The 56,317-nt window shown below is 69.7% G+C and carries 53 protein-coding genes and 2 pseudogenes; 32 read left to right on the plus strand and 23 right to left on the minus strand.

From position 1 onward, the window contains the following. Nucleotides 1–52: 52 nt before the first annotated feature. The 6 genes and pseudogenes from ACFWU3_RS24110 to ACFWU3_RS24135 form a co-directional block, all read right to left on the minus strand. Complete coding sequence (locus tag ACFWU3_RS24110; RefSeq protein ID WP_384441217.1) at nt 53–688, minus strand: TetR family transcriptional regulator; 636 nt, start codon at nt 686–688, stop codon at nt 53–55. Further along, complete coding sequence (locus tag ACFWU3_RS24115) at nt 685–1,620, minus strand: hypothetical protein (RefSeq protein WP_384441220.1); 936 nt, start codon at nt 1,618–1,620, stop codon at nt 685–687. The genes ACFWU3_RS24110 and ACFWU3_RS24115 overlap by 4 nt, the downstream gene beginning before the upstream one ends. Continuing rightward, on the minus strand, nt 1,617–2,099 hold the full coding sequence (locus ACFWU3_RS24120) for a hypothetical protein (RefSeq protein WP_384441223.1): 483 nt from the start codon (nt 2,097–2,099) through the stop codon (nt 1,617–1,619). Before ACFWU3_RS24120 ends, ACFWU3_RS24115 begins: the two co-directional genes overlap by 4 nt. Nucleotides 2,100–2,102: 3 nt before the next feature. Continuing rightward, nucleotides 2,103–3,320: a macrolide family glycosyltransferase gene (locus ACFWU3_RS24125; protein ID WP_384441226.1), complete on the minus strand. Its 1,218-nt coding sequence runs from the start codon at nt 3,318–3,320 to the stop codon at nt 2,103–2,105. Further along, the gene (locus tag ACFWU3_RS24130; protein WP_384441229.1) at nt 3,317–4,282 is read right to left on the minus strand and encodes a patatin-like phospholipase family protein; all 966 of its coding nucleotides are present in this window, start codon (nt 4,280–4,282) and stop codon (nt 3,317–3,319) included. Before ACFWU3_RS24130 ends, ACFWU3_RS24125 begins: the two co-directional genes overlap by 4 nt. Nucleotides 4,283–4,640: 358 nt before the next feature. Further along, nucleotides 4,641–5,300, minus strand: a pseudogene (locus tag ACFWU3_RS24135) (nitroreductase); the annotation flags it as partial. A 134-nt stretch (nt 5,301–5,434) separates the two neighbouring features. Here ACFWU3_RS24135 and ACFWU3_RS24140 point away from each other — a divergent pair. Continuing rightward, a complete protein-coding gene (locus tag ACFWU3_RS24140; RefSeq protein ID WP_384441232.1) occupies nt 5,435–6,085 on the plus strand; it encodes an FMN-dependent NADH-azoreductase in 651 nt (216 codons plus the stop codon). Between the two features lie 261 nt (nt 6,086–6,346). Here ACFWU3_RS24140 and ACFWU3_RS24145 read toward each other — a convergent pair whose 3' ends face one another. Together ACFWU3_RS24145 and ACFWU3_RS24150 are read right to left on the minus strand one after the other, a co-directional pair. Beyond that, nucleotides 6,347–6,844: a MarR family winged helix-turn-helix transcriptional regulator gene (locus tag ACFWU3_RS24145; protein WP_384441234.1), complete on the minus strand. Its 498-nt coding sequence runs from the start codon at nt 6,842–6,844 to the stop codon at nt 6,347–6,349. A 142-nt stretch (nt 6,845–6,986) separates the two neighbouring features. Next, nucleotides 6,987–9,434 (minus strand): SpoIIE family protein phosphatase, encoded by a 2,448-nt coding sequence (locus ACFWU3_RS24150; RefSeq protein ID WP_384441237.1) that lies wholly within the window; start codon nt 9,432–9,434, stop codon nt 6,987–6,989. 529 nt (nt 9,435–9,963) lie between these two features. Between ACFWU3_RS24150 and ACFWU3_RS24155 the strand changes: the two genes are divergently transcribed. From ACFWU3_RS24155 to ACFWU3_RS24165, 3 genes are all read left to right on the plus strand, one after another. Further along, entirely contained in the window at nt 9,964–10,683 is a 720-nt protein-coding gene (locus ACFWU3_RS24155; RefSeq protein ID WP_384441240.1) for an alpha/beta fold hydrolase, read from the plus strand. A 218-nt stretch (nt 10,684–10,901) separates the two neighbouring features. Next, a complete protein-coding gene (locus ACFWU3_RS24160) occupies nt 10,902–11,570 on the plus strand; it encodes a HEAT repeat domain-containing protein (protein WP_384441243.1) in 669 nt (222 codons plus the stop codon). A gap of 6 nt (nt 11,571–11,576) precedes the next feature. Continuing rightward, on the plus strand, nt 11,577–12,581 hold the full coding sequence (locus tag ACFWU3_RS24165) for a MerR family transcriptional regulator (RefSeq protein WP_384441246.1): 1,005 nt from the start codon (nt 11,577–11,579) through the stop codon (nt 12,579–12,581). 16 nt (nt 12,582–12,597) lie between these two features. Here the strand turns inward: ACFWU3_RS24165 and ACFWU3_RS24170 are convergent, their stop codons facing one another. Next, nucleotides 12,598–13,509: a glutaminase gene (locus ACFWU3_RS24170; protein ID WP_384441248.1), complete on the minus strand. Its 912-nt coding sequence runs from the start codon at nt 13,507–13,509 to the stop codon at nt 12,598–12,600. A 663-nt stretch (nt 13,510–14,172) separates the two neighbouring features. On the opposite strand from ACFWU3_RS24170, the gene ACFWU3_RS24175 reads away from it, so the two are divergent. After that, complete coding sequence (locus tag ACFWU3_RS24175; RefSeq protein WP_384441251.1) at nt 14,173–14,715, plus strand: EF-hand domain-containing protein; 543 nt, start codon at nt 14,173–14,175, stop codon at nt 14,713–14,715. 65 nt (nt 14,716–14,780) lie between these two features. Here the strand turns inward: ACFWU3_RS24175 and ACFWU3_RS24180 are convergent, their stop codons facing one another. Beyond that, the gene (locus ACFWU3_RS24180) at nt 14,781–15,146 is read right to left on the minus strand and encodes an SgcJ/EcaC family oxidoreductase (RefSeq protein WP_384441254.1); all 366 of its coding nucleotides are present in this window, start codon (nt 15,144–15,146) and stop codon (nt 14,781–14,783) included. 136 nt (nt 15,147–15,282) lie between these two features. On the opposite strand from ACFWU3_RS24180, the gene ACFWU3_RS24185 reads away from it, so the two are divergent. Both ACFWU3_RS24185 and ACFWU3_RS24190 read left to right on the plus strand, forming a co-directional pair. After that, complete coding sequence (locus ACFWU3_RS24185) at nt 15,283–15,900, plus strand: TetR/AcrR family transcriptional regulator (protein ID WP_384441257.1); 618 nt, start codon at nt 15,283–15,285, stop codon at nt 15,898–15,900. Between the two features lie 39 nt (nt 15,901–15,939). After that, nucleotides 15,940–16,764, plus strand: a complete 825-nt coding sequence (locus tag ACFWU3_RS24190) for an enoyl-CoA hydratase/isomerase family protein (RefSeq protein WP_384441260.1) — start codon at nt 15,940–15,942, stop codon at nt 16,762–16,764. A gap of 60 nt (nt 16,765–16,824) precedes the next feature. On the opposite strand, the gene ACFWU3_RS24195 is transcribed toward ACFWU3_RS24190, so the two are convergent. Then, entirely contained in the window at nt 16,825–17,538 is a 714-nt protein-coding gene (locus ACFWU3_RS24195; RefSeq protein ID WP_384441263.1) for an SDR family NAD(P)-dependent oxidoreductase, read from the minus strand. Between the two features lie 286 nt (nt 17,539–17,824). Here ACFWU3_RS24195 and ACFWU3_RS24200 point away from each other — a divergent pair, with 286 nt between their 5' ends. After that, nucleotides 17,825–18,127, plus strand: a complete 303-nt coding sequence (locus ACFWU3_RS24200; RefSeq protein WP_384441265.1) for a muconolactone Delta-isomerase family protein — start codon at nt 17,825–17,827, stop codon at nt 18,125–18,127. A gap of 274 nt (nt 18,128–18,401) precedes the next feature. Here ACFWU3_RS24200 and ACFWU3_RS24205 read toward each other — a convergent pair whose 3' ends face one another. Genes ACFWU3_RS24205 through ACFWU3_RS24215 form a run of 3 tightly spaced genes read right to left on the minus strand, consistent with a single transcriptional unit; the run spans nt 18,402 to nt 20,849 of the window. Next, nucleotides 18,402–19,172: a class I SAM-dependent methyltransferase gene (locus ACFWU3_RS24205; RefSeq protein WP_384441268.1), complete on the minus strand. Its 771-nt coding sequence runs from the start codon at nt 19,170–19,172 to the stop codon at nt 18,402–18,404. Nucleotides 19,173–19,185: 13 nt separating this feature from the next. Then, nucleotides 19,186–19,998, minus strand: a complete 813-nt coding sequence (locus ACFWU3_RS24210) for an LLM class flavin-dependent oxidoreductase (RefSeq protein WP_384441271.1) — start codon at nt 19,996–19,998, stop codon at nt 19,186–19,188. Then, on the minus strand, nt 19,995–20,849 hold the full coding sequence (locus ACFWU3_RS24215) for an alpha/beta fold hydrolase (RefSeq protein ID WP_384441274.1): 855 nt from the start codon (nt 20,847–20,849) through the stop codon (nt 19,995–19,997). Before ACFWU3_RS24215 ends, ACFWU3_RS24210 begins: the two co-directional genes overlap by 4 nt. A gap of 154 nt (nt 20,850–21,003) precedes the next feature. Between ACFWU3_RS24215 and ACFWU3_RS24220 the strand changes: the two genes are divergently transcribed. Further along, on the plus strand, nt 21,004–21,933 hold the full coding sequence (locus tag ACFWU3_RS24220) for a LysR family transcriptional regulator (protein ID WP_384441277.1): 930 nt from the start codon (nt 21,004–21,006) through the stop codon (nt 21,931–21,933). 169 nt (nt 21,934–22,102) lie between these two features. Continuing rightward, nucleotides 22,103–22,264, plus strand: a pseudogene (locus tag ACFWU3_RS24225) (FAD-dependent oxidoreductase); the annotation flags it as partial. A 116-nt stretch (nt 22,265–22,380) separates the two neighbouring features. Here ACFWU3_RS24225 and ACFWU3_RS24230 read toward each other — a convergent pair. Next, nucleotides 22,381–23,052, minus strand: a complete 672-nt coding sequence (locus ACFWU3_RS24230; RefSeq protein WP_384441427.1) for a class F sortase — start codon at nt 23,050–23,052, stop codon at nt 22,381–22,383. A 111-nt stretch (nt 23,053–23,163) separates the two neighbouring features. Next, nucleotides 23,164–23,655, minus strand: coding sequence for a sortase (locus ACFWU3_RS24235; RefSeq protein ID WP_384441280.1), 492 nt, complete (start codon nt 23,653–23,655; stop codon nt 23,164–23,166). Between the two features lie 393 nt (nt 23,656–24,048). Between ACFWU3_RS24235 and ACFWU3_RS24240 the strand changes: the two genes are divergently transcribed. Then, nucleotides 24,049–24,819, plus strand: a complete 771-nt coding sequence (locus tag ACFWU3_RS24240) for a polysaccharide deacetylase family protein (protein WP_384441283.1) — start codon at nt 24,049–24,051, stop codon at nt 24,817–24,819. Nucleotides 24,820–25,008: 189 nt separating this feature from the next. Here ACFWU3_RS24240 and ACFWU3_RS24245 read toward each other — a convergent pair whose 3' ends face one another. Continuing rightward, nucleotides 25,009–25,512, minus strand: coding sequence for a GNAT family N-acetyltransferase (locus ACFWU3_RS24245; protein WP_384441286.1), 504 nt, complete (start codon nt 25,510–25,512; stop codon nt 25,009–25,011). Between the two features lie 537 nt (nt 25,513–26,049). Here ACFWU3_RS24245 and ACFWU3_RS24250 point away from each other — a divergent pair. The 19 genes from ACFWU3_RS24250 to ACFWU3_RS24340 all read left to right on the plus strand — a co-directional run bounded on the left by ACFWU3_RS24250 (nt 26,050) and on the right by ACFWU3_RS24340 (nt 46,256). Next, on the plus strand, nt 26,050–26,970 hold the full coding sequence (locus ACFWU3_RS24250) for a fatty acid desaturase family protein (protein WP_384441288.1): 921 nt from the start codon (nt 26,050–26,052) through the stop codon (nt 26,968–26,970). Beyond that, nucleotides 26,963–27,898 carry a class I SAM-dependent methyltransferase gene (locus ACFWU3_RS24255; protein WP_384441291.1) on the plus strand — a complete coding sequence of 312 codons (936 nt, stop codon included), beginning with the start codon at nt 26,963–26,965 and terminating at the stop codon, nt 27,896–27,898. Before ACFWU3_RS24250 ends, ACFWU3_RS24255 begins: the two co-directional genes overlap by 8 nt. A gap of 41 nt (nt 27,899–27,939) precedes the next feature. Next, a complete protein-coding gene (locus ACFWU3_RS24260) occupies nt 27,940–28,878 on the plus strand; it encodes a glycosyltransferase (protein WP_384441294.1) in 939 nt (312 codons plus the stop codon). 97 nt (nt 28,879–28,975) lie between these two features. After that, nucleotides 28,976–30,226: a nucleotide sugar dehydrogenase gene (locus ACFWU3_RS24265; protein ID WP_384441296.1), complete on the plus strand. Its 1,251-nt coding sequence runs from the start codon at nt 28,976–28,978 to the stop codon at nt 30,224–30,226. Continuing rightward, nucleotides 30,223–31,176, plus strand: coding sequence for a sugar phosphate isomerase/epimerase family protein (locus ACFWU3_RS24270; RefSeq protein WP_384441299.1), 954 nt, complete (start codon nt 30,223–30,225; stop codon nt 31,174–31,176). The genes ACFWU3_RS24265 and ACFWU3_RS24270 overlap by 4 nt, the downstream gene beginning before the upstream one ends. After that, nucleotides 31,163–32,362 (plus strand): DegT/DnrJ/EryC1/StrS family aminotransferase, encoded by a 1,200-nt coding sequence (locus tag ACFWU3_RS24275; RefSeq protein WP_384441302.1) that lies wholly within the window; start codon nt 31,163–31,165, stop codon nt 32,360–32,362. Before ACFWU3_RS24270 ends, ACFWU3_RS24275 begins: the two co-directional genes overlap by 14 nt. Further along, nucleotides 32,359–33,399 (plus strand): NAD-dependent epimerase/dehydratase family protein, encoded by a 1,041-nt coding sequence (locus ACFWU3_RS24280; protein WP_384441305.1) that lies wholly within the window; start codon nt 32,359–32,361, stop codon nt 33,397–33,399. The genes ACFWU3_RS24275 and ACFWU3_RS24280 overlap by 4 nt, the downstream gene beginning before the upstream one ends. Further along, entirely contained in the window at nt 33,396–34,640 is a 1,245-nt protein-coding gene (locus tag ACFWU3_RS24285; RefSeq protein WP_384441308.1) for a DegT/DnrJ/EryC1/StrS family aminotransferase, read from the plus strand. Before ACFWU3_RS24280 ends, ACFWU3_RS24285 begins: the two co-directional genes overlap by 4 nt. Then, on the plus strand, nt 34,633–35,568 hold the full coding sequence (locus ACFWU3_RS24290) for a GNAT family N-acetyltransferase (RefSeq protein ID WP_384441311.1): 936 nt from the start codon (nt 34,633–34,635) through the stop codon (nt 35,566–35,568). Before ACFWU3_RS24285 ends, ACFWU3_RS24290 begins: the two co-directional genes overlap by 8 nt. After that, nucleotides 35,565–36,251 (plus strand): WbqC family protein, encoded by a 687-nt coding sequence (locus tag ACFWU3_RS24295; RefSeq protein ID WP_384441314.1) that lies wholly within the window; start codon nt 35,565–35,567, stop codon nt 36,249–36,251. Before ACFWU3_RS24290 ends, ACFWU3_RS24295 begins: the two co-directional genes overlap by 4 nt. Then, entirely contained in the window at nt 36,248–36,949 is a 702-nt protein-coding gene (locus ACFWU3_RS24300) for a PIG-L deacetylase family protein (RefSeq protein ID WP_328863211.1), read from the plus strand. Before ACFWU3_RS24295 ends, ACFWU3_RS24300 begins: the two co-directional genes overlap by 4 nt. Nucleotides 36,950–36,955: 6 nt before the next feature. Next, nucleotides 36,956–38,410 (plus strand): aldehyde dehydrogenase family protein, encoded by a 1,455-nt coding sequence (locus tag ACFWU3_RS24305; RefSeq protein ID WP_384441317.1) that lies wholly within the window; start codon nt 36,956–36,958, stop codon nt 38,408–38,410. A gap of 55 nt (nt 38,411–38,465) precedes the next feature. Then, a complete protein-coding gene (locus ACFWU3_RS24310; RefSeq protein ID WP_328863213.1) occupies nt 38,466–39,545 on the plus strand; it encodes an LLM class flavin-dependent oxidoreductase in 1,080 nt (359 codons plus the stop codon). Continuing rightward, complete coding sequence (locus ACFWU3_RS24315) at nt 39,545–40,714, plus strand: hypothetical protein (RefSeq protein WP_384441320.1); 1,170 nt, start codon at nt 39,545–39,547, stop codon at nt 40,712–40,714. The genes ACFWU3_RS24310 and ACFWU3_RS24315 overlap by 1 nt, the downstream gene beginning before the upstream one ends. A gap of 56 nt (nt 40,715–40,770) precedes the next feature. Next, complete coding sequence (locus ACFWU3_RS24320) at nt 40,771–41,673, plus strand: hypothetical protein (RefSeq protein ID WP_384441323.1); 903 nt, start codon at nt 40,771–40,773, stop codon at nt 41,671–41,673. Between the two features lie 5 nt (nt 41,674–41,678). Further along, nucleotides 41,679–42,479 carry a class I SAM-dependent methyltransferase gene (locus tag ACFWU3_RS24325; protein WP_384441326.1) on the plus strand — a complete coding sequence of 267 codons (801 nt, stop codon included), beginning with the start codon at nt 41,679–41,681 and terminating at the stop codon, nt 42,477–42,479. A gap of 72 nt (nt 42,480–42,551) precedes the next feature. Then, nucleotides 42,552–44,114, plus strand: a complete 1,563-nt coding sequence (locus tag ACFWU3_RS24330; RefSeq protein ID WP_384441329.1) for an alpha/beta hydrolase — start codon at nt 42,552–42,554, stop codon at nt 44,112–44,114. Beyond that, the gene (locus tag ACFWU3_RS24335; protein ID WP_384441332.1) at nt 44,111–45,679 is read left to right on the plus strand and encodes an MFS transporter; all 1,569 of its coding nucleotides are present in this window, start codon (nt 44,111–44,113) and stop codon (nt 45,677–45,679) included. Before ACFWU3_RS24330 ends, ACFWU3_RS24335 begins: the two co-directional genes overlap by 4 nt. A 46-nt stretch (nt 45,680–45,725) precedes the next feature. Next, complete coding sequence (locus ACFWU3_RS24340) at nt 45,726–46,256, plus strand: flavin reductase family protein (protein WP_384441335.1); 531 nt, start codon at nt 45,726–45,728, stop codon at nt 46,254–46,256. Between the two features lie 114 nt (nt 46,257–46,370). Here ACFWU3_RS24340 and ACFWU3_RS24345 read toward each other — a convergent pair whose 3' ends face one another. From ACFWU3_RS24345 to ACFWU3_RS24355, 3 genes are all read right to left on the minus strand, one after another. Next, nucleotides 46,371–47,012, minus strand: coding sequence for an RDD family protein (locus tag ACFWU3_RS24345; protein ID WP_384441337.1), 642 nt, complete (start codon nt 47,010–47,012; stop codon nt 46,371–46,373). A 337-nt stretch (nt 47,013–47,349) separates the two neighbouring features. Further along, a complete protein-coding gene (locus ACFWU3_RS24350; RefSeq protein WP_384441340.1) occupies nt 47,350–47,811 on the minus strand; it encodes a GntR family transcriptional regulator in 462 nt (153 codons plus the stop codon). Next, nucleotides 47,804–48,598, minus strand: a complete 795-nt coding sequence (locus ACFWU3_RS24355) for a hypothetical protein (protein ID WP_384441343.1) — start codon at nt 48,596–48,598, stop codon at nt 47,804–47,806. Before ACFWU3_RS24355 ends, ACFWU3_RS24350 begins: the two co-directional genes overlap by 8 nt. A 362-nt stretch (nt 48,599–48,960) precedes the next feature. On the opposite strand from ACFWU3_RS24355, the gene ACFWU3_RS24360 reads away from it, so the two are divergent. Continuing rightward, a complete protein-coding gene (locus ACFWU3_RS24360; RefSeq protein ID WP_384441346.1) occupies nt 48,961–51,120 on the plus strand; it encodes a SpoIIE family protein phosphatase in 2,160 nt (719 codons plus the stop codon). 90 nt (nt 51,121–51,210) lie between these two features. On the opposite strand, the gene ACFWU3_RS24365 is transcribed toward ACFWU3_RS24360, so the two are convergent. Both ACFWU3_RS24365 and ACFWU3_RS24370 read right to left on the minus strand, forming a co-directional pair. Beyond that, nucleotides 51,211–52,398 carry a type III polyketide synthase gene (locus tag ACFWU3_RS24365; RefSeq protein WP_384441349.1) on the minus strand — a complete coding sequence of 396 codons (1,188 nt, stop codon included), beginning with the start codon at nt 52,396–52,398 and terminating at the stop codon, nt 51,211–51,213. A gap of 619 nt (nt 52,399–53,017) precedes the next feature. Beyond that, on the minus strand, nt 53,018–53,758 hold the full coding sequence (locus ACFWU3_RS24370) for a class I SAM-dependent DNA methyltransferase (protein WP_384441352.1): 741 nt from the start codon (nt 53,756–53,758) through the stop codon (nt 53,018–53,020). Nucleotides 53,759–54,065: 307 nt separating this feature from the next. Between ACFWU3_RS24370 and ACFWU3_RS24375 the strand changes: the two genes are divergently transcribed. Beyond that, on the plus strand, nt 54,066–55,565 hold the full coding sequence (locus ACFWU3_RS24375) for a hypothetical protein (RefSeq protein WP_384441355.1): 1,500 nt from the start codon (nt 54,066–54,068) through the stop codon (nt 55,563–55,565). A gap of 86 nt (nt 55,566–55,651) precedes the next feature. Here the strand turns inward: ACFWU3_RS24375 and ACFWU3_RS24380 are convergent, their stop codons facing one another. Next, complete coding sequence (locus ACFWU3_RS24380) at nt 55,652–56,308, minus strand: NUDIX hydrolase (protein ID WP_384441358.1); 657 nt, start codon at nt 56,306–56,308, stop codon at nt 55,652–55,654. Between the last annotated feature and the right edge of the window lie 9 nt (nt 56,309–56,317).

The raw sequence follows: 56,317 nt of genomic DNA on the forward strand, positions 1-56,317 counted from the left end.
CGTCTCCCCGTCGCCCATGGCGACGGGGAGACGGGCGGTCGGGTCTGCCGGGCTAAGCACGGGGCTCGTCGAAAAGGACGTCGATGGCGCGGGCGAGCAACGTCATCAGCTCCTCGAAGTCGAGTGAGGCCAGTGGTTCCATCGGGCAGACGTAGCGCAGCATGACGAGACCGGTCAGATGTGCGGACACCAGGGACGGGAACTCCGGTGCCCGCCGCGTCTTTTCGGGGGCGATCCGGCCCAGGCACGCTGCGAGTGCCGTCTCGATGCGGTCGCCGAACTCCTTGGCGATCGGCTCGTCCGCCAAGGCGGTGCGGAAGACGGCGACCAGCGCCGGGCGGGTCGACGCGTTCTCCCAGTGGGAGAGAAACGTCCGGGCGATCCACGCGCCCCGGTTCGTCGGCCCGGCCGTTGCCCTGTCCGTCAGGGAGTCGAAAAGGGTGGACACATCGATCCGCGAGGACACGGCGTGCTGGAAGAGGCCGCCCTTGTTGTCGAAGAAGTGGTGGATCAACGCCGGGTCCACGGCTGCCTGTTCGGCGATCCCGCGCAGTGTGGCTCCCGCATAGCCCTTGGCGGCGAAGAGTTCGAGCGCGGCCGTGAGGATCTGCGCCCTCGTACCGCTGTGTCCCGGGCGGCGGCCTCCGCCCGGTCGCCCCGCCCGGCCCACTCGCGCCGAGGTGCTCATGACGAGTGCTCCACGGCCGGACTCACGCCGTCGCGGGCGCGGATGATCGCGATCACGGTGTCGGCGGTGCGGTCGAGGTGACTGCGGCCGTCGGACAACCGGGCCGTCGTGCTGATGTAGCTGCGCGGACCGACGTGGGTGGCGGGGTCGAGACGGTGCAGGGTGATCTTCCCGGCGCGGCGGGCCCGGTTCCATGCGCTCCAGCTGAACAGCCGCCAGCGCTGGGGAAAGATCCAGGTACCGATCCGCGCGATCCGGTCGCTCGCGCTGCCGAGCAGATGCAGGTGCTCGGCACCGGTGAGGTCGTTGGCGCCGTTGTGGAAGCCGCCGAGCGTGATCAGCAGGAGCGGGCAGCGCAGCCGGCGGTGCAGTTCCTCGACCGCGCCGCCGGCGACCTGGGCACCGCCGCTGTAGCTGAGCAGCACCACGGGGACACCGCTGTCGGGCCGGTAGCCCGCGAACGTGAGCTGCGTGGCGATCTGGCCGCCGACGGCCCGGTTGTACAGGGGGCGGTAGCGCTGGTCGGCGGCGACGAAGATCTGCATGACGTTGTGCAGGAACAGCAGCAGTTCGATCCGGCGGCGCAGCCACGCCCACACCGGTCGGTCGGCAAGCGGGTCGGCCAAGGGCGAATAGGGCTGCACCTGTCCCAGAACCCGCAGTTCCGGGGCTCTGGCAAGCAGAGCCTTGACCAGCTGGCCGCCGTCCCTGCTGTCACGTACCCGGCGTTTGCCGATGCCGTCCAGGTAGACGAGATAGGCGCGCGGGGGAGTGTCGGGGGCCGCCCCGCGGGCGTACGGCACGCCCTCCGGAAGCTGGGTGGTGGGGGCCCGCCAGCCGGCGCCGTAGGCCAGCACCTCGTAGCGGGCCAGCAGCGCTTCGGCGAGGAGCGCGGGACCGATCGCGAAGACCCAGAGCAGGAAGCCGTTCATGCGATCGACTCCCGTGCCTCGGCGGCGCTGATCCTCACGACCAGACGCCGGACGGCCTCCACGGCGATACCGAGCCCGGCCCCGGCCATGGCGACGCAACCGGCGGCGCCCCACCAGCCAAGGTCGGTCGCCGCGGTGAGCGGGCCGACCAGACCGGCTCCGACCCCTACGAAGAGCATCAGGTGGAGGAGTGGCCCGAGCAGGGGGAACGCGAGGACGGCGGAGAGCATCAGCGGGGCAACCTGCTGCGGCGTCCAGCCCAGCCCGGCGCCTGTCGTCGGGGAGGAGAGCACCAGCTCCGCCAGGGTCCACGTGGTCAGAGGCCACAACGCGAAGACGGCACCCTCCACGAGTCCACCGGCACAGAGCAGTCCGGCCACCCGGGGCCGCGACATGCCCGGCCTGCGTACGGCCAGAGGCAGAATGCGCCCGGCGGCCTCCGACACTCCGGCGAGCAGCAGCAGGACGGCGAGTGTCATGGCTCAGCCTCGCCGTGACGGTCGTGCGGGATTCGTCCGGCCGGTGGTGTCGGCCATGTACCGTTCGACCTCGTCGGCAGCGCGCCGGTAGCCACCCGCCTGGTGCTGGGCGCCCCGCAGCATGGTGGCGGCCGTCCGGAAGCGGGGGGTGTGGAGCAGGCGCTCGGCGAGGGTCCGTACGGAGTCTTCGGTGACGTCCTCGGTACGGATGGACAGACCGGCGCCGAGTTCTTCGACGCGCCGGGCCACCATCGGCTGGTCGGCGCCCTGGGGAACCACCAGCATGGGAACCCCGGCGTACATGGCCTCGTTGACGCTGTTCATCCCGCCGTGGGTGACGAACAGTTCCGCGTGGGCCAGCACCTCCGGTTGCGGGACGAAGCGGCGGGCGAGCACATTGCCCGGCAGCGGACCCAGCGCGGTGGGATCGGTCTGTCCGGTGGAGACGATGACACTGGCGCCCAGTGGGGCGAGTCCGGTGGCGAAACCGCGCAGCAGTTTCGGGTCGGCGTTGAACACCGTGCCCAGCGACGCGTACAGCACCGGGTGCCGCAGCCGGTCGGCCGGGAACGACGGGTCGGCCGGACGGGCGCCGATGCTCGGGCCCACGAACCGGTAGGACCGGTCGAATGCCTCGGCGGCGGGCTGGAACGTCCGCGAGGTGTAGACGAGGTTGAGCGGCTGGCGGATGTTGCCCATGTCGAGCAGGGGCAGCCCTCTCGTGTCGTACCGACGGTGCAACCCCCAGCGCGACCGCAAGTAGCCCCGGAGGCTGCCCGGTTGCGTCGCCCCCGCGGCCAGCAGCTCCCGGGAGCCGCCGGTCGGGCTGGGCACATGACGGTTGAACGCGAAGGTGGTGAACGACGACGCCGCAGGCACCTCGAGCTCGCGGGCGGCGACAGCGCCCCACGGACAGGCACTGTCGTGAACGATCAGGTCCGGCCGAATGCGGCGCAGGTCGGTGAGCACCGCGGGCAGCAGGCGAGCGGCCGCGCCCGCAAGCCCCTCCATCAGGGTGATCGGCGTGGGCGGGTCGGGGAGCGGCTGGTCGCCTCCGGGGTAGAGGTACACCGTCGCCCCGACGGCCTCGATCTCCTCACGGAACGCGGGCGATGTGTGATAGGTGACGGTGTGGCCGCGCCGGACGAGCTCGGCCACCACCGGCAGTGTCGGGTTGACGCGCCCGTGCATGGCGATGTTGAGGAACGCGATGGTACTCACAGGGCAACCCCCGGTCGTGAGGATGTCGTTGCCTCGCCCGTGCCTGCCGACGGCACAGGGGCGTCGGCCCGGTACAGGCCCGGCCCGCTGACGCGCAGCTCGTCGAGGAAGCGTCCCGCCGTACGGGACGCGGTGCTGATCAGACGCCGGGAGTGGCCGAAGTCCCACGGCGCGGGCCAGGACTCGACGCCGGTCGGCAGGACGACGGTCGGGATGTGCCGGGCCACCTCGTGCAGATCACGCTCGACCTGATGACGCATCAACAGCAGCCCGGCCCGGGAGGCGATCGCGCCGGCGCGCCGGCGCGGGACCACAGGGCTCAGGGGTGAGCTCTCCGGTCCTGTCGACACGACCACCACGCTGGCGGCTCCGGCCTGCAGGGCGGCCAGTACCGGGACGTACGCGATCACCCCACCGTCGACGAGCGTCCTGCCCTCCCGGTCGACCGGGGGCAGCATCCCGGGAACGGCGGCGCTGGCCAGCAGCGCGGACTCGAGGTCTCCGTGGTCGAGCAACGCCGGAGCCCCGGTGGCCAGGTCCATGGCCACCGCGGTGAACGGGACCGCCAGTTGCTCGATCCGAGACGGCAGCCCGGAACGGGCGATCAGCCGACGCAGGCCGCGGTCGGTGAAGACGCTGGCGCGTGAGGGCGCGTAGCCGAGGGGGTACACCTCGCGACGGCACAACCGGGTCCACACATGATCGAGCCACGGTGCGGCCCTGTCGGGGTGCGCGGCCGCGATGGCGCCGTTGAGGGCGCCCACCGACGTACCGATGATCATGTCCGGGACGAATCCGCGCTGCTCCAGCGCGTCTCCGATACCGACATGCGCCGCTCCGAGCACGCCACCGGCGCCCACGGCCACGGCCACGGGACGGGGAAGGGAGCGCAAGCCCGCCGACGTGATGTCTTCGGGTGGCTCGCCCGACGGCGGGGGGTCGGCCCCCTTGTCGCCCGTCATGGTTCGGCGCCTCTCACGGCCACGACCGTTCGAGAACTCGCCACTGTTGCCCGAGCGGACACACGGGGCCGTTCTCCGGTCACCGGTAATTCTCATGATCAATTTCCTCACCACCGCACGGAATCGGATCGGTCTCTCAACCAGGTCCGGGCGGCAGTCCGATCTGTGACACCCACCGGTCGATGCGTCGGGTGAAGCCGCCCCTGAGCCGTGCGGCGATGCGTGACATCCGTGGGCGGCCGGGTGCTGGGGGCGTTGAGGGCTGCGTGGTCGTGGTTGGCTGCCGGTGAACCACTGGGACGGAGCGGGCGGGCCCCGTGTGCGGCGGAGTGTGAACCGGGCCCGTGGCGTCCATGGCGTCGACGAACGTCACCGTCTCACCGAGCGGCGCCCTGCCGGTCCGGGTGTCGTCGACGGCTGCGTCCTCGAACCCGATCGACATGCCACAGAAGAGCAGCGCGTCGTCCGGGGGTGAGAGGACCTGCGCGACGGTCGCGTGATACTTCGCCCACGCCATCTGTGCGCAGCTGTGCAGCCCCTCGGCGCGGAGCAGCAGCATGACGGTTTGCAGATACATACCGACGTCGGACCACTGCGGGCGGCCCAGATCGCGGTCGATGTAGCAGAACAGGGCGGCGGGCGCGCCGAAGCACTCCCAGTTCGCCGCGGCGGCCCGCTGGCGCGCCTCCAGGTCCTCGCGCGGAACCCCGAGTGCGCCGTACCGCTGCTCGCCGAAGGCGGATCGGCGTTCGTCGTACGGGGACCTCAGCGTGGGCGGGTACTGCTGGTACTCCGGCTCGTCCCAGGGATCTCCCGTGGTCACGCGCTCGTCGACGAGGCTCTTGAGCTCGGCCAGCGGCTCACCGGTCAGCACGTAGGCGCGCCACGGCTGGAGGTTCGACGCGGACGGCGCCCAGGCCGCGGCTGCCAGCACGCGTTCGAGTACGTCTCTCGGGACCTGCCGGTCGATGAATCCGCGTACGGCGCGTCGGCTCCTGACCGCTTCATAGACGTCCAAACCCGGCCGCCTCCGATCTGTTCCACGTCTCCGGCTTCGTTGCAGTCGCGATGGTATCATTCGAGACGATCACGAAAGCAACTACTACTTCTGACCCCTGGCCCCGCCTCGGGGCCGTTCTGTGGAGGAAGCCCATGGCCACGCTGCTGCACATCGACTCGTCCGTGTTCCCCGGAGAGGCGTCCGCGTCTCGTTCCGTCGCCGACGCCTTCCGCACGGCATGGGAGGAGCAGCACCCCGAGGGCACGGTGATCTACCGCGACGTTGCCGCCGACCCCGTGCCGCACATGACCCTCGACGCTCACACCGCCGGCCTCGCCGACCCGTCCGAGCGCACCGCGGTGCAGTCCGCCGCGTTCGCGGCCCGCGTGGAGCTCATCGAGGAGCTGGAGCAGGCCGACGCGGTCCTGATCGGCGCCCCGATGTACAACTTCTCGATCCCGTCGACGCTCAAGGCGTGGCTGGACAACGTGATACTGCCGGGTCGTACGACGGGGGAGAGCCCTTCCGCCCAGGGCACTCCGGTCACGGTCGTCGCCAGCCGGGGTGGTTCCTATGCGCCGGGCACACCCCGCGAGGGCTTCGAGTTCGTCCAGAACTACCTGGAGGCCGTCCTCAGGGGCAGCCTCGCACTTGAGCCCGTTTTCATCGTTCCGGAGCTCACCATGGCCCCGCGGAACCCGGCCATGTCCGACCTGATCCCCCTCTACCGGGCCTCGCGCGAGCGGGCTTTCGCGGACGCGGCCACTCAGGCGAAGGAGCTGGCGGAACGCCTCGGCGCGTAGGCCTGAAGAGATCGACGCGGTGTGACGTTGCCCGGCGGGGCGTCACGCCGCGTCGTCGACGGCCGGCGCGTGTCTTCTCGGACGGCATCGGCGGGAACGCCTGCGCCGATGTCCTGGCCGAGGTGCGCGCCATGATCCCGGAGTCGGATCTTCCCGCGGTTCTGGAGGCCGCTCTCGGGCGGAATCGCTGATGGCTCCGCCGGGGACCACCCGCAGGCGCCCGGCCCTGAAGGCGGTCGAGGAGGCAAGGCTTGGTTCTGTCTAGCGCTCCGCTCGTCCTTCGCCGTCGGAGGGGTGGGCGAAACGGGTCAGCAGGTCCCTCAGCTGCTCGGACTCGCCCGGCTCCAGGTCGGCAACCAGGCGCTCGTTCAATGGCTCCGCCGCCTCGTGGGCCGCGTCGAAAAGCTCGATGCCCTGAGGTGTGATCTCCACCGCCCGCGCCCGCCGGTCCCCGGGAACGGCCTTGCGTACGGCCAGGCCCTTGCGCTCCAGATCGTCCACGACGCGCATGATGCCCGCCTTGTCCGTCCCCGTCGCCTCCGCCAGGTCCCGCTGCACCGTGGCGCCGCGGTCGACCAGGACGATCAGTACGGCGAAGTGGCGCAGCTCGATGCCGAGCGGGCGGAGCGCCTCCGTCATGACCGCGGCCGCGCGCCAGTGTGCCCGGCGCAGCAGCAGGCCGAGGGCGAAGGGTGAAGGGTCCCCGGGGCGGTCGGTCGCACGCGAGGCTGTGGTGCCGTGAGGGCCGTCGGCGGTCATGAGGGCATTTTAGCAGTGTCGTTTCATTTGAAACAGTATCGGACGAAATTGACTTGGGTGTCCCGCTGCCCAGCGCCTCTCGGCCGGGCCCCGAGCGGGCAGCGCCGGCGCTCGGGGAGTGACCTGGGGAAGGCGTGCACATTCAACCAACCAGATCTTCTTCCGCCCAGACGACCTTGCCGTTCGGTATCGAGCGGCAGCCCCATCTGCGGGACAGCTGCGCGACCAGGCTGAGGCCGCGGCCGTTCTCGTCGCCGGTGCGTGCGCGACGCAGGCGTGGGGAACAGAGGTCGGTGTCGGACACCTCGCAGGTCAGGACCTGGTGCCGGATCAGGCGAAGGTGAATCGGACCGTCACTGTGGCGGACGGCGTTGGTCACCAGTTCACTGACAATGACCTTCGTGGAGTCCACGAGATTCTCCAGACCCCATGCGGTCAGCTGACCGTCCGCCAGGTGCCGGGCGGCGCCGGCAGCGGTCTGGTCGTTCGGCAGTGTCCAGGAGGCGACGCGGTCCGGACCGAGTGAACGGGTCCGTACGACGAGCAGGGTGGCGTCGTCGCGCGGTCCCTGATCCGGGAGCGTGTCCATTGCTCCGGCGCAGAGGTCTTCCAGGGACCGTCCTGGTTGGGCCAGAGCGGCGGCCAGACGCTGCATTCCCACGTCGATGTCGTTGTCACGGCTCTCGATCAGGCCGTCGGAGTACAGGGCGATGAGGCTGCCCTCCGGCAGTTCGAACTCCACGGCCTCGAAAGGGCCACCCAGTCCGATGCCGAGCGGGGTGCCGGTCGGAAGCTCGGGGAAGGTGACGCGGCCCTGCGGGTCGACGATCGCGGGGGGAGGGTGCCCGGAGCCTGCCATGGTGCACGTCCGGGTGACCGGGTCGTAGACGGCATAGACGCATGTGGCGCCCACGACCGTGGGTGTCTGGTCCAAGGCGTCCGCGTCCTCCTCCGCCAGTCGCTGGACCGTGTCGTCGAGATGGGCCATCAGCTCTTCGGGAGGAAGATCCATGTCGGCGAGCGTGTGGACCGCCGTGCGGAGCCTGCCCATGGTCGCGGCGGCGTTGATGCCGTGCCCCACCACATCGCCGACGACGAGAGCCACCCTGGAGCCGGACAGCGGAATCACGTCGAACCAGTCGCCCCCGACGCCGTGGTCCATGTCGGCCGGCAGGTAGCGCGAGGCCGCCTCCACCGCCCGACCACCCCTCAGACGGTGCGGGAGCAGATGGCGTTGGAGGGCGAGGGCCACGGAATGTTCACGTGCGTACTGGCGCGCGTTGTCCAACGCCATCGCCGTGCGGTTGACGAGTTCTTCGGCCAGGAGGAGGTCGACCTCCTGGAACGGCGCCGGGTTTCCGGTGCGGATGAACAACGCCACGCCCAGCAGGGTGCGTCGCGTGCGGATGGGCACGACCATGAGGGAGTGCATGCCGCTCTCATGGATCTTCTGGGCCCGTACCGGGTCCTCGTCGATCCAGGTACCCGGAGCGGTGTCCACGATCGGTTCCAGGTGGGAGGTACCGGTCAGCAGGACATCGGCCAGGGGTGAAGGGGACGGAACGGGGACCGTCTCACCGCGCCCCCAGGCGGATTCGGGGACCCCGAGGTGGATCGAGGCAATACCCGCTCGTCGGAATGCGGGAAGTCGCTCGCCCATCGGGCCCACGCGGATCGAGGCCCCTTCGCCGAACGGGACCGACTGCTCCAGATCGACGGAGGCGTAGTCGGCGAACAGTGTCACGGCGAGGTCCGCCAGTTCCTGACTGGTCTGCATCACGTCCAGCGTTCCGCCGAGGCGCGTACCGGCCTGGCCCAGAACGGCGAGGCGTTCGCGCACCCGCCGCGCCTCGGTGACATCGACGGTGATGGTGCACACCCCGAGTGCTTGGCCCCCCGCGCCCTGAAGGCAGAAGAACGAAGCGGCGAAGGTGTGATCCTGAGCCGGACCCGACGCCAACCACGTCCGGTACTCGTGGACCCGGGTGGTGCCGCTCTCGATCACCTGCCCCATCACGGCCTCGACTGCTTCGGACTTGGCACCCGGCAGCGCCTCGACGAAGCGACGCCCCAGCCGCCGGTCACGGGGAACGCCGTCGTGGCTTTCCATCGTGTCGTTCACCCAGGTGCAGCGCAGCTCCGGGTCGCGAACGGAGATGCCGATCGGAGCGCGGACGAGCAGCGACTCCCGTGCGGATCCGTTCACCTCGCGCCCCGCGAGCGGGCCGGCGTCGCTCACGGACAGGAGCCACCGGACTGCTCCGCCGTACCCGCTCACCTGCGAGAACCGCAGGTTGATGTCGAGCGTGTGGCCGTTTTGATGGCGTAGCGCCGTGCTGCCCGGCCAGCCGTTGCGGGCACGGCACTGCTCGACGAAGGCCGATGTCGTCGGCGCGTCCTCGGCGCCCGGCAGCACGAGGGCGACAGACCCACCGACCACGTCCCGGGCGGAGTGCCCGAGGAGCAGTTCGGCGACCTGGGTCCACGCGACCACCGTCCCCCGCTCGTCGACCATCGCGATCGCCGACTCGGAGGTCTCGCGCGTCTTCGGCTCAGGGCGACCGTAAGTCACCTCGTCAGTCATGGTCATGGAGCTGTTGTCCTCACAGGATGGGGGGGACCGTACGGGCGCCGAGAGGCCATGCGCGGACGGCTGCGGCCATCAGGAACCACCGTGGGGATGGACGACCGCAGCGAAACGTCATCGCTGCTGTTCTCGAACCCGACGCAACGCAGCCGCGGCAGTCGGGCTGCTGCTCTGCGAACCGTCATGCCAGATGACCGGATGGCGCTCTGGCCTGTGACATCGCTCCCGGAGCCGGCGACGACGCGGCGATGTGTCCCGAGGACGAGCAGCTGTCCGTCGAGGGAGTTCTGCTGCCGAAGCCCGGCGACGCCACCCATACGGGCCCCGTGGTGTCACACCCCGGCAGTCGGCTCGGTCGTAGCGATGAATCGGCTTTTCGAGCCGAACCACTGCGATCCGCAGGACGACGTAGCCGGGAATCCTCCTGTCGTTTCTCGTCGCGAGACCTCAGAAGCGACATGGAGTTCCACGGGTGTCCATTGGTGCGCCCGAACAGTGCGCGTACTCCTGCATGCAAGGAAGAGGATCAACCATGAATGAACAGACGCCGACCGTCGTCCTCGTGCACGGCGCGTTCGCAGACTCCTCCAGCTGGAACGGCGTCGTGGAGAGGCTCCAGGCACACGACTACTCGGTCGTGGCCGCCGGCAACCCCCTGCGCGGCCTGGCCACCGACGCCGAGTACATCAGGCAGCTCGTGGCCTCCATCGAAGGCCCCGTCGTCCTCGCCGGCCATTCCTACGGCGGAGCCGTCATCAGCAGCGCGGCGCAGGGCCTCGACAACGTCAAGGCGCTCGTGTTCGTCGCGGCGTTCATGCCCGAGAAGGGCGAGAGCGCGCTGGACATCGCGGGCATGTTCCCCGGCAGCACCCTGGGGGAGGCTCTCTGTCCGGTGCCGATATCGCTCCCCGACGGCAGCCGGACTGTGGACCTCTACATCAAGAAGAGCAGGTTTCACCACCAGTTCGCCGCCGATGTGCCCGAGGAGACGGCGTCGATCATGGCCGCCACGCAGCGTCCCGTGACCAACGCAGCCCTGGCCGAGGCCGCGTCCGCCGCGGCATGGAAGGACATACCGTCCTGGGTTCTCGTGGCCACGGAGGACCGGAACATCCCGCCGCAGGCGCAGACCTTCATGGCCGAGCGCGCCGATGCCATCTCGGTCTCCGTCACCGCCTCCCACGCCGTGAGCGTCTCCCACCCCGGAGACGTAGCGCGCCTGATCAACGAGGCGGCGCAGGCGATCCTCTGAGCGCAGCTCGCCGGGCCCGATCACCGAGCGCGGTCGTGGGGGAGGGGCGGCCGATTGCCGACGCGATGGGCCGCCCCGGACGTCCGGCACGTGGTGGGCGGTGCCGGCTGCTCAGGTCTGCTCCCCGGCAACGGCGCCGGACGCCCGCACCGCCTCGTGGCCGTCCTTGACCTTGTCACGATGACAAGGTCTTCACTGGGGCCGAGGAGGTGGTTCCGGTGACCATGCCGCAACAGGACACGAACACATCGCGAGGTCGTCAGGGGCTGGAGAACAACAGCCCGTCGGTACGGCTGAGGGCAGCGCTGGCGGTCGGCACGAGCCCGGACGAGGAGTTCATCGACCTGCTCATCGAGAGATGCGCGGTCGAGTCCGAGTTCTTCGTGCGCGACATGCTCACCTGGGCGCTCACCCGCCATCCGTCGTCGACGACGATCCCGAGACTCATCGACGAACTCGGCTCGGAGCGTACGCAGGCACGCAGCCAGGCGTTGCACACACTGTCCAAGATCGGGGACCGGCAGGCGTACTCCGCGATCACGCGGGCGCTGCTGACCGACACCGACGACGAGGTGGCGCGCAGTGCGTGGCGGGCGGCCGTCGCTCTCGTGCCCGAGGGTGAGGGACCTGAGCTGGCCGACGTGCTGGCCACACAGCTCGGGCGCGGTGAGCGGGAGACGCAGTTGAGCCTCAGCCGGGCGATGATCGCGCTGGGTGAGACGGCCGTGCGCCCCCTGCGTACCGCGATGATGGATGTCGACCCTCACGTGCGTCAGCACGCGATCGCCACGGAACGACTCTTGCGCGACCCGGATGCCGGGTTCGAGTTCGCGATCGAGGAAGCGAAGCGCATCGTGGCTCTGGGGACGAACAGCCAGGACGGGTGACAGGCAGTGTTGATCGGTGAGGTGGCACGACGGTCCGGAGTCAGCGCCCGCATGCTCAGGCACTACGACTCTCTCGGTCTGGTGCGGCCCACCGGGCGTACCGATGGGGGCTACCGGGAGTACTCCGGCGAGGACATCCGGCGGATCTTCCACATCGAGAGCCTGCGGTCACTGGGGCTGACGCTGCGCGAGGTCCGCAGCGCACTGGACGATCCCGGCTTCCGGCCCGCGGAGCTCGTCGACGATCTGATCCGGCAGACGCGAGAACGCATTGCCGGTGAGACGGCGTTGCTCACGCGGCTTCGTCGGATCGGCGCCGCGGAACCCGCCGAGTGGGAGGACGTCCTCCAGATCGTTGCGCTGCTCCATGCCTTGGGGTCGGAAAGCGCGGGCAAGCGCCAGCGCGCGGCACTGTCCTCGGTCGACGACGTATCCGTCCCGGTGGAGGCTCTGGTCGAGGCAGTGTTGAGCGAGACGGACCCGCACGTCGCCGGAGCCCTTCGATGGGCTCTGGCGCAATCGAGCGACAGCGCTGTGGCACTCCTGGCGGAAGGGCTGGATTCACCGCTCGCCGACGTACGCAAGCGTGCCGTGCAGTCCATCGCCGAGATTCCGGACGATGGAGCGACCGCACCGCTGCGGGGCGCCCTCACGCACTCCGACAGCGTGGTCCGCAGCTATGCCGCTCTGGCACTCGGGGCACGCGGGTTCGCCGACGCCGTTCCGACGCTCATCGACATGATCGTCGAGGGGATTCATGACGTCGAAGCAGCCGACGCGCTGAGCGTGTTGGCGAGGCGTCGTGCGTTGGCGGAGCAGATCTCCGCCGGGCTGGTCGCCTGCCTGGCCCCCGGGGCCCTGGAACCCGCTGCCCGTCGCCGGCTGACACAGGCGCTCGCGGACATCCCGGGGATCACGACGTCGCGTGCCCTGATGGACCTGTCGCACGACGAGGACCGTGCTGTGGCGCTCACCGCGACCTACCTCCTCACGCTGCGCAGCGCGCCATAGGCGCTTGGGGCGGCGGTCAGAAGACCGAGAGCCCGGTCAGGGTCGTGAAGCGGTCCAGGGCCGCGACACCCGCGACCGAGTTGCCCCGCGCGTCGAGGCCGGGGCTCCAGACACAGAGCGTGCAGTGCCCCGGCACGACGGCGACGATTCCGCCGCCGACTCCGCTCTTGCCCGGCAGCCCCACCCGGTACGCGAACTCGCCGGCTGCGTCGTATGTGCCGCACGTGAGCATCACCGCGTTGATCTGCTTGGCTCCGCTGCGGGTGAGGAGCCGGGTGTTGTCGGCGCGCAGGCCGTGCCGGGCGAGGAAACGGCAGGCGAGCGCCAGATCCGCGCAGCTCATCTCGATCGAGCACTGCCGGAAGTAGTGTTCCAGGAGCGTGGGGACGGGGTTGGCGATGTTGCCGTAACTGGCCATGAAGTGGGCCAGCGCGGCGTTGCGGTCCCCGAACTCGGACTCGGACCGTGCGACCTGTGCGTCGAACCCCAGCTGCGGATTGCCGCTCTCCTGCCGCAGAAAGGCGAGGAGATCGTTGCTGGCATCCCCGCTCAGGGTCAGCAACTGGTCGGTCACCACGAGGGCGCCGGCGTTGATGAACGGATTACGCGGGATGCCGTTCTCGTACTCCAGCTGGACCAGGGAGTTGAACGGGTTGCCCGAGGGCTCGCGGCCGACGCGCGCCCAGAGTCCGTCCCCTCCCTGGGCGAGGGCCAGCGCCAGCGTGAAGACCTTGGTGATCGACTGGGTCGAGAAGGGCCGCTGCCAGTCACCGATGCCGTGGACGGTGCCGTCCACCTCGGCGATGGCCATACCGAACAGGTTCGGGTCCACACTGGCCAGAACCGGGATGTATGCGGCGGGCTTGCCGCCGCCGACCTGCGGCGCGATGTCCTGAACGATCTGTTCCAGGACGGCTTGGTAGTCCATGCGGGGGCGCCCTATCGCGGCTTGGCGGTCGGGTGGGGCGCTGCCGTTGTGGGGCCCTCGGTGCGGGGGAGGGGGCCGATGTCGGTGAGGAGAGGCACTCGCACATTCTGCACCGCGGGGGTACGAAGGGGCGCCGGCGCCCGGCAGGACGAGAGCCCGCACGGGGCTGCGCGGCCGGGCCGCCGTGTCGCCGTGGCCGGGACCCGCTCGGCCGGGACCTCTCGGCCGGGCCGCCGGGCCTCCATGGCCGGGACCCGTCCCTGCCGTGCCCATGCCCTCGCGTAGCGCTGTGTCTCCCTGCTCCAGGCGTCGTTGCCGCTGATCCAGGACCGGAGTGTCGAGAGGTGGCGAGCGAGGTGCGGTTCTTGTTCGGGGAGTCCGTAGCGGGGCGGGAGGACGGTGGCCGTCGCTTCGAGGCGGAGGAATGTCTCCATGAGTCGGTCGTGGCTCCGTTCGAGGAGCCCGATCGCTTCCGGGGCGGTCATGCCGCCTTCGCCCTCGACCCGACCCCGTCCCCGTGCCCTCTTCGCACGGGTGACCCTTCGCCCATATGTGCCCGTGGGAGCGCGGGCGCGCCCGACCTACAGTGATGTGCGGTCCTCCGTCCTCCGGGGCGGTTGCCGACGGTTCATGGTTCGGTTCGGCGTGGGGAAGGGGCTGCACATGGCCAGCGCGTTTCAGGAGCGCAAGCTCGAGGGGATGTTCGCCGCATTCGATGCCGACGGCGACGGCCTTCTGCGCGAGGAGGACTTCGAGGCGCTCGTCGCTCGTTGGAGTCGGCTGCCGGGCGTGGACCCCGGGACGGACCTGCAGGCAAGGGTGACGACGCTGCTCATGGGATGGTGGGCGGCGCTGCGGGAAACCGGCGACAGGAACGGGGACGGCGCGGTCGACATGGACGACCTGCTCTCGCTCGTCGACAAGCTGCCCGCCATGGCCGGGGACGTCACCGCGACCGCCGACACCGTCTTCGACGCGGTGGACGCCGACGGCGACGGCCGGATCTGTGCCGAGGAACACCGCAGGCTCGTGGAGACCTGGACGGGTCGGCCTCTGGACGCCACCGGCGTCTTCGAGTTGCTCGACCTCAACGGTGACGGCCACCTCAGCCGCGAGGAGTTCGCGCAGTTGTGGCGCCAGTACTGGATGAGCGACGACCCGGGGGAGCCGGGCAACTGGCTCTGCGGCCGCTTCGCGACCGGGTAGTCACAGGTATCGCGACGGAGCGGCCGCGACGGTCCCCCTGGTTCCACCGTCCGCCCGGCACGGGGTCAGTGCCCGGTCATGATCCGGGAGACGTGGTACTGGCGGATCCGCCAGGTCCCGCCGTCCCGCTGGAGAGTCAGCGACATGTGTACCGGAGCCTCCCAGCCCGCGTCACCGCGGAAGGTGACGTCCGCGAACCCACCGGCCACGTCATCGCCGATCTCGTAGGTGTGGAGGATCGTCACGTCCGCGCTGCGGTCGCGTGCGACGGCTTCGTAGTAGCCCCGTACGGACTCGCGGCCGGAGAGGACTTCGGGTCCGAAGCCCTGGAAGAGGGCGTCGGAGGTGAAGAGGTCCGCCATGGTGTCCGGCTGGTGGCCGTCGAACGCGGACTTCCACCGCTTCAGCACCTCGTGCATCGGGTTGCTCATCATGTGGCTCCTGTCTCTGATGGGGAGGGTGCTGATGCGGCACCCGGTGACGACTCTTCGTAGCCGGAGAGTGGCTCTCCAGATGTATAGTCGACCGGTCTATTAAAACTAGACGAGCGGTCGTATACTTGCAAGCATGGGACGCACGAGCGACGCCAAAGAGAAGATCATCAGTGCCGCGCAGACACTCATCGAGCTACGCGGCTACTCGGCGTTGGGCGTGGCCGAGATCTGCAAGACGGCCGGAGTGCCCAAGGGCAGCTTCTACTACTTCTTCGAGTCCAAAGAGGCCCTGGCGCTGGCGGTCATCGACGAGCACTGGACCGCTCAGCAGCGAGACTGGACCCGGATCCTGAACGGCGATGCGGAGCCCCTGCCGCGGCTGCGCCGGCTCTTCCAGGAGACCGAGGCCGCTCAACTCGCCGGTCAGCAAACCTGTGGCACGGTCTCCGGATGCCTCTTCGGGAATCTCACCCTGGAGATGAGCAACCAGACCGAGGCCATTCGCAAGCGCCTGCAGGAGATCTTCGACGCCCAGGTCGACATGGTCGAGACGGTCATCGCCGAGGCGCTCGAGCGGGGAGAGGTCACCGTCGCCGACAGTCGTGACGCCGCTCGGTCCGTTGTCGCGCAACTCGAGGGACAGGTCCTGTTCGCGAAGCTCTACAACAACACCTCCCAGCTGAGTGCCCTCTGGGCGAACTGCCTGGCCCTGCTGGGCGCTCGGGTCACCGCGTCCGACGCCGCGCGCTGATCCGCCGGGGATGACGGGGCAGCCCTTAGGGTCGGCGCCATGAGCGATGAGCAGCAGTTCCATGTGGACGAGGTGTCGCCCTCCTACTGGAAGGTGACCTTCGAGAACGGACCCATCAACCTCATCGACGTGGACACCGTCGAGCAACTCGCCGCTCTGGTGACCCGTATCGAGCAGGCCGGTGAGCTGACTGTCGTCGTGTTCCAGAGCGCCAACCCCGAGTTCTTCATGGCCCACTGGGACTTCACGGCCGACAGGGCGCGGGTGAGCGCGATGCGGCCCGGGTCCACAGGGCTTCACCCGTACGCGGACAACTTCATCCGCCTCAGCGCTGTTCCGGCTGTGACGATCTCCGCGATCAACGGGCGCGCGCGGGGAGCGGGAAGCGAGTTCGTCCTCGCCACGGACATCCGCTTCGCAGGGCCTCGCGCCGTCCTCGGGCAGTTCGAGGTGGGAGTGGGCTCCGTGCCCGGCGGGAACCCGATGGGACGCCTCGCCCGGCTCGTGGGCCGGGGGAGGGCGATGGAGATCGTGCTGGGTGCGGACGATTTCCCGGCTGAACTCGCCGCCCAGTACGGCTACGTCAACCGAGTCCTGCCCGACGGCGAGCTGGATGGCTTCGTCGATGCGTTCGCCCGCCGGATCGCAGGGTTCGACAAGGTCGCCGTCGCCGAGACGAAGGGCGTGCTGGACGCGGCCACGCACATTCCGCACGATGAGTTCGCGTCCAGCCTGTCCCGCTTCTTCCGCACGTCGGGGCGTCCGGAGAACGCCGATCATGTGCGGAGCCTTTTCGCGCGTGGTCTGCAGACGCCGGGCGGTGCGGAACTCGACCTCGGCAGGCAGGTCGCGGATCGAGGCTGACTGCGTCGACCGCACTGCACGCGCCGCGCCCGCACCCCTCCCCGGCTGTCTGCCCTCGGCTCAGTGGCCGGCGCTCTGGCCGCCGTCGACGTGCAGGATCTCGCCGGTGACGAACGGAGCGTTCTCCAGGTAGATGACGGCGTCGGCGATGTCGCTCACCTCGCCCATCCGGCCCACCGGGTGCATGGCGGCGAGCACTTCGTGGCTTTCCTCGGGGTGCATGGGCGTCTTGATGGTGCCCAGAGCGACCGCGTTGGACCGGATGCCGCGGCCGGCGTATTCGATGGCGAGCGACTTGGTCGCGGACTGGAGCCCGCCCTTGGTCAGCGATGCCAGTACGGAGGGCACGTTCGAGTTCGCGTGGTCGACGAGGCTGGTCGTGATCTGCACGAGGTGACCGCCTCCCTGCTCGAGCATGTGCGGGATCGCGAGTTGGCTGATCCGGAAGAACCCCGCCAGGTTCAGTCCGAGCACCGAGTCGTAGTCCTCCTCGGTGTAGTCGGTGAAGGGCTTGGCTATGAAGATGCCGGCGTTGTTGACCAGAGTGTCGATGCGGCCGAACCGGGCCACGCCCTCCGCGATGACACGCTCGGCTGTGGCGCGTTCGGAGATGTCGCCCCGGACGGTGACGACACCCGGGTCGTCGGACTCGGCGATGCTGCGTGAGGTGGCGACAACCGAGTAGCCGAGCTTGCGGTACGCGGTGACCAGGCCGGCGCCGATGCCCTGCGAGGCGCCGGTGATGACCGCGACCTTCTGAAGCTGTGCACTCATGATCAGTTTCTCCGATGTGGGTGTGTCTTCCGGTCCAGAGTTTTTGTCGACCGGTCGTCTATGTGAAAGTAGATGACCGGTCGACAAAAGTCAAAGAGTAGAATGGTGGCCTTGTGGCAGCGGGTTTCGGTCTGATCGGTGACGCCGGGCCCTGCGCCGGCCGGGCCGGCCGAACGGTTCCGCCCTGCTTCAGCCCATGCCCCGCACCGCTCGATCGGGCCACGGTCGTCCCTCTCAGGTGTGCGCGGAACCCCGCGACGCCTCCCGCAGAGCAGGAGAAGAAGACATGAACGAGTTCCTGGTCGAGCTCACCACCCGTATCCCCGAGGGCACGGAGCCGGCCGAGGTGGATCGCCGGCGCGCCGAGGAAGCCGAGCGCGCCCGGGAGCTTGCCGCCGCCGGCCACCTCGTACGGCTGTGGCGCCCGGTCGGTGAGCTGCGCAGCATCGGCTTGTGGCGAGCCGCCGACGAGGCCGAGCTGCGCGAGAAGGTGCTCGGTGCCCTGCCGCTGTGGCCGTGGATGACCCCGGTGATCACTGCGGTGACGTCTCACCCGAACGACCCGGGCAAGTCCGACCCCGCGGCCTAGTCGCAGGTGCTCTCACGCCGCCGTGGTGACCTGGCGCTTCCGTCTGCATCAGCCGGGCGACGGGCACCGGGCGGTGCCGGTGTGCACCCGTCGTACGCATTGGTGGGCTCAGGCGTGGTTCAGGAGGGGCCCGAAGGGGCCTTGGACGGTCGACCGTCCAAGGCCCCTGTCATGAGCGACTGTTGCGGGGATGCACCGGCCTGGTCGTCGGGCGTGAGGGGGAGGCGGGCCGGATCAGGCATGCGCTGAACTCTCGGATGCCCCTGCGACGTGGTCAACGTCGGCGCGCGATGACCAGCCAGGCGCGGGAGTCGAACCAAATGCCGTCGCCTGTGTCGTGCGCGTCGAGCGTCGCGCGAAGCCGGTCGAGTGCGCGCTCGGTGGACGCGGCATCGAGATCGGTGACCAGCTCCTTCGCCGCCCACAGCTGGAGTACGGCCGCACTCGCGTGGTCGGCGTCCGGGCCGTAGTAGACGGGCTCGCGCACGTCCACGACGTCCACCGCGGTGAAGCCGGCCTCGGCCAGGAGGCCGACCACGACCTCCCGATCGGCCAGTGTGAAGGCGGCTTCCGCCGCTCCGGGTGATCTCGTCGGCGCGTGCCCGCCCGACAGCGCCGCCCGGATCGCGGCATGCCACTCCTGACGTTCACCGGCCTGCCAGACCAGTTGTACGAAGCGTGCACCCGGACGCAGGGCCCGCCCGATGTTCGTGAACGCGGCGGCCGGGTCCGAGAAGAACATCGTGCCGAACCGGCTGATGCCCAGATTGAAATGCTCCGGCGGGAAGGCATGGCCCTGGGCGTCGGCGTGCACGAAATCGACGTTGCGAAGCCCTTCCGTCTCGGTCTGTCGGCGAGCCTGCGCCAGCATGGGTCCTGAGACGTCGATGCCGAGCGCGGTACCCCGGGATGCGGCTCGTGCCGCGTCGCGGGTGGTCCGCCCGGTGCCGCAGCCGATGTCGAGGACATGATCGCCGGGACGGATGTCGAGGGTCTCGAACAGTCGCTCGTGATGGCGAACGAGTTCCGCGTCGTAGTCGAACAAGGCGACCGCCTCCTCATGTCACTGGCCCGTCGCGGAGTACGCCGCGCACGGTGTCGAGCCGTACCCCCGGTTCGAACTCCGGTAGCCACCAGGTCGCGCCGGCCCGCGCGTACGGCTCGGGATCGGCGCCGAACGGCAGACCGAGGGCGATCTCGTACGAGGCCATGTCTCCCTGGCGCAGTTCGGTGAGCGTGTCGACGACCTCGCTGAGCTGGTCGGGGTGCTCCAGGTTGACCGGGAAGAACCCGTCGAGCCGCGCCGCCCGGCGGATCGGCTTGACGTTGCCCGGGAAACCCGCTGCCCACACCGGCACTCCGGGCCGCTGAACCGGCCGCGGCAGGAACGTCATGTCGTCGACGGTGTAGTGCTCGCCGCGATGGTGTACTGGTTCGCCGGACCAGGCGGCGGCCAGGATCGCCAGGGACTCGTCGAGCATCCGCCCGCGCCGCCGGTCATCGAGCTCCTCGCCGGTCCGGGACAGTTCTCCGGCGAACCGGTCGCTGCCGAGACCGACGCCGAGGGTCAGGCGGCCCTCGCTGAGCCGATCCAGTGTCGCGGTCTCCCGCGCGACCTTGGCCGGCCGTCGGCGCGGAAGCACGGACACCATCGGGCCGAGGCGCAGCCGCTCGGTCGCGGTCGCGATCGCCGCCAGTGCGATCCACGGGTCGGCGACCTGCCGGATCGGCGCCCGCCGGCACAGCTGATCCCACACGAAGCAGCCGTCCCACCCGGCTTCCTCCGCTTCGGCGGCGAGGCTCGCGACCACCCGCGGGTCGGCGAGGTCGTCGAACAGCGGCAGCCAGAGCGCCGACCTCGGACGGTTCACGAGCGGCCTGTTTCCGTGTGCCGTACCAGTGCCGACACGAAGTCCTCCCACACCGCCTCGGGCAGGTCGTGTCCGGCTCCCTCCAGCACCAGCAGCCGCGCACCGGGGATCGCGTCGCGCAGCGCCTCGCCGTGGGGCAGCGGCAGGAACGGGTCGTGGTCGCCGTGGACCACGAGCGTCGGCGCCGCGATGTCGCCGAAGCCGCCTCCGGCAGGCCCGTCGAGCTCAATGGCGTAGTGGTTGACCAGAGTCGACGCGTAGCTCCTGGCGCGCGCCACGTCACGGTCGGCCAACGTCCGGATCGCCGACTCGTCGAAGTACGGTGAGCGACCGGCGTACGCCTTCGCTCCGGCGACCACGTACTCGACGACCGCGGCCGCATCGGAGGGATCCGGCTCGGCCGGCATGGTCAGGTCGCCGGACGGCGGAGGCAGATCATCGGCGCCCGTCGAACTCGACACGAACGTCAGCGAGGCGACCCGATCGGGATGGTCCACACCGAGAATGAGTCCGGTCCCGCCGAACATCGACTGACAGACCACATGCGCGCGTTCGATGCCCAGAGCGTCCTGGATGCCGAGCACGTCGAGCGTCAGATCGGTGAACGAGTACGCCGGCTCGCCCGGCGGACAACTGGTCGACCGGCCCGTATCCCGGTGGTCGTAGCGGATGACGTACCGGTCCGCCGCCGCGATGCTTTCGCACAGCTCCGCGGCCCACCACAGCATCGAGGCGGCCGACCCGGCGACGAGCAGGATCGCCGGATCCGCGCGATCCCCGAAGGTCTCGACGCACAGCTCCACACCGTTGATCTCGAGGAGCTGCTCGCCGTGAGGGAGTGTCACGGTCATGCCGGTTCTCCTTGGTGTCGTCGTGCCCAACACAGCCGTAACCTGGCCGCCCGTACGTCCTGGCGACCGGCCCGGCGACTGGTCCTCTCACGCTAAGCGCTTCGATATCATCGCGAAAAGCGATGATTTTCGATTGACTCGATCGTTTTTGCCAATGAATGTGGCTACGCTGGGATGCGTGACCGACATCGAGCTGCGCCACCTGGCGGCGATGGCCGCCATCGACGAGGAGGGCTCGTTCGGCCGGGCCGCTGCCCGTCTCGGGTACACCCAGTCGACGGTGAGCCAACAGATCGCCGCGTTGGAGAGGACCCTCGGCGGGCCGGTGTTCGACCGGCCGGGCGGCCCCAGGCCCGTACGGCTGACCCCACTCGGCTCCGTGGTCCTCGACCACGGTCGCGAACTGCTGGGGAAGGCTGCGGCATTGGCCGAGGCCGTGGACCGGTTCAAGGCGGGTGACGGCCGGATCGACATCGGTACGTTCCAGAGCGTGTCCAACGTGATCCTGCCGTCGGTCGTACGCCGGCTGCGCGACGAGCACCCCGGCTGCGACATCAGGCTGTCCGAGGAGGAGCCCGAGCAGCCGCGGATCGGTGACCTCGACCTGCTGTTCTACGACGGCCGCATCGACGGCGACGTTGATTGCCTCAAACTGCTCGACGATCCGTACCTGCTGGTGGCCGGCGTCGGCACCTTCCCCGACGGTCCGGTCCGGATGGACCTGCTCGACGGCGCGCCCATGGTGGCCTGGCCGTTGACCTGCGACCAGCCCGCGATGGAGCAGGCAGTCGTCCGCAGCGGCGCCCGTCCGCGGATCGTGTTCCGCAGCGCCGTCAACGACACCCTGTTGTCGATGGTGCGGGCCGGCCTGGGATCCGCGGTGCTGCCCTGGCTCGCCATCCGCGGCGCCGACGTCCCGTCCGACGACCGACTCCGCGTCCACGAGCTCCAGCCGTCCCCGCCACCACGGGAGATCTACCTGCACTGGCGGGCCGGACGTACGCACTCACCGCTCGCCGGCCGAGCCATCGAGATCGCCGCCGAGGTCGCGGCCGAACTCGGGCCGCCGGCGGCGAGCGCATGATCGCGAAGATCCCGGCTTCGCCGAAGCATCATCAGGCCATGCTTTCCGCCGGGCGGCTCCGGCCGCCGCCGGTTCACCGGCGAGCATCCATCCCCACGTCGTCACGCCGGCGTACCGGTTCTGCGACACGGCAGGACCGGCGTGGGGAGGGGCCGTACGTTGCATCGACATGAGACCCCGTATCGCCGTGGTCGGCAGTGGCCCCGCCGGCCTTGCCCTCGCCCGCGTCCTGCACCGTCACGGTCACCCCGTCACCGTCCTCGAACGCGATGCCGCCCGCGACGCCCGTCCCGCGGGCGGCACGCTCGACCTGCACGAGGGGCTCGGTCAGGGTGACCACGGCCTGTCGTGGTGAAGGGAGCTGGGGCTTCGTCACGTTGCGGGTTTCGAGGACATCGCGGCCCGGCCAGGTTCACCGGGGAGCCCCCTGGCCCTGCGAACGGGCCTTCAGTTCTCCGGTTCGAGCGTCGCGTAGACGACGATGTTGCCCTGATACCCGGTGCCTTTGGCGTAGTCGCCACCACAGGTGATCACCCGCAGTTCCGGCCGGCCGGAGTTGCCGTAGACCTTGTCGTCGGGGAAGTCCGCCTTGTCATGGACCTCCACCGCGTCGACGGTGAAGACGGCGGTGCTCCGGTCCTCCCGTACGACTTCGATGGTGTCGCCCTGCTCAAGGGCACCGAGCTGGTAGAAGACGCCGGGCCCGATCGGGGTGTCCACGTGCCCGGCCGTCACAGCCGTCCCCACCGCGCCGGGGGCCGTTCCGTCGGCGTACCAGCCGGCCATGCCGGGGTTGTCGGCGGGCGGCGTCCGCAGTGTCCCTTCGCCGTCCAGCTCCAGGGGCATCATGGGTGCGTCCACGCCGATGTCGGGAATCACGAGCCGTACGGGATCCGACGGGGGCAGCGGCCGTACGGCAGAACGCTCGGGCGCGTGACGGAGCGCGGGCTGTGCGGACGAGGGCCGGGCGTGGGCGGCCGAAGGCTGCGGGGGGTGGTCGTCCCGCACCCCATTGGCCACCAGCAGGGCCCCGATGATCGCGGCGCAGGCGAGCAGCTTGAACGAGGGAACGCCGGGTGACGGTGCGTCGGCGTCGCCCGTCTCCGGGCAGTTGTCCATGGACACGGGCCTTTGCTGGGCAGCGGAGCGGGGGAGCGGCGGCGGGTGCGGGAATCCCCACGGGCCCCCCGCACCGATGTGGTGCCGGGGGCCCGTGCGACGAACGTACTGTCAGGCCCGGGCCCCTGAAGGGCGGCGGCGTGCCCTGACCACTGCGCCGGCGACCGCCCCGGAGAGCAGCAGGCCACCGACGGCGAGCTGACCACCGTTGTCGCCGGCGCCGCCGAAGCCGGCGTCGAGCGCACCGTTGGGGCGGCCGGCGATGCTGTAGTCGGCAGTTGCCTTGGTCCGCGGCGGGCACTTGAGGGTGACGGTGTCGGTGCCGGAATCCGCGTCCTCGGGAATCTGGAACTCACCCTGCAGGACGCCCTCGCGGTCGCCCTTGAGGAGGTGGAACTTCCCGCCCGCGACGGACTCGCCCTTGCCGTAGACCTCCTTGCCGCAGGCGGTGGTGGTGACGGTCACCGTGGTGCCCGGTGATGCCTTCTCCGGGCTGATACGGACGTCCCCGTCGCCCTCTCCGGCCGCTGCGGCGGCCGGCGCGGACAGCGCGAGGGCGCCGACGACCAGGGCGGCCCTGAGACCGGCACGTGCGATGCGCATGTTTCCTCCAGGTGGGCAGCGTCCGGGCTGTCTGCGCGGCGCCTGCGGTGTGCTGCGTGCACGAGCCAACCGACAGTCAGTGATCACTGCAATGCGACATGCCGACGCATCTGTCACTCAGTCAGAGTCAGAACCGACCGCCCTTTCGGCGTTTGTGCAGGTCACAGCAGTGGGCACATCGCATCGAACGCGACAGCAGTTTGCGAGCGAACGGGCTAAGAGGCCGTCGCCCCGGCCCCGCCACGGCGCCCGATCGACTCGGAGTTGTCCGCGGTCTCTCCCGGATTTGTCCGCGCTTGGTAACGGGCGCATCCCTGGGCCTGCCTGTCACGTCCTGCAGTGCGGTCGCAAGGTGACCGGGGATCGGCGAGGAACTGGGCGAAGGGGGCGGACATGGCGCAGCACGGCGGTGGGCGGGGCTGGTACGGCAAGGCGATGGGGGCGGCGCTCGGGGTGACGATGCTGGCCACCGGTGCGTCGGTGTGGACCGCGCAGGCCGGTGCCGTGGACGCGTCCCCGAGGGCGACCGCGCCCGCCACGCCCAGCAACGACATCAAGCCGGTGGCAGCGACCATCGCGCACGCATCGGAAGAGGGGGCGCGCGGCGTCAACCTCACCATCGACGACGGCCCCGACCCCCGGTGGACCCCTCAAGTGCTGGACGTGCTGCGGGAGCACGGGGTGAAAGCCACGTTCTGCATGGTGGGGACGCAGGCGCAGGCACACTCGGACCTCGTGAAGCAGGTGGTCGCGGCCGGGCACCGGCTGTGCGACCACTCGGTCTCGCACAACACCGCCATGGACAAGGATTCCCAGACCTATCAGTCGCAGCAGATCCTCGACGCCGAACGCATGATCACCAAGGCGTCCGGGGGCGTCAGGCCCATGTACTACCGCGCGCCCGGTGGGGCTTTCACCCCGTACAGCCGCCGGCTCGCCGCCTCGCGGGGCATGCGCCCGCTGGGCTGGAACGTGGACACCAAGGACTTCGAGCGTCCGGGTACGGACGCCATCGTCGCCACCGTCGAGCGGGAGCTGCCGGACGGGCCGACACTCCTCTTCCACGACGCGGGCGGTGACCGTAGCCAGACGGTCGAGGCCCTGCGCCGACTCGTCCCCCGACTCAAGGAGCAGGGCTACACCTTCGGCTTTCCCGTGCGCTGAGCCCCGGCCCAGGACTGCCCCAACTGCCCTCCGCGCTCTGCGGCGCCACCTCTGCTCCGACGTGCGAGAGGCGACGCCGGCGCCGACCACGGCTGCGGTGCGGCGCACCAGCGTGGCCGGAACAGGCTGCGGCGGCCGGCCCTGTGCAGTGGCGCCCGAGGGCGGCTCGCCGGGACGGGCCGCGCGGGGTCAGAGCTCCTTGCGCATACAGGCGCGCGGCCATCTGTCCAGGCCGTGTGCGGCCTCGGCTGCCCTGATCTCGCGGAGGCCGGGTGTCAGCTCCGCCTCCGGCATCAGCCGGAATCCGAGCCTCTCGTAGTACGGCCCGTTCCACACCACTTCGGTGAAGGTGGTGAGGGTCAGGGCCGGTGCTCCCTGCGCCGTGGCCCAGGCCCCGGCGTGCTCGATGAGGGCCTTCCCGATCCTCCTCCCGGCGTGGTCGGGGTGTACGGACACCTGCTCGACATGTCCGTTGCCGTCCACCAACTCCGCGATCAGGTAGGCGACGGGCAGGTCGTCGTCCTCCGCCCACACCCAGGCGCGGCCGTCCTGTGCGTACGAGCCGAGGACCGTGAGCGACGGCGGTTCGTCCTCGGCGATCGCGGCCATGCCGATGTCGGCGAAGCACTTCCCCGCGGCGCGCTCGATGTCCTGAAGCTGCGTCAGCTCCGTCGCTCTGGCTAACCGGATCACGGCTCTCCTTCGTCCTGTCCAGGTGGTGGTGGGAGGCAGGGTACCCAACGCCCGTGGGCGGGCCCGCCGTGTCAGCATGTCAGCTCTTAGACAGTGGACAAAAAAGTCGTGGCCGAGCCTGTGCGGAGCGTTGCTGCTGTGCTTCACTTCTTCCAGACCTGAATCCGGGGGAAGTGTTGGGGGGCTTTTCATGTCTGTGGTCACTGCCGAGGTGCCCTGATGTCATAGGGGTCTGCCGGACGGGGACGTCAGTCGTTCACGCGGGTGCGGACGGATCGCATTCCTTTTTCCGTACTCGGTGCATGCCTGTGCCCGAAAACAGTGAAGTCGGCGCGCGAGCGGATCGTGCATCTGTGATCCGCCGGACAGGCCTACGACAAACATGGGGAAGTTGCCGTGCGGGCGGATCGTGTCTTCGGTCCGCTCAACAGGCCTACGACAAATCGGGAATGGGTTATGGAGCCAGCAAGAGGTGAGACCCGGGGGAGAGGGAATCCCGGGTCCCCGCACTTACCGTCGATCGTCTCCGAAGACGGCGTGCGGTGGGTCGACTACCGCAAGACGTTACGTCCGCGCTTCGGGATCGTGTGGCGCGACATCGGTCTGTGCTATCTGTTCCTGGCCTTCGGCGTGCTCGTCCTCGCGCCGGTACCGGCGTCGTGGCCCGTCTGGGCGGATGTCGTGCTGGTCGCGGCCGCGGCCTGCTGGACCGGCTTCTGGCTGCACTCGCTGTTCCTGTTCGGGCACGAGGCGGCGCACACCAACCTGGCACCGCGCCGCAAGACCAACGACAGGCTGGGCGACTGGTTCGTGTGGATCCTCTACGGGTCCACCACCGTCAACTACCGCTACACGCACATGGCCCACCATGCCCATCTGGGCGACCACGAAGACACGGAGACCACGTATCACCTGTGCCTTTCCGTGCTGAACATGCTCAAGGCGGTCACCGGAATCCATGTGCTGGAGGTCCTGCTGCGCAAGCGGAGCCTGAGTCAGCCGCGCAAGAAGTCCAGCCGTACGTCCAGCGGACTGCTGGCGTCGGTGCGCTCGTTCGCCGTGCACGCGGCGATCCTGACCGCTCTCGTCGTCACAGGTTCGTACCTCGCCGCGCTGACCTGGATCATCGCCGTCGGAGCCGTCTTCCCGCTCCTCGCGACCGTGCGGACGGTCGTCGAACACCGCCACCTCGACGCCCCGTGCGACGTCGACTTCTCGGTGGAGTTGCACGGACCGGTGAACCGCATGTTCGGTACGGGGCCGGTGTCGCGCACCTTCGGCTCGGCCGGCTTCAACCAGCATCTGCTGCATCACTGGGACCCGGCGATTTCCTACACCCGCTTCCCGGAGATGGCGCTGTTCTTCTCGCGTACCCCGCTTGCCGCGGACATGGAGGCAAGTCGCACCGGATATGGCGCGGCCGTCAGGACGCTGATAACGGAGGCTCGTCGTGGCTGAGACATTGATGGCCTGCCCCATATGCGGGGAGACCGCGGTCGAGTTGTTCGCCAAGGCGTACGACAAGGAGTACTTCACCAGCGACGAGGAGTACCGCTACGCGCTCTGTCCGTCGTGCACCGCCGTCTATCTGGATTCGCCGCCGGTGGACCGCCTCGATTTCATCTACCCCGCCAACTACTACTCCTACGGTGGAATCGGCGAGTCCACCACTTTCACCGAGCGCATCAAGGCGCAGCTCGACGGCCGCATGCTGTCGAAGGTGTTGAAGGGAATTCCCGGCGAGAAGCTGAGAGTCCTCGACGTCGGCGGCGGGTCCGGCTGGCTGCTCACCAATGTGCGCCGGGTGGACGACCGCGTGGTGGAGACCCACGAGGTCGACCTGCAGGCGGCGGCCGCGCCGCTCGCCGAGGCGGCGGGCCATGTCTACCACTGCATGCCCATCGAGGAGTTCACCTCCGACGAGCCGTTCGACCTGATCCTGATGATGAGCATCATCGAGCACGTGCCCGACCCGCGGAAGGTCATGGCCACCATGTCGGGACTCCTGTCGGAGAACGGCGTGCTCCTGATGAAGACGCCGAACACCGCCACCGTCGACGCCCGCATATTCCGGCACCGCAACTGGGGCGGGCTGCACTGCCCCCGGCACTTCGTGCTGTTCACCGAGCCCGGCCTCGCCCGGCTCGGCTCCCAGGTGGGCCTGACCAAGGTGGACAGCTACTACACGCAGGGCGCGCCCCAGTGGGCGATCAGTGTCATGGCGTGGCTGAGTGACCGGGGCTGGATCAAGGTCAGCCGGGAGAAGCCGGCCTATATGAACCGGGTGTACGAGCCGCTGACCGCCTTCTTCGCCGGAGTGGACTTCCTGCGCGCCCGGTTCGCCCCCACCGCCCAGATGATGATCAGTTTCAAGCGGGCCCGCTGATGGCGGAGAGCGTCAGAAACGACCACGACCCTAGGGAAGCCATGAGCCGGACACTCGACGAGCAGCCGACCGACACCGCCGACGGCGTGGACCTCAGCTTCGTCATCCCCATGTACAACGAGGAGGACATCGCCAGGGAGGCCGTGGAGCGGGCGGTGAAGGTCGGCAAGAACTGGGGCCGCTCCTTCGAGGTGCTCGCGGTGGACGACGGCAGCACGGACTCCACCGCCCGTGTTCTGGCCGAACTGCGCGCCACGACACCGGAGTTCCGATGGGTGCAGCTTCGCCCCAACTGCGGACAGCCCGCGTCCAGCAAGGCGGGCATGATCGCCGCGCGCGGAGCGATGGTGTGTGTTCTCGACGCCGACATGCAGACGCCCCCCGAGGTGGTGGCGCAACTGGTCGCGGCTCTCGAGCAGTCGGGCCCCGAGGTCGCCGCGGTGTTCGGTGTGACCTCCACCCGCAAGCGTGACGATCCCACCCGGCTGCTGGTGGGCCAGGCGGTGTTCTACTTCCTGGAGACCCGGTTCGGCAGGCACCCGATTCCGCACGGTGCCAGTTCGTTCTTCGTGATGCGCCAGGACGTCGCCCGTCGGCTGGGCAACCTGACGTTCACCAAGGGCAACGTCGGCGCGATCATGGCCGCGCTGGGTCTCGAGATGAGCACGGTGACGTACGTCAAGCCCAAGAGCTACCGGGACGACTCCCGACTGGGCCTGCGCGGCCACGTCGAGGAAGCGGTGGGTTCGCTGGCGCTGACCGGGGTGCTGAGCCGCTTCGGCCTGGTGGGCGGGGCGCTCGCCGGCCTGGCCGGAATCCGCACCGGATCGCGCGTCGTGCGAACGGCCGCCGCGGTGACGGCGGCGGTGTCGCTGGGGTCGGTGGCCGCGGCCGCGCGGTTCAACGAGCGCTCACTGCGGGTGGCCACCAAGGCTCTGCCGATCTTCGAAGGCGAAGCGGCGGGTCCCGAGCAGATCTGAACACCAGTTCCATCCAGTCCTTCCATCATCGGACACTGCCGTCGGCATGTCCTGGTCCGAGTGCTGCCACAACGGCTTACGACGAAAGGAGGGGAACGTGCGAGTCGCGGCTATCGGGCAGGGATACGTGGGTTTGCCGCTTTCCATCGCCATCGCGTCCTCCGGTCACACCCTGTACGCGGTCGAGATCGATCCGGTCCGGTTCGCGTCACTGCGGGCGTGCCGGTCGTACATCGTCGACGTCACCGATGAGGAACTGCGCAGGGAGACCGAGAGCGAACGCTATGTACCGGTGTCCAACCTGGCCGAGGTGCCGGAGGTCGATGTCTATCTGATCTCCACGCCCACTCCGCTCACCGAGGACAAGACACCCGATCTGACCTACGTGGACAGGGCGTTGGCGCAGATAGCCGCCGTTGCCGGGCCGGGTGCGCTGATCGTGATCGAGTCGACGGTCTACCCCGGCGCACTGCGCCGGCACATCGCGCCCCTCTTCGAGCAGCTCTCCGGCCTCACGTCGGGCGTGGACGTGTTCTTCGCCTACAGCCCGGACCGGGTCGACCCCGGCCGCGAGGGCGCGCTCGGCGACGTACCCAAGCTGGTGTCCGGGCTCGGCGACCAGGCGCTCGAAGCGATCCGGAGCTTCTACGGCACGGTCTTCAAGGAGGTCGTGCCGGTCTCCAGCTGCGAGGTCGCGGAGTTCACCAAGCTGCTGGAGAACACCTTCCGCTATCTGAACATCGCCTACGTCAACGAGCTGAGCAAGGCGACGTCGGAGATGAACATCAGCCTGCGCGAGGTGATCTCCGCCGCGTCGACCAAGCCGTTCGGGTTCATGCCCTTCCACCACGGTCCCGGCGTCGGCGGGCACTGCCTGCCCAACAACGTGCACTATCTCAACCACGCGCTGAACTCGGCGGGACACAAGAGCGCACTGCTCCACGCGGCGGCCGAGATCAACGAATCGATGCCACGCCATGTGATGCAGCGGCTGTCCGCGTCGCTGGAGCAGCAGGGCAAGACCCTGGACGGCGCGACCGTGCTCATCCTCGGCGTCGCCTTCAAGTCAGGCGTCGCCGACTCGCGCAACTCGCCCGCGTTCGCCATCGGCGCCGAACTCGTCAGCATGGGCACCACGGTCAAGATCACCGACCCGTGGCTGGGCATCGACATGGACGCAGCCTCCTTCACCTCCGTCGAACTCACCGCGGCCGAGTGCCGCGCGGCCGACGCCGTGCTGCTGGTCACCGACCACGAGGAGATCGACTACGAGACGGTGCTCGCCTCGGCGAACCTGATCTTCGACTGCCGGGGCATGCTCAACGCGGCGGAGGTCGAGCAGTTGTGACCAGCACAGCGGCGACGCTGCGGCTCACCTTCGACGGGCTGCGGCGCGACCAGATCGAAACACGCTGGGCCCGCGAACTCGGCGGTCTCGAGGCGTACGTCTTCGACGGCGGCGACATCGAGGACGAGGACCAGTGGCGCGTGCTCGGCGCGAATCTGCGCCACGCCTTCGACGTCGGCGCCCGGCGGCTGACCCTGCACTTCCCTACGGAGAACGCCGACTGGGTCGGCGACCGCAGCGGCTACGACAAACTGCGCCGGTTCTGCGACCTGGCCGCCGAGGTGGGCGCGCTCGGCGTCGTCCTGCACGCGAACCAGTTCGTCCAGCTGGCCGACTGGCCGGCGTTCGATCTGCCGGGTGCGCGGGCCAGGGTGGTGGAGCGGGTCGCCGAACTCGACGCGTATCTCGGCGACTCGCCCGTCTGGATCGGCATGGAGAACATGCCCGTCATCGGTGCGCAGGGCATCGACTTCGACTCGGTCTTCGTAACGCCGGCGGACTTCGAGCCCCTCGCCGAGCTGGGCTCGGACCGGGTCGGGGTGACCTGGGACGTATGCCACTGGGCGGTGTCGTACACGACGCTGACCGCGATGGCGCGGCTGGAGCAACGTCCGGACCCGGTGGGCCCGTTCGATCTCCCGGCGCTGCCCGTCAAGCATCTGCACTTCGCGTCCTTCTCCGGACACGCCATGCCGATGTGGCCCGACCAGTGCGTCGAAGGCGTGCCGCCGCAGCACGGCGACATCGCGCCCGACCTGCTCGCCGGCATGCTCACCGTCGCGCTGGACGCGGCAGCCTCGCACAGCGACGAGGTCGGGGTCGTCTTCGAGGTGCAGGAGGACGACTACGAGGACCGCAAGAACTGCTGGGTGACCTACGAATGGCTGTCCTCCGTCCCCGGACTCGCCGCGCGGGTCGACTGCGGGGGGAGGAGTGATGACCGAACCTGACCTTCCCTACGCCCGCCCCTACTGGGACGCCGAGGAAGCGGATGCCCTGATGGCGACGCTGGAGTCCGGGTTCTGGACCAACGGCAGCCAGGTGGTGCGGTTCGAGGAGGAACTGGAGCGGCTGACCGGCGCCCCCACGGTCACCCTGTCCAGCGGGACCAGTGCGGTGTTCGCGCTGCTGCACGCACTGGGGCGCGCGGTGACCGGGCCCAAGCTCCTGGTGTCGCCGACACTCAACTTCGCCGCCGGACCTGCCTCGGCCCGCCTGCTCGGCTGGGACGTCGCGCTCTGCGACGTCTCGCCGGACGACCTCACCCTCTGTCCCGAGAGTCTCGGCGAGCTGCTGGAGCGCGTGCACGGCGACTACGCCAGGATCGTGGTCCTGCCGGTGCACTACGCCGGACACTGCGCGGACATGGACGCGCTGTCGGCGCAGTGCGGACGCTACGGCGTGGATCTCGTCGAGGACGCCTGCCACGCGGTCGGAGGCACCTACGACGGCGTACGCCCGGTGGGATCGTGGCCGGCATCGGTCGCCGCGTACTTCAGCTTCCACCCGACCAAGCCGATCGCCGCAGGAGAAGGCGGCGCGGTCAGTACGACGGACGCGGGCCTGCTGTCGCAACTGCGCCTGGCGCGCAATCACAACATGGCGCCGGTCGGGGAACACACGGACGACCACGGTCCCTGGCCGTACTCCATCGAGGCGCCGGGGATGAATCTGCGTCTGTCGGAGTTCAACGCGGCGGTCGGAGCGGTGCAGGCGGGCAGGGCGGAGGAGTCCCGGCTCGCGCGTGCCCGGCTCGCCGCGCGCTATCACGACGCCCTGGACGGCCTGCCGTACGTACGGGCGGTGCCCCGGGGACGACGCGCCGGATCCGCGCATCACCTGCTTCCCGTCGTGTTCGACGTCGCCGGCCTCGGCATCTCCAAGAAGGACCTGCTGGCCGCGTTCTTCGCCCGGCGGATCAGATGCCAGGTGCACTACACACCGCTGCACCGGCTGCCCGCGTTCGCGGAGATCGAGCCGAGGCTGACGACGGGTTTCAAGGCCATGGACGCCGCCTTTCCCGGGCTGCTCTCGCTGCCGCTGTGGCGCGGGATGACCGACGACGACTGCGACCGGGTCATCGGCGTGGTCACCGAGATCGTGCACAGGTCGACTCAACCAATGGGCAGGTCATGAGCAATCAGCACACCGCGCCGCGCACTCTGATCACTGGCGGCTTCGGCTTTCTGGCGACCTGGGTCGCCGCCGGCCTGGTCCGGTCGGGACACCGGGTGATCCTGGTCGACAGCCGCGAGCCGGAGGGCACCCCCGCCTGGCTGTCCGGGCTGCTCGGTGACTCGGCCGTCGAGACCGGCAGGGCCGACATCACCGAGCGCGGGTCGCTCGACCGGTTCGGCGAGGCCGATTACGTCGTGCACGCGGCCGCCCTCCTCGGCGTGAACAAGGTGCGCAGCGCACCCCGGGAGACCTTGCGCGTCAACATCGACGGCACCGCCGTCGCCCTGGACTACGCCGCCCGCAACCCGAACGTGCGCCGCTTCCTGCTGCTGAGCACCAGCGAGGTGTACGGCAGCGACGCCAAGGGTGCCGAGGAGAGCGAGTGGCTGTCGGTCCGCTCCGACGATCCGCGCTGGTCCTACGCCGTCAGCAAGGTCACCGCCGAGTCGATGACCGCGGCCTGGGGGACCGAGGACGGCCTGCCCTTCTCGATCGTGCGGCCGTTCAACGTGTACGGCCCGTTGCGGACCGGTGCCTACGCGGTCGGAGTCCTGGCGGCTCAGGCCGTGGCCGGGGAGCCGATCACCGTTCACGGCGACGGCTCGCAGTCGCGGGCGTGGTGCCACGCCGAGGACTTCGCCGCCGGCTTGATCCGCTGCCTGCACACGCCCGAGGCGAACGGCGAGGCATTCAACATCGGTGACGAGACGAACGACGTGACCGTGTCCGAACTCGCAAGGCTGACCCGTGAACTCAGCGGCACCGGAACCGAGATCCGGCACATCCCGCACACCGGGCCGGACATCCAGTCGCGCAAGCCCGACCTGACCAAGGCCCGCGACCTGCTGGGCTACCGGCCGGTGCGTGACTTCGAGGCCGGACTGCGGGAGACGATCGAGTGGGTCCGCGGTGGCTGCGGAGAGATCCCGCTGCGCCTGGAGCGCACCGACTGGCCGCAGTGGACGGCCGATACGGCGGGTGTACGTCAGCCGTGATCCACGACCAGGCAGAGTCCGGCCAGGCAGAGTCCGACCTGTGGTACGCCCCCGTGCCGCGGCGCCCGATCGGCTACCTCCACCCGTCCCGTATGACCGCGGGTCGCCTTGCCGCGACGGCGCGCGCCGCCGCGAGGCCCCGGTACGCGAGGGCGGGTCTCGCCGCCCGGCTGCGCGAGCAGGCGGGACGGGGCCGGTGTGTGCTGACCGCCACCGGTCGGGCCGCGCTCGAACTCGCCGTGCGGCAGACCGGTGCTGCCGAGGTCGTGCTGTCCACCTTCAACTGCCCCGCGGTGGCGGATGCCGTACTCGCGGCGGGTGCGCGGCCTGTGTTGGTCGACGCCGACCCCGCTGACGGGCCCGCGTTCGACTCGGTGGACCTGAGGGGTCGTGCCGTCGTGCTCACCAATGCCCTCGGCCTGAACGAGTGGTGCCACGCGGCGCGGATCGAGAGGCTCGAAGGCACCGTGGTGCTGGACCTCGCCCAGGCCGGCGTCTCGCCCCGGGTGCTGAGCCGGTTCCGCCGGACGGACTGTCCCATCGTGCTGAGCTTCGGGGAGGGCAAACAACTCGGCGGCATCGGCGGGGGAGCCCTGCTGACCTCGGCTCCCGCCGATGACGCCGGGACACTGCGTCGGGGAGGCGAACTGGCCCCGCTGCGACGGGCGGTGGGTTCGCGACTGGTCGCGCACGCACCCGGCCCGGCCCGTGCCGCCCTCCAGCGTGCGCAGTCCCGTACGCCGGGCTGGTCGCACACCAAGGCCGACCACCTGCCGGCCGAGGCGGGCCAGGTGCGCCGAGGCGCCCCGTCCCGCTGGGAAGTGGCCGCGGCGGCCGCGCTGTGGGAGACGTCCGCGGAGGCGGCCGACAAGGCCGCGGCCACCCATGACCGAGTCCGCACGGTGGTCACCGGAGAGCTGACGACGTGCACTCCGGTCGCCGCCGACCCCGATCTCGGTCCCGGGATCGAGCTGCTGTTCCGGCGTCCCGGCCAGCGGTTCCGGTTCGCGTCCGCCCTGGCGGAGCACGGGGTGCCCAGCACCTGGAACTACTACCCGCTGCACAAGCTCGCTCCCTACGCGGACTTCGCGGCCGGTGCGATGGACGGCGCGGAATCCCTGTGGCCGCGCGTGCTGACGGTGGCCAAGCAGCCGCAGCCGCGGCTCACCGCCCCGCTGCTGGCCAGGGCGATGATCGCGGCCGACCGGTCGGTGCGGGACCAGGAGGCGGGCCGTGACTGATCTGCGGGAGAAGCACACCGTTTCGGTGGTGGCGGAGTCCGCCTGGGACGCACGGCTGGCCGAAACGCGTGAGGAACTGCCGTTCGCGCGCAGGCGCTGGCTCAGGCTCGGGCTGGCGGACGCGCCGGACTTCCGGTTCGTGCCGACGGTGGTGCGCTGGGGACGGGCCGGTGAGGTGCTGCTGCCGCTGTGCGTGAAGGGCCGGCGGGCGCAGATCGGCTGCTTCGGCTACGGATCGGTGGCCGTGTCCGCGGACTGGCGGGGCGAGCTGCCCGGTTTCGGCGAGCTTGCCGAGGCCGTATGCCGGGAACAGGGGCTGACCCATCTGTCGACCCTGCTGCCGCCCGAGGGTGCCTGCCCGGGAGTGGAGCGGCAGCTCGGACACTGGCCCACCCTGCCCGGCCGCAGCACCTACCTCCTCGACCTCACCCAGGGGGCGGACGAGGTGTGGAAGGCCGCCCGGGGCAGCTCCCGTACTGCCGTGCGCCGAGCGCGCAAGCAGGGTCTCGTGGCGTCGGCCGCGGTGCCCGAGCAGGCGGCCGAACTGGTGCGGTTACGGCACCAGACGCTGGAACGCAACGGCGTCAGATCGGCCGCGACCGCGGCCGACCTGGACTTTCTCGCCGACGGGGACCACGCCGTCACCACCGTGGTCGCCGACGGCGAAGGCATCCAGGCCGCATCGGTGTTCGCGGTGGGCGGAGCGGGCGCGTTCCACCTGCTGCAACTGACCTCCGCGCGGGGCCGGACGCTCAACGCCGGTCATCTGGCGTTCTGGTCGGCGCTCACGGCGCTCACCGACCGCGGTGTCGGCACGGTCGACCTCGGGGCGGCGGCCGGCGGCGGCCAGGAGAGGTTCAAGGCGGGCTGGGGCGCGTACGCGGCCGCCGCCCGTGTCGTCGAGTGGCCGGACGGGGAGGCACGGTGATCATCAGCGCCCACCAGCCCGCCTACCTGCCGTGGCTCGGCTACTTCGCCAAGATCGCCCGAGCGGATCTGTTCGTCCTGCACGACCGCAGCCGGATCGGCCGGCGCAACATGCTCAACCGCAACACGATCGGCGGTCCGGGCGGCGACCTGCTGCTGACCATTCCCCTCGCGCACGAGGACCTGCGCGCCGAGCGGCCGATCGACGAGGTGCACCTGGTGGACGACGGCTGGCGGCGCAGGCACTGGAAGGCCGTCCAGATGGCCTACCGCCGTGCGCCCCACTTCAGGACACACGCCGAGTTCCTGGAGTCCTACTACGCCACCGAGTTGACCACGCTCAACGAGGTGTGCCTGCCCTTCATCGACTACTGCCTGGAGCAGCTGAAGATCGACACTCCGGTGCACCGGATCTCACAGCTGGACCTGCCCGCGTTCGACCGGCAGACGATCATCCCGCTGCTGTGCGAGCGGTTCGGCGCCGACGCGTTCATCGCGGGACCCCAGGCGGTCAACTACCTGAAGACGGACGGCCTGGAGGGCATCCGGATCGACTACTTCCACTACGCGCACCCGGTGTACCCCCAGGCGGGCAACAGCTTCCACTCGCACCTGTCGGTGCTGGACCTGTTGATGAACTGCGGGCCCGAGAGCGCCGACATCGTCAGGGGGACCCCCGCATGAGCACGGTGCTCGCCGTCGTCGCACACCCCGACGACGAAGTCATCGGCCCCGGCGGCACGCTGGCCCGGCACGCGAAGGCCGGCGACGATGTGCACGTCCTGATCCTCGCCGAGGGCAAGACGTCGCGGGCGGACGACCCCGACCCCGAGGGCAGTGCGGCGCTGTCGGCCGAGGAGACGGCAGGGTCCTGCGCGGTCCTGGGCGCAGCCGGAGTGCACCGGCTCGACCTGGCCGACAACCAGCTCGACACGTACCCGCTGCTCACCCTGGCCCAGCAGGTCGGCGCCGTGGTCGAACAGCTGGCCCCGCACACCGTCTACACGCACCACAGCGGCGACCTCAACATCGATCACGAACTCACCGCCCGCGCCTGCATGATCGCGTGCCGGCCGCATGTGAGTCCGGTGCGCTGGCTGCTCGGCTTCTCCACCCTGTCGGCCACCGACGCGGGCTACGCGGGGCGCGAGCCGTTCGTGCCCGCCCTCTACAGCGACATCAGCGACACGCTCACGCTCAAGCTCGACGCGATGCGCTGCTACGCCTCGGAGCTGCGGGACTTCCCGCATCCGCGCTCACTGAAGGCCATCGGCCTGCAGGCCGAACTGTTCGGCGCCCACGCCGACACCGCCGCGGCGGAGGCCTTCAGCGTGCTGCGCGGGACCTGGGACACACACATCAGCCAGTCGAAGGAGGTGTGACCGCTCGTGACCGGTCACGTGGTACTGCCGGCGCCGACGAAGGTGAAGGCCCATCCGTTCATGGTGTGGGGTGAGCGCGTCGAGCCCGACGGCGACCCCCGCATCCTCGAATTCCCCAACGGAGCGAAGTCCGCGATCCCGCGGCTGACCCCGGCGCTCGTCGAACGGCTGGAGAACCCACCGACCGACCTCGCCGAGACCCCGTTGCAGGAGATCGTCGCCTACCTCAACCGCATCGGCCATCTCTGGAACAACGAGGAGTACGCCCGCCGCAGGCTCTACGTCCGCGAGCTCAAGCGGATGCACGGCTACTCCCAGCAGATGGCCGACGCCGAGGCGGACCTGATCTCGGCGACCCTGCGGGCGCACGCGCAACTGCACGACATGGTCGCCGTGGAACTCGGCCACCGGCAGATCATGGACCGCTGGATCCCCCGCGAGGACGCCGAGGTGCGTGCCTATCCGCGGGGCCGCAGCGTCCACATCCTTCCGGGCAACGTGCCGTACTCGACCACGGTCTCGCTGATCCGTGCGCTCCTGACCAAGAACACCTCGGTTCTGAAGTACGCCGCGGGCGAGCCCGCCACCGCCGTCGCGCTGGCCCAGAGCTTCACCGACATCGACCCCACGCATCCGGTGACGAGGTCCGTGAGCGCGGTGTTCTGGGAGCGGGACAGCGAGCTCGGGCGGCAACTGCTCGGCAGCGCCGACGTCATCTGCGCCTGGGGCGGGGCCGAGGCCGTGAACGCGGCCTACCGGAACTGCTCGTCCGAGGCGATCGTCGTGCCCTACGGTCCGCGGCGCAGCTTCACCGTCGTGGGCAAGGACGCCGACATGGCGAGGGCGACCCGCGGGATAGCGCACGACGCGTCGATGTACGAGCAGCGCGCCTGCTTCTCCACCCACCAGGTGTTCACCGACGCCGAGCCCGAGGAGTTCGCCGACCTGCTCCAGAAGGAGCTGGAGCGCTACGAGGAGATGTTGCCGCGCACCTCGGTCACCGCCGACGAGGCCGCGCAGGCAGCGATGGAAGTCGCCGCCCAGCAGTTCCTCGGGCAGCGCGTCCGCACCGGCTCCTGGGGCTCGATCCTGATCGCCGACCCGGCCGGCGTCAGTGAACTCCCCAGCGCCCGGACCGTGTTCGTGCACCCCGTCGCGGACCTGGCCGAGGTCTCCCAGTGGGTGGACCCCACGGTGCAGACCATCGGCCTCGCCCCCTGGTCGCTGCACGAACAGCTGCGCCACGAACTCGCCCGGCGCGGCGCCTGCCGGTTCGTCGAGGCCGGCCTGTCGCCCTTCTTCCGGCTCGGCGGCTCGCACGACGGACTCCAGCCGCTCCAGATGATGACCCGCATGGTCGCGGTCGAGGCCCCGAGGCTCAACTACGGCAAGGGAATGGTCGTTCCCATCGACCAGTCCGAGTTCCTGGAGCACCGGCGCCTGCGCGACCTGCTCATGTGACGGCCTCCGGCCGACCGCCAAGTTTCCCAACCGCACCACACAGAGGAGAAATCTGATGGACGTAGGCGTGATGCTGACGACGGCCCACCCCGACCACTGGTCGGAGACGGAGGTCTTCGACTACTCGATGGACTTCGCCGTCGAGGCCGACAGGATCGGCTACCAGTCGGCGTGGCTGCTGGAGCACCACTTCACCCGCTACGGACTGTGCCCCAACACGCTCACCATGGCCGGCTATGTCCTCGGCAGGACCAAGCAGATCAAGGTTGGCACCGCGGTGGTCATCCTGCCGCTGGACCACCCGATCCGTATCGCCGAGCAGACCAACATGCTCGACCAGCTCAGCCATGGCCGGTTCATCCTGGGCGTGGGCCGCGGGTACTTCCCGAAGGACTTCGAGGCCTTCGGCGTCGACCCGGCCAAGTCCCACATCCTGCAGACCGAGTACGTCGACATCATCCGCAGCATCTGGGAGACCGGCAGCGCCAAGTGGGAGGGCCAGGAGATCACGCTCCCCGACGTGACGCCGTTCCCCACCCAGTACACGAAGCCGAGCCCGCCGATGTACGGCGTGGGCCAGTCGCCGTCGACGATCGAGTGGGCCGCCTCGCGCGGAATTCCGCTGATCATGCCGGCCATTGGCGCGTACGAGGCGATGCGCGGGATCATCGATCTCTACAACGAGACGGCCGACAGCCACGGCATCGACCCCACCACCGTGCCGCACGCCCTGTGCACCGTCGCCCACGTCGCCGAGACCACCCAGAAGGCGCACGACGAGATCTGGAAGCACATGTGCTGGTGGGAGCAGGAGCACGACGACGCCGCCTTCACCATGGAGCAGCTCCAGAAGCTGCCCAACTACCGCTTCCAGTACGGCGAGTGGCAGGCCGCGGCGCTGCGGGGCGACCGCACCAACGCCGACTTCACCAACTACATGCTGGAGAACAGCATCGTGGGCAGTGTGGAGGAGTGTGTGGACCGTCTCGGCCGCACCATGGAGGTCACCGGGGTACGCAACTTCCAGCTCGGCGTGGAGGCCACCCTCAACCGCGACCGGATCCTCGAGAACATGAACATGTTCGCCGAGGAAGTCCTGCCGCGTATCGGCTGGAAGCCGAGCGAGGACGCCTGATGACCACCCGGACCGACGCCGGGCACCCGTTGTCCGGCGTGCTGATCGGCACCGAGTTCGCCGAACTCGACCGGTTGATCTTCGAGGACGACGACTGGTGGTCGATGGCGAGCGCGGACCAGGCCGCGCTGCGCCATCGCCTCATCACCGCCGCCGTCGCACATCATCTGGAGCACAACGCGGACTACCGCGGCTTCGCCGAGGCGAGGGGGTTCGCCCTCGCCGACCTCGACGAGCCCGCGGGGCTGCTGAACGTGCCGCAGTTCCCGACCCGGTTGTTCAAGCGCGTCGACGTCCGCAGCGTGCCCGCGCAGGACTGCGACGTCTTCAAGTCCAGCGGCACCAGTGGCACGCGCAGCATGGTCTGGCGTGACGAGCCGTCGCTGGAGCGGCTTGCGGGCTCGCTGCGCCCCGAGGGCGACATCTGGGTCGACCTCTACGGCGACATCGACCTCGACGACGACGGCGAGATGTTCCACCTCGGGCCCAACCGGCGCGAGGCGGACGGCGTGTGGATCAGCTACATCATGACGCTGGTCGAGATGTTCGCCTCCACGCGCTCGTACGTCGGTGACGGTGTCCTGCGCCTGCACGATGTGGTGCGGGACCTGGAGGGCGCGCTGGCCGACGGACGGTTCGCGTGCGTGGCGGGCCCTCCGGTGTTCGTGGCGGCGCTGCTGCGGCACATGTCGGACAACAGCGTGAAGCTGTCGGCCGGCGACCGGATGGCGGTGATCACCGGCGGTGGCTGGAAGAAGGACGAGTCGACCCGGCTCGACCCGGCCCATCTGCGGTCCCTCGCCGTGGACACCTTCGGGCTGGCCTCGCAGTCGCAGGTGCGCGATGTGTTCAACCAGGTCGAGCTCAACACCGCGTTCATCGAGTGTGAGCACCACCGCAAGCACGTCCCGCCGTGGGTCGAGGTCATCGTCCGCGACCCGCGCGATCTGTCCCCGGTGCCCGCCGGGCAGGCGGGCCTGATGTCGTACCTGGACCCGACGGCGCGCAGCTACCCGTGCTTCCTGCTGGCGGAGGACTTCGGATCCGCCGAGACCGATGTCTGCCCGTGCGGGCGAGGCGGCACCACGGTCGAGATCCACCGCAGGATGCGCACGTCCACCCACCACGGCTGCGCACTGCGCCTGGCCGAGACGGTGCGGACCACCTGACGAGCACGGACACACAGCCAACAGTCAACAGCTCACGGTTCAAAGGAGGGGGAGCCATGTCGACAGAGTGTTTCGACGTGAAGACAAAGAACGGCCGGACGGTCGCGGTGTGGCGGGACGGCCCGGCGGACGATGACGCCACCGGACCGGTCGTGATCATGGCACCGGGGTTCGGCCAGCGCATGCGCAGTGCCGGTGTGCTCGCGCTGATGCTGACGTACAACGGCGCCACGGTGTACCGCTTCGACGCGCTCGACCACGTCGGGCTCAGTGACGGCGAGATAGTCGACTACTCCGTCACCGAGCTGATGGAGGCCCTCACCGCGGTGGTCGACACGGCGCTCGAACGCGAGGGGGTCGAGGCGGTTTCCATGGTCGCGACCAGTCTGTCGGCGCTGCCGGTGATGCACTTCGCCGCGGACCGCAAATGCGCCGACAACATCGCGCTGATGCTCGGAGTCGTGAACGGCCGGCAGACGCTGCTGAAGGTTCTCGACACCGACTACCTCGACTGGGAGCTGGACGATCTGCCCCCTCGGGTGCACATCGACAAGCACTCCGTCGACCCGCGTCCCATCGTCGCGGAGACCAGGGTCGTCAACTGGTGGGAGCTGTCGGCCACGATCGACGCCCTGTCCGTACTCGACATCCCCGTACGCAACTTCGTCGCGGCCGACGACGACTGGGTGGACATCGCCGATGTGCGCAAGGCGTTCGAGTCGGCGGGCCTCGACCAGGACGACGTCATCGAGGTCGCCGTGTCCGGGCATGCCCTGCTGCGCAACCCGGTGGCGCTCAAGCAGCTGCTCATGGACGTCACCCGCAGCCTGATCCCCGGCGAGGGCGAACCGGCGATGCCGAGCTTCGAGGAGATCGTCTCGCTGCGCGGCTCCGAACGTGAACTCGAGCGCCACCACCTGGTCTCCCGCGAGGGCGGCCAGGCAGACCCCACGGAGTAGGTGTGATGAGCGTGGACCCGTCCACTCAGGGCCAGGGCGACGTGACGGCCGACTCGACCGTGGACTCGACCCTCATGAACGCCGCCTACAGCGGCGTCTACGGCGAGATCTACCGCACGCACTGGTGGTGGCGCGCCCGCGAACACCAGGTGCTGCACTACGTCCGCAAGCACGGCCGGTGGCACGGCCGGCGGGCGAAGGTCCTCGACGTCGGCTGCGGTGACGGGTTCATCTGGCGACGGCTCGAGTCCTTCGGCGATGTCGAGGGGATCGAGCCGGACCGCGTGCTCGTGGCCCCGGACTCGCCGGTGCGCGACCGTATCGAGGTGGCCGACTTCGTGCAGGGACGGCCGCGCGGCGCCGACCACGACCTGGTGCTGATGCTCGATGTGCTCGAGCACATCGACGACCAGGACGCGGCGCTGCGCCGGGTCGCCTCCCTGCTCGGACCCGACGGCCGAGGCGTCATCACGGTGCCCGCGCTCATGGCTCTGTGGAGCGAGTTCGACGAACTCAGCGGCCACTTCCGCCGCTACACCCGCGCGTCCCTGCGCGCGGCGCTGGAATCCGCCGGGCTGCGGGTGCTGGAGGTGCGGTACTACTACGCGTGGACGGTCCTGCCGCTGTTCCTGCGCAGGCTGTTCTTCAAGGCGGCGACCTCGGAGTACAGCCATTTCGTGAAGGCCCCCGCAACACCCGTCAACCAGCTGATGTACCGGCTGAGCCGCATCGATCACTGGCTGACCCGCCGGCTTCCCGCGCCCGCCGGCAGCTCCCTCATCGCGGTCGTCGCACGGACACCGTGACGAGCCGTAACCAGTACGGCGTCAATCGGGCCCTGACCGGGTCGAGATCCGGAAACAGTGAAGGAATCTGACATGTCGGAACATCGCGCGCGGTGGTCCCGCCGCGTCCGGGGGATGGTCGCCGCAGGCAGCACCATGGCCCTCGCAGTGGTCATGCCCGGTCTGGCCCAGGCGCAGGACCTGTCCCCGGAGGAGAGTGCCGCCGGCGCGGCCGGGATCGACTGGGCGGACTGCGGCGAGGGCTCAGTGCCCGGCGCTCAGTGCGCGGCGGTGGAGGTGCCGCTGGACTGGGCGAAGCCGAACGGGAAGAAGATCACCCTGGCGCTGTCGAAGCTGCCCGCGCTGGACCCGGCGAACCGGATCGGCCCGCTGTTGTTCAACCCGGGTGGCCCCGGCGGTTCCGGCATGGCGGCGGTGGCCTACAGCGACCTGCTGTCCGCCGCCCCCGAGTTCGCACCCCTGCGTCAGCGGTTCGACGTGATCGGTTTCGATCCGCGGGGGGTCGGCCAGAGCTCACCCATCACCTGCCCGGAGCCGCTGCACGACTCCGCCGTGAGCACCTTCCCCCGTACCCCGGCCGCCTTCGAACAGCTCAAACGCTTCAACCAGAAGGCGGGAGTCGCCTGCCGCGAGGCGACCGGACCGCTGATCAACCACGTCGACACCGGCAGTGTCGTCTCCGACGTCGAAGCCCTCCGCAAGGCACTCGGTGCGCAGAAGATCTCGTGGCTGGGCCTGTCGTACGGCACGGAGATCGGCTCGCTCTACGCCCAGCGCCACCCCGACCGGGTACGGACCATGGTGCTCGACGGAGTCGTCGACCACAGCAGGCCCGCCCGGCTCGCCGCGGTCGACGAGGCACGCGCCACCGAGAGGGCACTGCGGCGCTTCGCCGACTGGTGCCAGAGGGACGAGCAGTGCGTGCTGCGCGGCGCCGATGTGCCGGCGACGTACGACGCCGTCATGAAGACGGCCGCGGCCTCGGGCATCCCCGCCTCCGACCTCGGTCGTAACGCCACCGCCGAGGAGCTCGCCAACGGCGCGTACACCTTCCTGACCCAACCGTCCGCGTGGCCCCTCCTCGCCGGTGCGCTCGCGCAGGCGGCGGGACTCGCCGGCGACGCCGACGCCACGGGCCTGGTGACGCCCGCGTCGTTCCTGCAGCCGGAGTACAAGGCCTACCGGGCCGTCGGGTGCCACGACTTCGCGCCGAACACCCGCGGCTTCCTCGACATGGCCGTACAGTCCGCGCACCTGCGCTCGGTGGCACCGCACACCTGGCGCTACTCGGAGTTCTGGGACTGGACCAGCGGCTGCGTGGGCTGGCCGGTGAAGCCCGCCAACCCGCCCGCCCCGCTGAGGGTCCGTGGCGCGCCGCCGGTTCTGCTGGTCAACACCCGCTTCGACGCGGCGACTCCGCATCTGTGGGCGCAGCGTCTCGCGGCGAGGATCGACGGGAGCAGGCTCCTCACGGTCGAGGGTGACGGCCACACCGGCATCCTCAACTCCGCCTGCGCGCGCAGCCATGAAGCCGAGTACCTCGTGACCGGACGCACCCCTGCGGCGGGCACGACCTGCGCCGCGTCGGCGTCCCCTGCGGTCGCCGCGGCGATCACCGGCGGCGAACGGCGGTGACCGGGACATCGGGCGCGCCGACCGCCCACAGCACCGGCACGCCCCCGGTCAGGGCCACGTACGAGGAGTGGCTCGGCCTCGTGGTGATCGTGCTGTGCTGCGTCCTCGTGGCGATGGACATCAGCGTGCTGTTCTACGCGGTGCCGTTCGTGTCGGCCGATCTCACCCCCAGTACCTCCGAGGTGCTGTGGATGATGGACATCTACGGATTCCTGCTCGCGGGGCTGCTCATCACCATGGGGGCCTTGGGCGACAGGATCGGCCGGCGCAGACTGCTGCTGTTCGGGGCGGCCGGGTTCGGTGTGGCCTCGGTCCTCGCGGCCTATTCGAGCAGCCCCGAACTGCTCATCGCCAGCCGGGCGTTGCTCGGAGTCGCGGGAGCGACACTCGCGCCGTCGACGCTGTCGCTCATCCGGAACATGTTCCACGACGAGGGTCAGCGCCGGGCGGCTGTCGGACTGTGGACCGCGGGGTTCGCCGCCGGTGCGATGCTCGGCCCCATCACCGCGGGCGTGCTGCTGGAGCACTTCTGGTGGGGCTCGGTGTTTCTCATCAACGTCCCGGTGATGCTGCTGGTGCTCGTGCTCGGCCCGATTCTGCTCCCGGAGTTCCGCAGCCCCAGCCCGGAACGGTTCGACCTGTTCAGCGCGGGGCTCTCCCTGGCCGCGGTGCTGCCCGTGGTGTACGGCGCGAAGAAGTTCGCCGAGGGCCATCTCGACGGGACGTCGGTGTCCTCCGTCATCCTGGGACTCGTGATCGGGGCGCTGTTCATCCGGCGCCAGCGCCGCTCACGGGACCCCCTCATCGACACCCGGCTCTTCCGGGACCGGGCGTTCAGCACCGCGATCGTCACCACCACGGTGGTGCAGCTCGCGATGCTCGGCATGATGATGCTGAGCTCGCAGTACGCGCTGTCGGTGCTGGGCCTGCGGCCGTTCGTCGCGTCGATGTGGCAACTGCCCGCGATCGCCACGCTGTTCCTCGGACTCACCGTGGCCGGTGTGCTGGCCCAGCGGATCCGCCCCGCGTTCATCCTCTGCACCGGCCTCACCACCGCCGCCGTGGGCTTCGCCGTGATGAGTCTGGTGACCGCCGACAGCGGTCTGGCCGTCATCGTCGTCGGTAGCAGCATCATGACCTCCGGCGTGGGCATGGTCGTGCTGCTGGCCACCGACGTCGTCGTCGCGACCGCACCGCCGGAGCGAGCCGGCTCAGCCTCCGCCCTGTCGGAGACGAGCAACGAGTTCGGCGGTGCCATCGGCATCGCGATGCTCGGGAGCATCGCACTGACGGTGTACCGCCGTGAGGTGGAGGACGTCATCCCCGCGCAACTGCCGGCCGAGGCGGGTGAGGCGGCCCGCGGCACGCTTCAGGCCGCCCTGGAGGTCGCCAGGACTCTGCCCGAGCCGGCCGGCAGCGCTCTCGAACGGGGCAGCATCGAGGCGTTCACGGACGGGTTGCAGGTCGCGGTGCTCACCGGTTCGGGGATCCTGCTGTTCGTCGCCGTGGTCGCTGCCGTCGCGCTGCGCCCGGTCCGTATCGATCCGAAAGGGGAGGGGGAGTGACATGAGCCGGCTCAGCTCCGGTCCTTGCCGACCGGAGGACCAGGCGGTGAGCGCGCCGCGCGGCTCGGCCGCGACGGTGGAAGGAACGGCCTTGCGTACCGCCCTGCGGCCCTACGCCTCAGGGGTCGCGGTCCTGACCGCCGCCGGCGCGGCGGGCCCCGCCGGAGTGACCATCACGTCACTGACCTCGATCAGCACGGAACCCGCGCTGATCTCCTTCGCCCTGGCCGACGCGTCGTCCACCTGGGCCCGGATCAAGGACTGTCAGTGGTTCGGGATCCAGATCCTGGGCGGGGACCAGACGGAGACGGCGCGGCGTTTCGCGACCTCCGGCATCGACCGATTCGCGCCGCCGACCCGCTGGCACACCGGTCCGCAGGGAGTCCCGCTGCTCGACGACTGCCTGTCGTGGCTGGTCTGCTCCCGGTACGACCTGATCAGGCTCGGAGACCATCACCTCGTCGTCGGCGCCGTGGAACACACACAGGCGGGCTCGCACGGAGACGGACTGGTGCATCTGCACGGTGAGTTGCAGTCGGTCGCCTCCGTCGCGCTCACGAAGGCGGTCGCCGACTAGAAGCGAACTCGTCGGCCACCGGGGTCCCTTGTGCTCGCCGGCCGGGGGACGGCCGGCGGTGGGAGAGCAACCGTATGCCGTACGGCACCGGTTGCCGCCCCACTCGCCGGTGGCTCAGCCCTTGGGGACCTTGACGACCACCGTGTTGCACACCTTGTCGGCGAAGGTCTGCTTCTTGGCGTCCCACAGCGGCCACAGCCAGCCGATGTAGCAGGCGATGCTGTCGAGGAAGTGGGCGAGCTTGCGCACGAACGCCATGCCGAAGCCGAGCGTGCTGCCGTCGGCCTCCCGGAGCAGGCTGATGCCGAGGACCTTCTTGCCGATCGTCTGACCGGTCTTGCCTTCCTTGAACAGCTGGAAGAAGCCCATGCCGATGGCGTAGACGAGGCCGATGGCGAAGAAGGGCCCGGGGCCGGCGTTCGCCGGGTCGTCGCTGCTCGCCAGGTCGATGAATCCCAGGGCGTACATCGGGCCCACGATGATCAGTGCGTCGAGCAGGTACGCGCCGAAGCGCTGCCCCCAGTGGGCCAGCGGCGGCATTCCCCCTCCCGGCATGCCGGGCATTCCGGGGGGCGGGTACGCGCCGTACGGCGGCGGCGTCTGCTGGGGGTAGCCGTACTGCGGCGGAACCCCCTGCGGTGCCTGCTGCGGATACCCGTACTGCGGGGGCGCGTCGTGCGGTGCCTGTTGCGGATAGCCGGGCTGGCCCTGCGGAGGCTGCTGGCCGTAAGGGTTGTTGGGGTCGCCGAAGCTCATGGCGAAGTCTCTCCATGCCTGAAATGGGGACGAAGCAGCCGGAACGGAGAGCTGTTTCGCGGCATAAGCCATGTGCCCCCCGTGCAGCCGCGATCTTGCGATCCCATCGTGTTCATAAACCGGCGGCTTGTCCAATCTGATCATCAGCCCTGCGCGGCGCCGCAGGCCGAGCCGCCACCGCCGACGGCACACCGAACCGCGGTCGTGGAGCGTCACTGCTCCGCGACTTTGCCGACGTCCCGGGCGCGGTCGCGTCAGACTCCGGGCGCAGCCACGTGTGCCTGGCGTCGTGCGGCATCTGCGCGTTCAATGCCGTCGTGTGACCGTGGACGACTCCTCACGTCCGTGAACGCGCCGACGCCTTGGCCGTCTTGGGGCCACCCGCTTTGCTGCCGGCGGCTGCCGAGGACGGGGTGGGCCCCTCGGGGGCAAGGGCGTCGCGGACGGCGGTCAGGATGTCGTCGGTGTCGGCTCCGAGCGCTCGGGCGGCGGAGCTGAAGTCCCGGGCAAGGGTGATGAGTTGGTCGGCATCATGGGCGCGCTGCCCGGACGGGAGCGCCGCGACCCGGGTGCCCGCGCCGCGGCGGGTGCGGATCAGCCGGGCGGCCTCCAGCTCGCGGTAGGCGCGGGCCACGGTGCCCGGCGCCAGATCGAGGTCGGCGGCGAGCTGCCGCACGGTGGGAAGGCGCTCACCCTCGATGAGCCGCCCGGTACGGATCAGCGCGGCCAGTTGGGCGCGGACCTGCTCGTACGGCGGTACCTGGCTGGTGGTGTCGACGCGGACGGCTGGGTCACTCATCGTCGAAAGTCCCATCGTCGGCTGCTTTGTCCGCGACCGCGCGGGGTGCCACCACGGTGACCAGGGACCAGTAGAAGGTGAACAGGCCCAGCAGGCCCAGGGGGCAGATCACCGCGATGGTGGCGACGCCCAGCGGGCCGGCGCAAGCCTTCTCCGTGAGCGCGACGAAGACCATCAACACGGCGAGCAGCACCTGGCTCGATACCAGCAGCCCCCAGGCGCCGGTGATCGCCCAAGCGCGGTCGCGGCGCTGCTGGTCGTCGCCCGGGCCGTGGGCGATACGGCGCAGGGCCCACACGCAGACGGGGGTGCCCACCGCGAGGGCGGCGAACATCGGGACGCTGTAGTAGAGCCCGGGCCAGGGGCCGAGGGACGTGGGCATCCCTTCGCAGGTGACGGTGATGACACGCCCCGCTCTGCCGATACGGTCACGGCCGGAAGAGGCCGTGACCGCACCGATCGCGAGCAGGGTGACGAGCGAGGCCGCCTGCAGGAGAAGCAGTGGCACCATGCGGGGCGGCACGTGGTCTCGGACCAGGCGCGGAGTGAGGCTCGCGGTGCGTACCGCTTCCTGGGGTCGCAGGGTCAGCGCGTCGCCGAGCAGGACACCGCCCACCGCACACAGGCCGAAAGCCGTGACGGCGAACACGAGGGGCATCGTGATGTCGTCGCTCTCCATCATGACCAACTGCTGCGCGACCACGACGCCGATGGCCAGACCGGACCACCGGGCGTAGTGATCGGCGTGGTCGAGGAACCGGGACTGGAGCGGGACGGTGTCGAGCATATGGAGATCCCCCCAGATCATCTTGTATCAAGCGGTGGGTACAAGATGCCGTGGCCGGGATCTTGTGTCAAATGCTCGATACAAAGCGATGTGAAGAGGGGCGGCTTCCGGCGCGGGGGAGTTCCTCTCCGGCGCGGTTCCGATCCGGGCGACGTGGACGTTGGCATCCCTGTGACCACAGCCGGCTTCGAAACGACGGCCGCGGCACTGCCTCGGTGGTCCCCGTCTACCGCGCACTGCGCTGGTGTGGGCGTAGCGGCCCCCGCTGTTGTTCAATGAGGTGTGCGATCAGGGATCTCGGGGCCCCCGCACGGGTCCGCGTACAGCCCCGGTGGCGCGCCGGGCACTGCTGAGAGAGTCGTATGGACTCCACACCTGTCCCGTCCTCGTCCTCGTCGGCATTCGACCTGGTCAGCCGAGCCCTGGGACGGTACATCCCGCGCGGTGGAGCAGGTGCCGGTACCACCGACGCGCAGGAGCACCGCGGCGCGCGCCAACCCGCACCCGACGACCGGGCAGCCGGTCATCACGAGCAGATTCTCGGCGCGGTCAACCTGAACCAGGACTTGATGATCACCCGCCGCAATCTGGACGCCCCCGTCTTCGCGGGTCTGGACGTCGAGGCCGGCAAGCCCTTCGTCGATCTCCTGCCCCCGTGGGATGTACCGACAGTCACGCGGCGGCTGCGGCAGGTCGTGGAGACCGGCGAGGCGCACGTCGCCCGAATCCAGCGCCTGCGTCGCCGCGACGGGTCGGAGCTGGTGGTCTCCCTGAGCATCCTGCCTGCTGCGGCGCCCGAGGGGGGCTTGACCGTCTCCATGATCGCCATGGCCAGGAGGCTGCACCTCTACGCCGCCGAGACGGCGATCGGCACGTCGCTGGACATCGGCGAGACCGCGCAGTCGCTCGCGGAGTCCCTGCTGGCCTGGGGGGACGTGGCCGCCGTCGACCTCGACTTCGCCGTGTGGACGGGTGAGGGAGTCACCGGGCAGGTTCAGCGGCGCATCCGACTGCGGCGGGCAGCCCTGGTGCCGGACCGGGCATGGCCCGAGGGCTACGTGACCCCTGGCGACGACCTCCCCAGCGACGCGAGTCGCCTGCTGGCGCAGGCGGTGCTGCGGAACGATGCTCCGCAGACCATCGTCATACCCGACCGGGAGGCGGTCGAGCGGCTGCTCCAGAGCCCGCGGGTGGTGCGTGCCCTCGTACCCGTGGACCGGTCGGCGGGCGTGGCGTGCATACCCCTGGTGCTGGACGGCGTGCCACCCCTCGTACTGGGCGTGGCGGAGGTATGGCGGCGGGCGGACTGCCCCTTCCGCGACAGCGAGCTGCTCGACCTGCAGGAACTGGTGGCGAGGACCGCCCATCACGTCGACCTGGCACGTCAGCACCAGCGGGAGCACACGCAGGTGCTGGCACTGCAGCGCCGGCTCCTGCCGCGGACCGGCGGCGACACCATCGCGATCGCGAGCGTCTACCAGCCCGCCACCCCGGACAGCGCGGGCGTCGGCGGCGACTGGGTGAACAGCTTTCCGCTGCCGGACGGCCGTACGGCGCTGGTCGTCGGTGACGTCGTGGGCCACGGCCTGGGAGCGGCGGCGACGATGGGCCAGCTGAGTATGGAGGCCCGCGCGCTGCTGTCCGCGGGGCTCGCGCCCGACGAGGTGCTGGAGCACCTGGACGAGACCGTGACGCTGCTGGACGACGCGGAGTCCGGGCTGACGGCCGGGTACAGCGCCCTCGGCTCGACCTGCTGCATAGCCCTCTACGACCCCGTCACCCACGAGGTGGCGCTGTCGAGCGCCGGCCACCTTCCCCCGGTCCTGGTCACCCCGGACGGGCACGCGGGCCCGCTCGTGCTGCGCCCTCACCCCGGCCTGGGCGCGGAGTTCGCGCTGCGGGAACCGTTCGACGTGCACACCTTCGCCGTCCCTCCGGGCTCCCTGCTCGCTCTCTACACCGACGGCCTGGTCGAGGATCCCGCCCTGTCGATCGACGAGGGCATCGACCGGCTGGCGGAGGTCGTGTCCACGGTGCACCCCTGGGATGCCCTCCAGCAGGCCGCACGGCACGTCGTCTCCGCGCTGGCTCCCGTGCGCCAGCGCGATGATGTGACCCTGCTGCTCGCGCGGATGATCGGCTACCGCGAGGGGGACACGGCGACCTGGCGGCTGCCCGCCCGCTTGGACGCCCCCGCTCGCGCCCGAGCGCGGGTCTTCTCGCTGCTGGGGCAATGGGGCACCAGGGACGAGACACGGGACGAGATGGTGTTGCTGGTCAGCGAGCTGGTGACGAACGCGGTCCGCTTCGCCACCGGTCCCCTCACGGTGCGGCTGATCAGGTCCGGCAACGGCCTGCTGTGCGAGGTGGGCGACACCGGCAACGGCAGGCCGCGCCTGAGGCGGGGCGACCTGCTCGCCGACGGCGGTCGTGGCCTGAGCGTCGTGCACAGGCTCACGACGCGGTGGGGGGTGCGGTGGACGGACACCGGGAAGGTCGTCTGGGCGGAAGTCGCGAGGTGACACCGCTCCGCGTCGAGGCCGCGGAAGGAGTGCGGAGCGGGTTCCTCCGGTGCGCACCGGTCCTTCTGGGATGGGTGGGCCGGCCTCGTCCTACAGCCACTGCCCTTCCAGGGCGGTGGCGGTGAGGCCGGGTGCCGCCGCGTACAGAACGGCGCGGTTGCCGGGCTTCTGCTGCCCGGCGTCGTGGGCCCGCCGCAGGATGTCGAACACGGCGGCGCCGCCGCGGTTGCCGCTGGTGTAGCTGTCCCGGCTGTAGTCGAGCAGCCCCGACGGCCACGTGTCCGGCATCGTCTGCTCCATGTACTCCAGCACCCGGGTCCCGCCGGGGTGTGCGAGCAGCACGTCGGGGTGCCAGGAGTCGGGGCAGTCCTGGTAGCGCGAGCGCAGCCAGTCCCACATGGCCGTGACCGTCTCCTGTACGGCGCGCGGCCCGCGCCGGTCCATCACGAAATGGGTGCCGTCCGCCCGTGTCTCCAGGCGGTGCAGGTCCTGGGTGCCGGGCAGGGTGTGGTGCCAGGTGGCGTCGAGCCGCAGTATCGACTCGGGCTTCGGGCGGCCGGTGACCACCACGGCGACGGCCGTGTCCGCGAACAGCAGCCGGACTATCAGAGACTCGAGGGTGTCGTCGGCGGGCTGGTAGGTCGTGCTCAGGGCCTCCGCGATGACGACCAGGACCACCCGATCGGGGTCTGCGGCCACGAGGTCCGCCGCGAGCGCCAGGGAGCGGGTCCCCGCGACGCAGGCCCACTGCGTGGCCGGCAGCAACATCACGTCGTTGCGGAGCGGAAGCCTGTTGGCCAGGGCTATGTCCAGTCCGGGCAGCGCCGGGGTGGTGGAGTGACTGGTGATCAGGCAGTCGACGTCCGAGACGTCCAGCCCGGCTGTCTGAAGAGCCCCCCGCGCCGCACGCTCCCCGTAGGACTGCACGGCCTCCCAGGCCGGCGCCGTGCGCTCCTGGACGGTCTGCGGCGCGGGAACGGTTTCGAGTGCGGCGACCACGCGGTCCACGTCCTGCTGGGTGAACCCGTCGCGCGTGAGCGCCTGTTGGGTCGGCTCGATGCCGAGGGTCCGCAGGCCGCTGCCGTTGCCGGGCGCGACAGCGGTCTCCAGCGGCAGCATCCACCCGCGAGTCTCGATGCCGGTACTGGCCGCGATGCCGTCGATCCGCGGCGTCCACGCCGCGTGCCGGTGCCGGTCGCCGACCTCCGCCACGATCTGGCTGGTCTTCACGGCGTGCTCGCCGTGTATCACGGCAGGAGGGCAGAGATATGCGGCCATGGTGGAGCACCTTCCAAGGGGAAACCGGGGAACAGGGGAGGGGCGACGGGGAAGGACACACGTGCCGTCCCATGGACCACGTCGGTCCTTCGACCCCAAGAGGATGGAGATGGGCTCCACTTCGGGAGTCCGTGTCTGTTCCGAGCATGGAGCTAAATGGACATTTGCGCTGTGATGCAGACAACGTGGGCACGTACTGAATACGTGACACGGCACACACTGCTGAATCGAGGGCGCCGTCGGAGCGGCTTGCCGGATCTTCTCTGATGCGCCGTCAGCCATGGAGCTGCTTTGTCACTGTCACTGTCATTGTCACTTCGCTGAGCCGGGCCCCGGCGACGCGTTGCGACGGAAGTGCGCCGAGTCTCCGTGATGCGGACATCGACGTGCCGCGCGAGGGTCAGTCCTCTTGAGGTGCCTGCCCTTGAGGCGATGCGGCGGAGGGGGTGACGTCACCCGGTGCTGCCCGGCCGAGCACGGGCGAGACCGATGCGGCAGCGCTTCGACGGGGCTCGATGTCCGGTGTCCGGCCGGACGGCGCGGTCTCGAAGTGGATGGTCACTGGTGTCCGACCTCGAGCTCGGAAGTACTGCCTGTTCCGACAGCCGGGTGACCGACGTCAGGTCGGCTTGCGCCATACGGAGATGTGCTTCGCCGAGTCCTGGACGAACGGCGCCCCGTCCCAGTCCGCGACGCGACGTTCGAGCTCCAGCCCGGCAAGCCTTGCCATCAGGTCGAGTTCTGCCGGCCAGGCGTACCGGTGCCGGGAGTTGCCGCGACGGTAGCGGTCGTTGTCACCGTCGCGGGTGAAGTGGTGCGAGACGAGAATCTGCTCGACCAGGTCGAAGGTGTCGAAGCCGAGATGCTGCTCGGACACGTCGAACGGCACCGCGACCTGTCCGGGCGGCAGGAATCTCAGCGGCGGCACGCCCAGCTCGATGACGAATCGGCCGCCCGGCTCCAGATGGCGTGCGGCGTTGCGGAAGCACTCGACCTGCTCGTCCTGCGTGAGCAGGTTCGTGATGGTGTTGTAGACGAGATAGACGAGGGTGAACTCGCCGGGTACGACGGTGGAGGCCATGTCCCCGATGGTGACCGGCAGCGTCCTCTCGTCGACCTTGCGCCGCAGGACCGCTGCCATGTGCTCGGACAGTTCGATGCCCACCACCGGCACGCCGCGTTCCCGGAGAGGGACGCCCACACGTCCGGTTCCGATGGCGAACTCCAGTGCCCGGCCGTCTCCGGCGAGCTCGGCGAGGAAGGCGAGAACCGGCCCGAGGACGGCTTCCGAGGACGCTTCCGTCTCCTCGGCGTCGTAGCGCTCGGCGGTTGCGCGGGTCCACAGCTCACTGCTCGTCACGGACGGCCACTTTGCCGGGCGCCGAGGGGCGCTGTCGACGCAATTTACCTTCCACCGGCTCCGATCGCACAGTTCGGGGCAGGTCGGTGCCGACATCGCACGGCACCGTCCACGTCGTCATGTCCTGCGGGAAACGCGCCGGTCACCGGTGCGGCAACGGGATCAACCGGCCTGTCGGGACGCGGCCTTGCGGAATCGTGATGTGACTGATCGTGGGCAATCCCGCACGCTCCGGGTTGCCGCCGTGCTTCGATGGGGACGCCCACAAGGGCGTCGTCGAGCCGACCGGGACCGGGGGACAAAAGGCATGTCTGGTGAGCAGTTCGCCAAGATCGTCAACAGTGATTTGCAGCCCGTCGCTGTGGTGGCACAGTGTCTCGACAATCAGTGGGTGTCGAGAGAGCTGCTCGACACCATGATGAGGCGAGGCGTGTCACTACGGGACGGCCACGTTGCCGAGCAGCGCCGGCGCGACGTCCGGCACGAGTACTTACGGTCGCTCCTCAACTGTCAGCAGGTCGTCGTCAACCGGGCCTTCTTCCTGAACAACCAGGTGGTGTACGGCGACTTCCGGGCCGACGGCGCGGCCCGCGACGCCTTCAGGCATCTCCTCGGCGGTTCGGCGATCGTGTCCTATCTCTACAACGAGGCCACGCCGACGGAGGACCGGGCCTTCAGCACGCACGCCGAGGGCCTCAACGCGTGGCGCGAGGTCGTGTCCGAAACGCCCACGAGTTGTCTCCGTCTGTCCTGGGACGATCAGGAGAACGCGCGGCTGGCGCGCAACATGCAACGCTCGTTCCGCCGGCAGCTGATGGTCATGGCGGACTTCGAGGCAGACTCGCTGCAGCGCGACTTCGGCCTCGACGAAGACGGCGCGGAACTGCTCCGGCGCCGGTTGACCGACGTCGCGCGGTGGGCCATGGACACGGAATCGGTCACGCGCGAGGAGTTCTACAAGAAGTTCGTCGTGGCCGACGGCACCGCTCCCGCGGACGGCGCATACGACCGTGTGAAGCCGTTCGCCGGCGTGCTGAAGCAACTCGCCGATCTGAAGTACAACGTCGCCCTGCCGGACGCCCTGAGCCGCTACCCCTACACACCGGCGGACTCGCTGGACCGCACAGCCCTGCAAGAAGTGGACCGCGTCGTCTCACACGGCGGGAGCGTGTCCCCGGACGATCTGTTCCAGGTCCTGAAACAACAGGCGTTCGCTCTCGTCCAGCGCCCCCTCGACGTGGGACTGACCGGGCTCGAGATCGACCATGTCCGACAGGCGCGGGACACCGACGCCTGGCACCGGTACATGAGCGGTCTGCTGCGCCTGCTCGCCGAGCCGGAGCGACTGCTCAAGGAGCCCGAGGAGTTCACCGCCCGCAGCCAGAACGTGTACGACCAGTACGTGTCACTCGCAGAAGAACTCACGGGCATCGTGGGCAAGCGCCGTGAGAACGCGGCAGACCGCTGGCAGCCGATGATCAGATTCAGCGTGCACACCCTTGGTTCGGTCATCTCCATCACATCCGGTGACGATCCCTACATCGAAGTCATGGGCGAAGTCGCCGATTCGATCGCGGCGCAGGCGTCGAAGGCCGTTGTGCGTTTCGCGGTCGTCGGCAGGGACAAGCGGCGCGCGGGGAAGGAACTCGAGACGAGCGTGGACCTGATGCAGGTCAAGTTCGAGCGCACCGGCACCGAGTGGAACGATCTGGTCGCACGATTGACGGATGCCGGATACGTCCGGCGCGAGTCGACGGGCGGTCCTCGCCAGGACGCGACTCTCAACGCCCCCGGGGACGGTCAATAGCCGGCCGACCCGGCTGACGCAGGCGAGAGGCGTGTCGGGCGCCGTACCCCACCCGGGTGCGGCGCCTCCGGGACCGGGAACGCCCCTTACAAGAGGCCGCGGACCCGGGCCTGGATCAAGGCGGCGAGGGTGAAGCCGTCCGCAAGAGTGCCGTCGGCGATCTTGCGGTTCACGTCGTCCGTGGTCAGGAGGACGACGCGCCGGATGCCCGCGCTCGTTTCCACGGCGCCGAAGGACTCGAGCCGGGCGAGGAAGAGAGGGACGGCGTCGGCCTGCATGCCGGTGTCCGGATGGACCGAGCCGATCGGTGTGAGAGAGGCGACCTCCCCGCAGATCTCCTCCCGGAGTTCCTTGAGCGCGTTCTCGTGGGCGGACAGGCCGTCCGTTCCGAATCCGCGGGGGATCTCCAGCACCCACGACCGAATCGCGTGCCTGTAGTTCTCCAGCAGCGCCACGCGGCCGTCCAGAACGGGAAGGACGGCGCAGGCCGCCCCGTCGGAGGCCTTGAGAATCCGCACGTACGTGCCTCGGCGACCATCGGGGAAACGGACCGCGTCGCGGACCACACGGATGTAGGGGTCGCTGTAGAAGACACCGGCGCCTTCCCCTGAGTCCGTGGCGGCCGCATCCGGATCGACGATGTCGATGCCTCCTGCCTCCACGCTGTTGCGGAAGTACTCGGGATGCTCACGGCGCAGCAACTCGTAGGCGGCCAGGGCAGGGTTCTGACGTGAGGCGCACATACGGCACAG

This window comes from Streptomyces sp. NPDC058685 (genome assembly GCF_042714725.1).
In the GTDB taxonomy this organism is placed as follows: Bacteria; Actinomycetota; Actinomycetes; order Streptomycetales; family Streptomycetaceae; genus Streptomyces.

Excerpts from the sequence above, each read along its gene's own strand:
- ACFWU3_RS24240 (WP_384441283.1), top strand. The coding sequence starts at position 24,049 with ATGGCGCAGCACGGCGGTGGGCGGGGCTGGTACGGCAAGGCGATGGGG.
- ACFWU3_RS24375 (WP_384441355.1), top strand. The coding sequence starts at position 54,066 with ATGTCTGGTGAGCAGTTCGCCAAGATCGTCAACAGTGATTTGCAGCCC.
- ACFWU3_RS24110 (WP_384441217.1), bottom strand. The coding sequence starts at position 688 with ATGAGCACCTCGGCGCGAGTGGGCCGGGCGGGGCGACCGGGCGGAGGC.
- ACFWU3_RS24140 (WP_384441232.1), top strand. The coding sequence starts at position 5,435 with ATGGCCACGCTGCTGCACATCGACTCGTCCGTGTTCCCCGGAGAGGCG.
- ACFWU3_RS24280 (WP_384441305.1), top strand. The coding sequence starts at position 32,359 with ATGAGCAATCAGCACACCGCGCCGCGCACTCTGATCACTGGCGGCTTC.
- ACFWU3_RS24120 (WP_384441223.1), bottom strand. The coding sequence starts at position 2,099 with ATGACACTCGCCGTCCTGCTGCTGCTCGCCGGAGTGTCGGAGGCCGCC.
- ACFWU3_RS24300 (WP_328863211.1), top strand. The coding sequence starts at position 36,248 with ATGAGCACGGTGCTCGCCGTCGTCGCACACCCCGACGACGAAGTCATC.
- ACFWU3_RS24355 (WP_384441343.1), bottom strand. The coding sequence starts at position 48,598 with ATGCTCGACACCGTCCCGCTCCAGTCCCGGTTCCTCGACCACGCCGAT.
- ACFWU3_RS24315 (WP_384441320.1), top strand. The coding sequence starts at position 39,545 with ATGACCACCCGGACCGACGCCGGGCACCCGTTGTCCGGCGTGCTGATC.
- ACFWU3_RS24170 (WP_384441248.1), bottom strand. The coding sequence starts at position 13,509 with ATGGACTACCAAGCCGTCCTGGAACAGATCGTTCAGGACATCGCGCCG.
- ACFWU3_RS24380 (WP_384441358.1), bottom strand. The coding sequence starts at position 56,308 with ATGTGCGCCTCACGTCAGAACCCTGCCCTGGCCGCCTACGAGTTGCTG.
- ACFWU3_RS24350 (WP_384441340.1), bottom strand. The coding sequence starts at position 47,811 with ATGAGTGACCCAGCCGTCCGCGTCGACACCACCAGCCAGGTACCGCCG.
- ACFWU3_RS24150 (WP_384441237.1), bottom strand. The coding sequence starts at position 9,434 with ATGACCATGACTGACGAGGTGACTTACGGTCGCCCTGAGCCGAAGACG.
- ACFWU3_RS24260 (WP_384441294.1), top strand. The coding sequence starts at position 27,940 with ATGAGCCGGACACTCGACGAGCAGCCGACCGACACCGCCGACGGCGTG.
- ACFWU3_RS24180 (WP_384441254.1), bottom strand. The coding sequence starts at position 15,146 with ATGAGCAACCCGATGCACGAGGTGCTGAAGCGGTGGAAGTCCGCGTTC.
- ACFWU3_RS24330 (WP_384441329.1), top strand. The coding sequence starts at position 42,552 with ATGTCGGAACATCGCGCGCGGTGGTCCCGCCGCGTCCGGGGGATGGTC.
- ACFWU3_RS24365 (WP_384441349.1), bottom strand. The coding sequence starts at position 52,398 with ATGGCCGCATATCTCTGCCCTCCTGCCGTGATACACGGCGAGCACGCC.
- ACFWU3_RS24345 (WP_384441337.1), bottom strand. The coding sequence starts at position 47,012 with ATGAGCTTCGGCGACCCCAACAACCCTTACGGCCAGCAGCCTCCGCAG.
- ACFWU3_RS24155 (WP_384441240.1), top strand. The coding sequence starts at position 9,964 with ATGAATGAACAGACGCCGACCGTCGTCCTCGTGCACGGCGCGTTCGCA.
- ACFWU3_RS24310 (WP_328863213.1), top strand. The coding sequence starts at position 38,466 with ATGGACGTAGGCGTGATGCTGACGACGGCCCACCCCGACCACTGGTCG.
- ACFWU3_RS24115 (WP_384441220.1), bottom strand. The coding sequence starts at position 1,620 with ATGAACGGCTTCCTGCTCTGGGTCTTCGCGATCGGTCCCGCGCTCCTC.
- ACFWU3_RS24230 (WP_384441427.1), bottom strand. The coding sequence starts at position 23,052 with ATGGACAACTGCCCGGAGACGGGCGACGCCGACGCACCGTCACCCGGC.
- ACFWU3_RS24220 (WP_384441277.1), top strand. The coding sequence starts at position 21,004 with ATGAATGTGGCTACGCTGGGATGCGTGACCGACATCGAGCTGCGCCAC.
- ACFWU3_RS24360 (WP_384441346.1), top strand. The coding sequence starts at position 48,961 with ATGGACTCCACACCTGTCCCGTCCTCGTCCTCGTCGGCATTCGACCTG.
- ACFWU3_RS24235 (WP_384441280.1), bottom strand. The coding sequence starts at position 23,655 with ATGCGCATCGCACGTGCCGGTCTCAGGGCCGCCCTGGTCGTCGGCGCC.
- ACFWU3_RS24195 (WP_384441263.1), bottom strand. The coding sequence starts at position 17,538 with ATGAGTGCACAGCTTCAGAAGGTCGCGGTCATCACCGGCGCCTCGCAG.
- ACFWU3_RS24275 (WP_384441302.1), top strand. The coding sequence starts at position 31,163 with ATGACCGAACCTGACCTTCCCTACGCCCGCCCCTACTGGGACGCCGAG.
- ACFWU3_RS24320 (WP_384441323.1), top strand. The coding sequence starts at position 40,771 with ATGTCGACAGAGTGTTTCGACGTGAAGACAAAGAACGGCCGGACGGTC.
- ACFWU3_RS24200 (WP_384441265.1), top strand. The coding sequence starts at position 17,825 with ATGAACGAGTTCCTGGTCGAGCTCACCACCCGTATCCCCGAGGGCACG.
- ACFWU3_RS24325 (WP_384441326.1), top strand. The coding sequence starts at position 41,679 with ATGAGCGTGGACCCGTCCACTCAGGGCCAGGGCGACGTGACGGCCGAC.
- ACFWU3_RS24145 (WP_384441234.1), bottom strand. The coding sequence starts at position 6,844 with ATGACCGCCGACGGCCCTCACGGCACCACAGCCTCGCGTGCGACCGAC.
- ACFWU3_RS24175 (WP_384441251.1), top strand. The coding sequence starts at position 14,173 with ATGGCCAGCGCGTTTCAGGAGCGCAAGCTCGAGGGGATGTTCGCCGCA.
- ACFWU3_RS24185 (WP_384441257.1), top strand. The coding sequence starts at position 15,283 with ATGGGACGCACGAGCGACGCCAAAGAGAAGATCATCAGTGCCGCGCAG.
- ACFWU3_RS24190 (WP_384441260.1), top strand. The coding sequence starts at position 15,940 with ATGAGCGATGAGCAGCAGTTCCATGTGGACGAGGTGTCGCCCTCCTAC.
- ACFWU3_RS24130 (WP_384441229.1), bottom strand. The coding sequence starts at position 4,282 with ATGACGGGCGACAAGGGGGCCGACCCCCCGCCGTCGGGCGAGCCACCC.
- ACFWU3_RS24215 (WP_384441274.1), bottom strand. The coding sequence starts at position 20,849 with ATGACCGTGACACTCCCTCACGGCGAGCAGCTCCTCGAGATCAACGGT.